Below are 55,352 nucleotides of genomic sequence, written 5' to 3'. Positions count from 1 at the left end.
TGCTTGATGACCCCGGCTTCAACGACCATGTCCATGTTGTTCTCCATGCCCTCGCCGTGGGGACGAGGGCTTCATATCCAGACGCTCAGCCGAAACGCACGTATTCGAAATCCACCGGCTGGCGGTTGATGCCCATCACCGGCGGTGCGATCCAGCCTGCGAACTTGCCCGGCTCGATGACGCGGCCCATCAACGATGCCACGAAAGCGAAGTCTTCGGAACTCGGCAGCCATTCATCGCGCTTGGCGGCCCATTCGACCTCGCTCACCACGCGGCCTTCGGGCGACATCTTGATGCCGGCGAGTGCGCCGATCTGGCGGTTGAAAGCCTTGTGCGGCACCGACAGGCGGGTCGGGATGCCGGCCTTCTCGAGCACCTTGTTCCAGCGGCCGACGCCGGACACCGAGTCCTTGATGAAGTCGTCGCGCAGCACTTCGTTCAGCGCGTTGAGCATCGGCACGTCCTTCTCGACGAGCTGGCCCTCCTTCACTTCGAGCACCTTGTAGGTCTGGCCCTTGAGCACGTGGTCGTCGTCGCGCTTGCCTTCTTCGTAGCGGCCCTTCAGGCCCGAGCTGTAGAAGATGGCGGCGTTGCTCGACTGGTCGGCGCCGAACAGGTCGATGGTCACCGAGTAGTGGAAGTTCAGGTAGCGCTGGATGGTGCCCAGGTCGATGCAGCCGGCGGCGCGGATCTTCTGCGCGTCGTCGGTCTTCAGCTCGTTCATGACCTGCGCGGTGCGCGCAATGACGCGCGACACGCCGCTCTCGCCCACGAACATGTGGTGCGCTTCTTCGGTCAGCATGAACTTCGTGGTGCGCGCCAGCGGGTCGAACGCGCTCTCGGCCAGCGCGGCCAGCTGGAACTTGCCGTCGCGGTCGGTGAAGTACGTGAACATGAAGAACGCGAGCCAGTCGGGCGTCTTCTCATTGAAGGCGCCCAGGATGCGCGGGTTGTTGGCGTCGCCCGAGGTGCGCTGCAGCAGCGCGTCGGCCTCTTCGCGACCGTCACGGCCGAAGTGCTTCTGCAGCAGGTAGACCATGGCCCACAGGTGGCGGCCTTCTTCGACGTTGATCTGGAACAGGTTGCGCAGGTCGTACATCGACGGCGCCGTGAGGCCCAGGTGGCGCTGCTGCTCGACCGACGCGGGCTCGGTGTCGCCCTGCGTGACGATGATGCGGCGCAGGTTGGCGCGGTGTTCGCCGGGCACGTCCTGCCAGACCTTCTCGCCCTTGTGGTCGCCGAAGTGCACTTCGCGGTTGGCGTCGCCCGGGTTCAGGAAGATGCCCCAGCGGTAGTCGCGCATTTTCACGTGGCCGAACTGCGCCCAGCCTTGCGGGTCGACGCTCACTGCCGTGCGCAGGTACACGTCGTGGTTGGTCGAGCCTTCGGGGCCCACGTCGTCCCACCAGTTGATGAAGTTGGGTTGCCAGCCTTCGAGCGCGCGCTGCAGCGTGCGGTCTTCGCCGAGGTTGACGTTGTTGGGGATCTTCTCGCTGTAGTTGATCGTGCTCATCGTTGTTCCTTGGGTTGTGCGGACTGCTGCTCTGTGCTCAAACGCGGTTCAAGTCGAAGCCGGCTTTTTGACCGGTGCCGTAGACCTTCAGCGCACCCTTTTCGCCGACGGCGTTAGGGCGGTTGAAGATCCAGTTCTGCCAGGCCGTGAGGCGGCCGAAGATGCGGGTGGCCATGTTCTCCTTGCTTGCGAAGCGCAGGTTGGCTTCGAGGCCGGTGAGCGCGTCGGGCGACATGGCGGCGCGCTCTTCGATGGCGATGCGAATCTCGTCGTCCCAGTCGATGTCGTCGGGCGCGGCGGTCACGAGGCCGAGCTTCATGGCCTCGTCGGCGTCGAGCGCCTGGCCGGCGACCGCGCGCGCGGCTTCGAGCGGCGCGGCCTCTTCATAGAAGCGGCGCTGCAGGCGGCTCTGGTCGTTCACCATCGGGAAGAAGCCGAAGTTGAATTCGTTGAGCGTGAGCTTCGGTGCGCGCGCGGCGTCGTCGGGCAGCGCGAGCATGTAGGTGCGGTCGGCCGCAAAGGCCAGCTCGGCCAGCGTGCCGGCGAAGCAGGAGCCGGCCTCGACCAGCGCGAACAGGCTGCGCGACGACACATCGAGTCGCGCCAGCGTGCGGCGCAGGCCGCCGATGGTTTCGCGCACCAGCCAGTGGTCCTTGTTGGCGAACATCACGGCGTCGGAGGCCAGCACGGCAGCGGCGTCGCCTTCGGTCTTGAGCAGCCAGGTGCCGACGTCGAGTTCGTTGGTGCGCAGGTTGAGGATGGCGTCGTCGAGCTCGCGGCACACAGCCAGCGGCCACCAGGCAGCGCCTGCGGCTTCGATGCCGGCGATGTCGGCCGGCTGCGCGCCGGTGGGCGCCTTCACGGTGATCGTCGCGGTGCGCTTGCTGCGGTCGATCTGCACGTTGACGTGGGCATAGGCGATGCCGTCGGCGCTGTCGGTGCGCTCGACGCGGGTCAGGGCCACGCCCTTGGCGCCGGCCGGGCGGTCGCTGCCGGCGGCGAGCTGGGTGGCGCGTTCCTGCACGGCGGCGGGGAACTGCGCGGGCTTGGCCACCGCATCGACCAGGCGCCAGTCGACCGCGCGCTGGCCGCGCACGCCTTCGACGCTGGTGCAGAAGATGTCGGCGAGGTCGTGGCGCACGTGGCGCTTGTCGGTCACGCGGGTCAGGCCGCCGGTGCCGGGCAGCACGCCGAGCAGCGGCACTTCGGGCAGCGAGACCGACGAGGAGCGGTCGTCCACCAGCAAGATCTCGTCGCAGGCCAGCGCCAGCTCGTAGCCGCCGCCGGCGCAGGCGCCGTTCACGGCCGCGAGGAACTTCAGGCCCGAATACTTGGAGGTGTCTTCCATGCCGTTGCGCGTCTCGTTGGTGAACTTGCAGAAGTTCACCTTCCAGGCGTGGCTCGAAACGCCCAGCATGAAGATGTTGGCGCCCGAGCAGAAGATGCGGTCCTTGCCGCTGGTGACGATCACGCTGCGCACTTCGGGGTGCTCGAAGCGGATGCGGTTGAGCGCGTCGTTCAGCTCGATGTCCACGCCCAGGTCGTAGCTGTTGAGCTTGAGCTTGTAGCCGGGGCGAATGCCGCCGTCTTCCGCGATGTCGAGCGTGAGGCGCGCAATGGCGCCGTCGAAGCTCAGCGACCAATGGCGGTACTGAGCAGGTTCGATGCGGTAGTCGACGCGCTGGGGCGCCTGGAGCGTGGTGTCGGTCATGCGGAAGTCTCCTGTGGGGCTGTGTTCAGAAAACCGTGAACAGGAATAATAATGCACTTCCTTGTTCCGATGACATGCATCATGCTGCATGCAAACAGGCAAGTCAATGCCTGTTGTGCTTTTTTTCAGATGCAGCGGCCTAGACCAGGCCTATGGATTGGCGGGCGACTGTGCGCAGCGCCTGGAAGCTCTGCTGCAGCGTCTTACCGCTCGTGTCCACCGACAGATCGGCCTTCGAATAGAACGCGGCGCGCCCGTTCAGGATGCGCCGCAGGTCTTCCATGGCTTCCTTGCTGGCGGCCATCGGGCGGGTGTCGCCCTGCGCGGCCACACGGCCCATGTGCTCCTCGGGCGCGGCCTGCAGCCACACGGTGGTGCAGTGGGCGAGCAGCTCGTTGAAGGTGGCCGGGTCGGACACGATGCCCCCGGGCGTGGCAATGACCACCTCGCTGTAGATCTGCACCGCTTCTTCGAGCGCGCGGCGCTCGTAGCGGCGGTAGGCGTTGGTGCCGTACAGGTCGTGGATTTCGCGCACGCTGCAGCCTGCGAGCTTCTCGATCTCGCGGCTCAGTTCGATGAACGGAATTTCGAGGTCTTCGGCCAGCATCTGCCCCAGCGTCGACTTGCCCGCGCCGCGCAGCCCCACGAGCGCGATGCGCCGGTGTCGCGCCGGATCGACCGAGGCCGTGCCCAGCATCTCGCCGAGCGCCACGCGCACGCGGCGCAGGTCGGCCTCGCTGCGGTGCTCGAGCAGTTCGCGGATCAGCAGCCACTCGGGCGAGCTGGTCGTCACGTCGCCCACCAGCTCGGCCAGCGAGCAGTGCAGCGCCCCGGCCACCTGCTGCAGCACCAGGATGGATGCGTTGCCGATGCCGTATTCCAGGTTCGCCAGGTGACGCTCCGAGACGTCGGCCGACAAGGCCACCGCCTTGCGCGTGAGGCCGCGCTGCGCGCGCAGGTTGCGCACGCGGTCGCCCAGTGCCACCAGCAATGGGTTCTTGGCCTCCCCGGCCACGGCGGCGCCGTGGTTGCCGGTGCCGCCCTCGGGCGCGGTGGCCAGCACCGCGTCTACATGCTCGTTCATGCCATTCCTCGTTCTTCGCCGGGATTGTGCGCGCTCAGGGTAAACACCATATATGCACTATATTGCTTGACACCTGTTGTCTCGCTGCTTATTGTTCGATCACACGCAAGATACTGCACGCGCAGCCTTCCTGCAAGAAGTCGATAGTTCATCCGTTCGAGGCCCACGATGTCCGACACCTCCACGCCCGCCACCGGCAAGGCGGCATTTCACCAGCTGATCGCCGGCCTGACCGCCGAGATCGCCGGCCAGCCGCTCGACGACACGCTCGACCAGTGGCTCAACACCACCCACGGCGCCGGCAGCGCCCGCTTTGCGCAACTGCGCCAGGCCTGCATCGGCGGCGTTGCCGAAGGCTGGCTGTGCGAGCGCGAAGGCGGCGGCATCAAGTACGGCCGCGTCTTCAAGGCCGAGGACGCGCTGCACCGCTTCTCGGTCGACGTGGTCGACATGCAGGACCTCGCCGGCCCGCACCACACGCACCCGAACGGCGAGATCGACCTGATCATGCCGCTCGACGACACCCCCGCCGCCACCTTCGACGGACGGCCCGCGGGCTGGTGCGTCTACGGGCCCGGCACCGCACACCGCCCGACCGTGGCCCAAGGCCGCGCGCTGGTTCTGTATCTCCTGCCCGAAGGGCAGATCAAGTTCACTCCATGACCGACCTTCTCGCCAACCACGTCGCCGGCCGCTGGCAAAGCGGCACGGGCGCCGGCACGCCCCTGTTCGACCCGGTGCTCGGCACCGAACTCGCACGCGTCGACGCCACCGGCCTCGACCTGCCCGAAGCCTTTGCCTTCGCCCGCGCACAGGGCGGCCGCGCGCTGCGCGCCCTCACCTACCGCCAACGCGCTGGCCTGCTCGCCGCTATCGTGAAGGTGCTGCAGGCGAACCGCGACGCGTACTACGAGATCGCCACCGCGAACTGCGGCACGGTGAAGAATGACTCGGCCGTCGACATCGACGGCGCGATCTTCACGCTCGGCCAGTACGCCAAGTGGGGCGACGCGCTCGGCGACGTGCGTGCACTGCGCGACGGCGACGCCGTGAAGCTCGGCAAGGAGCCCGTGTTCCAGTCGCAGCACCTGCAGGTGCCGACGCACGGCGTGGCGCTGTTCATCAACGCCTTCAACTTCCCCTCGTGGGGCCTGTGGGAAAAGGCCGCGCCCGCACTGCTGTCGGGCGTGCCCGTGATCGTGAAGCCCGCCACGGCCACCGCCTGGCTCACGCAGCGCATGGTGAAAGACGTCGTCGATGCGGGCGTGCTGCCGGCCGGCGCGCTGTCGGTCATCTGCGGCAGCTCGGCCGGTTTGATGGACCAGCTGCAGCCCTTCGACGTGGTCTCGTTCACCGGCTCGGCCGAGACGGCCGCTCTCATCCGTTCGCACCCGGCCGTGGCCGAGCGTTCGGTGCGCATGAACATCGAGGCCGACAGCCTCAACAGCGCCCTGCTGCTGCCCGGCGCCGCGCCCGGCAGCGAGGCCTTCCACCTGCTCGTGCGCGAAGTGGTGCGCGAGATGACGGTCAAGTCGGGCCAGAAGTGCACCGCCATCCGCCGCATCCTGGTGCCGGCCGAGGTGTACGACGCCGCCGCCGAAGCCATCGGCGCCAAGCTCGCGGGCGTGACCGTCGGCAACCCGCGCAACGAGAACGTGCGCATGGGTTCGCTCGTGAGCCGCGCACAACTGAACGCGGTGCGCGACGGCCTCGACGCACTGGCCGCGCAAACCACCGTGCTGCACGACAGCAGCAGCAAGCCCCTCATCGACGCCGACCCCGCCGTGGCCGCCTGCATCGGCCCCGTGCTGCTGGGCGCGCGCGACGCCGATGCGGCGCAGCGCGTGCACGACGTGGAAGTGTTCGGCCCCGTCGCCACGCTGCTGCCCTACAACGACCTCGCGCACGGCATTGCGCTCGCGCACCGGGGCCAGGGCTCGCTCGTCACCTCTCTCTACGGCAGCGACGACGCCGCGCTGGCCCAGGCCGCGCTGTCGGTCGCACCGAGCCACGGCCGCGTGCACGTCATCACGCCTGAGGTGGCGCAAGCCCACACCGGCCACGGCAACGTGATGCCGATGTCGATGCACGGCGGCCCCGGCCGCGCGGGCGGCGGCGCCGAGCTGGGCGGCCTGCGCGCGCTCGACTTCTATCACCGCAAGAGCGCGGTGCAGGCGAGCCCCGGCGTGCTCGCCGCCCTCGGCCTCTAGAGCCCGCCACGCACAGGCCCCAAGGAGACAACACGATGAGCAGCCTGCCCGCCCGATTCAACTTTGCCGAACACCTGTTCGCCCTCAACCGCGGCCGCGCCGAGCGCACCGCCTACATCGACGACCGCGGCACGCTGGGCTACGGCCAGCTCGAAGACCGCGCGCGCCGCCTGGCCGCCGCGCTGAAAGCCGCGGGCCTGCGCCGCGAAGAGCGCGTGCTGCTGCTCATGCTCGACGGCAACGACTGGCCCGTGAGCTTTCTGGGTTGCCTCTACGCGGGCATCGTGCCCGTGGCCGTGAACACGCTGCTCACGCCCGACGACTACGCCTACATGCTCGACCACAGCCGCGCGCAGGCCGTGCTGGTGTCGGGCGCACTGCTGCCGACCTTGCAAGATGCGATGGCACGCGGCGGCCATGAAGTGCAGACGCTGTTCGTGTCGCAACCGACGGGCGCGCTGCCCGAGGGCGCGCAAGAGTTCGAGGCCGCACTCGTCGCCGTCGAGCCCCAGCCCGCACCGGCACTCACCGCGTCGGACGACCCCGGCTTCTGGCTCTATTCCTCCGGCTCCACCGGCAAGCCCAAGGGCACGGTGCACACGCACGCCAACCTGTGGTGGACCGCCGAGCTCTACGGCAAGCCCGTGCTCGGCCTCACCGAAGACGACGTGTGTTTCTCGGCCGCCAAGATGTACTTCGCGTACGGCCTGGGCAATGCGCTGACCTTCCCGCTGTCGGTCGGCGCCACCGTCGTGCTGATGGCCGAGCGCCCCACGCCCGACGCGACCTTCCGCCGCTGGACCGAACACCAACCGACCGTGTTCTTCGGCGCACCCACAGGCTTCGCGGGCATGCTCGCGTCGCCGAAGCTGCCGGCGCGCGATGCGGTCGCGCTGCGCATGTGCTCGTCCGCCGGCGAGGCGCTGCCGGGCGAGATCGCGCAGCGCTTCAAGGCGCACTTCGGCTGCGAGATCATCGACGGCATCGGCTCCACGGAGATGCTGCACATCTTCATCTCCAACCGCCCCGGCGACGTGCGCTACGGCACCACCGGCAAGCCGGTGGACGGCTACGAGGTCGAGCTGCGCGGCGAAGACGGCCGCCCCGTGCCCGACGGCGAGGTGGGCGACCTGTACATCCGCGGCCCGAGCTCGGCGCTCATGTACTGGTGCAACCGCGAGAAGTCGCGCGACACCTTCCAGGGCGGCTGGACCAAGAGCGGCGACAAGTACACGCGCGATGCCGACGGCTACTTCACGTACGCGGGCCGCAGCGACGACATGCTCAAGGTCAGCGGCATCTACGTGTCGCCCTTCGAGGTCGAGGCCACGCTGATGCAGCACCCGGCCGTGCTCGAGGCGGCGGTGATCGGGAAGGACGATGCGGACGGGCTCACGAAGACCAAGGCGTTCGTGGTGCTGAAGGACGGCGCTGCGGTGACCGAGGACGAACTCAAGACGTTCGTGAAGGAACGGTTGGCGCCTTACAAGTACCCGCGGTTTCTGGAGTTCGTGAGCGAGTTGCCGAAGACGGCGACGGGAAAGATTCAGCGGTTCCGGCTGCGCGAACGCGAGAAGCAGGCGTGAACATGCGCACGAGGTTCCCGCGTTGTCCCCTCTCCCTCTGGGAGAGGGTTAGGGTGAGGGCATCGGCCTTCGCACGCGCACAGCCTTCGCGAGCGCCGCTGGCCCTCACCCCCGCCCTCTCCCAGAGGGAGAGGGAGCAACAGCCGGGAGCCACGCGATGAGCGGCATCGACTTCGCCACCATCGACTGGCGCGGCCGCCCCATCCGCATCGAGTGCCAGTGGATCACCCCCGAGCGCAGCGCCGACACCCCGCTCATCGTCTTCCTCCACGAGGGCCTCGGCTCCGTCGCGATGTGGAAGGACTTCCCCGCGCAAGTCTGCGAAGCCGCCGGTGCACGCGGCCTCGTGTTCTCGCGCCCCGGCTACGGCCGCTCCACGCCGCGCGCCGAAGACGAGATCTGGGACGTCGACTTCATGCACCGCCAGGCGCACGAGGTGCTGCCCGCGCTGTTCGCCGCGCTGAAGCTCGGCGACGAAAAACCCTGGCTCTTCGGCCACAGCGACGGCGGCTCGATCTCTCTGCTGTATGCCGCACGCTTCCCCGGCAAGGTCGCAGGCCTCGTGGTGCTCGCGCCGCACCTCTTCGTGGAAGACAAGACCGTCGCGAACATCGAGATCGCGCGCACCGCCTACCGCACGACCGACCTGCCCGCCAAGCTCGGCCGCTACCACGACAGCGCCGACTCGGCCTTCTGGGGCTGGAACCGCATCTGGCTGCACCCGCCCTTTCGCGACTGGAACATCGAGGCCGAGCTGGCCACCATCCGCTGCCCCGTGCTCGCGGTGCAGGGCATCGACGACGAATACGGCACGCTCGCACAGATCCGCGACATCGCACCGCGCGTCGGTGGGACATGCGAGCTGCTCGAAATCCCTGAATGCGGGCATTCCCCGCATCGCGATCAGCCGGATCGTGTCATCGTCGCGACCGCTTCTTTCATCACCAACAACAGGAGACAGACACCATGACGAACCTTCGCACCGCGCGCCTGGCGCTCACGGCCATCGCCCTCGCCGCACTGGCCACTGCTGCCGGCGCACAGGGCACGGGCAAGCTCAAGGTCGGCCTGATGCTGCCCTACAGCGGCACCTACACCGCCCTGGGCGTGGCCATTGAAAACGGCTTCAAGCTCTACGTGGAACAGCAGGGCGGCAAGCTCGCGGGCCGCGAGATCGAATACTTCAAGGTCGACGACGAGTCCGACCCGGCCAAGGCCACCGACAACGTCAACAAGCTCATCAAGCGCGACAACGTCGACGTGATCGTCGGCACCGTGCACTCGGGCGTGGCGATGGCGATGGCCAAGGCCGCCAAGGAAAGCGGCACCGTGCTCATCGTGCCGAACGCCGGCGCCGACGCGGTGACGGGCCCCATGTGCGCACCCAACATCTTCCGCAGCTCGTTCAGCAACTGGCAGCCGGCTTTCGCCATGGGCGAGGTCGCGGCCAAGCAGCAGGGCAAGAAGAAGGTCATGACCATCACCTGGAAGTACGCGGCCGGCGAAGAGTCGGTCAACGGCTTCAAGGAAGGCTTCGAGAAGAACGGCGGCAAGGTCGACAAGCAGCTCACCCTGCCCTTCCCCAACGTGGAGTTCCAGGCGCTGCTGACCGAGATCGCGGCGGCCAAGCCCGATGCGGTGTACGCCTTCTTCGCGGGCGGCGGCGCGGTGAAGTTCGTCAAGGACTACCAGGCCGCCGGCCTGAACAAGACCATCCCGCTGTACGGCCCCGGCTTCCTGACCGACGGCACGCTCGACGCGCAGGGCGAATCGGCGCAGGGCATGCTCACCACGCTGCACTACGCCGACGGCCTGAACACGCCGCGCGACAACGCCTTCCGCGTGGCCTATGCCAAGTCGTTCAAGCTGCAGCCCGACGTGTACGCGGTGCAGGGCTACGACGCCGCGCAGATGCTGGGCGTGGGCCTTGCTGCCACCAAGGGCGACATCTCGAAGAAGGCCGAGTTCACCGGCGCGATCGAGAAGGCGAAGATCGACAGCCCGCGCGGCACCTTCACGATGAGCAAGTCGCACAACCCGGTGCAGGACATCTATCTGCGCAAGGTCGATGGCAAGGAAAACAAGCTCGTCAGCACGGCCATCAAGGGCCTGTCTGATCCTGCTCGCGGCTGCCGGATGTAAGTAAGTAGCGGGCCACAAGCCCCGACGTTCGTCTCGTTCCCTCGCGGCCCCCGATCAAGTTCACGGGGCTGCGAGCCGCCTTGCGGCAACCACAACCAACTGGGATCTCACGGTGGATTTCGGAACCTTTCTCGTGCAGTGCCTGAACTCCGTTCAGTACGGCCTGCTGCTCTTTCTCGTGGCCTCGGGGCTGACGCTGATCTTCGGGATCATGGGCGTCATCAACCTCGCCCACGGGAGCTTCTACATGATCGGCGCCTACCTGGCGTTCTCGCTGGCGCCGCTGTTCGGCGACCAGTTTCTGCTGATGCTGGTGGCCGGCGTGGTGCTGGCCGCGATCTTCGGCTACGTGCTCGAGTGGGCCTTCTTCAGCTACCTCTACCAGCGCGACCACCTGCAGCAGGTGCTCATGACCTACGGGCTCATTCTGGTGTTCGAGGAGCTGCGCTCCATCTTCGTGGGCAACGACGTGCACGGCGTGAAGGTGCCCGCGTGGCTCGACGGCAGCTTCGCGCTGGGCAACGTCATGAGCTACCCGTGGTATCGCCTCTTTGCCTCGGCCGCCTGCATCGTGCTGGCCGTGGGCCTGTACTACGTGGTGAACCGCACGCGACTGGGCATGATGATCCGCGCCGGCGCGAGCAACCGCGACATGGTGCGCGGCCTGGGCATCGACGTGAAGCGGCTGTACCGCATCGTGTTCGCGGCCGGCGTGGCGCTAGCGGCCCTCGCCGGCATGATCGCCGCGCCGATGTCCTCGGTGTACCCGAACATGGGCGCCAGCGTGCTCATCATCTGCTTCGTGCTCGTGGTGATCGGCGGCATCGGCTCGATCACCGGCGCGCTCGTGGCCTCGCTGCTGGTGGGCTTCGTCGACACCTTCGGCAAGGTGTTCTTCGCCGACCTCAGCGGCATCGGCATCTACCTGCTGATGGCCATCGTGCTGATCTGGAAGCCTGAAGGCTTGATGGGGAGGCGGCCATGAGCCCCGTGGTTGCGTCTGTGTCTTCGTCGCCGCGGCGCCGCGCCTTCGTCGTGCCCGTGCTGTGCGCCATCGCCCTCGCCGTGGCCGGCCCGCTGCTGGGCAACTACGCGTCGGACTTCATCGTCAAGGTGATGATCCTGTCGATCTTCGCGCTCAGCCTGGAGCTGCTGGTGGGCATGACCGGGCTCGTGAGCCTGGGCCATGCGGCCTTCTACGGCATCGGCGCGTACGTCACCGTGCTGGCCTCGGGCAGCGAGGGCGGCAACTTCGCGGTGCTGCTGGTGCTGTCGATGGGCGCGGCGGCGCTGTATGCGCTGTTCGTCGGTGCGCTGAGCCTGCGCACGCGCGGCGTGTACTTCATCATGGTCACGCTGGCCTTTGCGCAGATGGCCTTCTTCGTGTTCCACGACACCAAGGTCGGTGGCGGCAGCGACGGCATCTACCTGTACGTGCGCCCCGCCCTCGGCGCGCTCGACATGGAGAACCGCCGCGTGCTGTTCTACGTGGTGCTCGCTTCGCTGGTTTTCACCTACGGCCTGCTCGCGCTGGTGCGCCGCTCGCGCTTCGGCGCGGCGCTCGCGGGCATCCGCGTGAACGAGCAGCGCATGCGTGCCGCCGGCTTTCCGGTGTACGGCTACAAGCTCGCGGCCTTCGTGCTCGCGGGCGCGCTGGCCGGGCTCGCGGGCTTTCTGCTGGCCTCGCGCGACGGCGTGGTCAACCCCGAGCTGATGGCCTGGCACAACTCGGGCGAGGTGCTGCTGATGGTGATCCTCGGCGGCCTCGGCCACCTGCGCGGCGCGGTGATCGGCGCCGTGGCCTTCACGCTGCTGAAGGAAGTCTTCTCGACGCATGCGGTGATGGGGCCGCTGGCCGACCACTGGCAGCTCACGCTGGGCATCGCCATCATCGTGTTCGTGGCGCTGCTGCCCAAGGGCCTGATCGGCCTGGTGCAACGGCTGTCGCCGAAGGGAGGCGCATGACCGCCGCACTGCTCTCTGTCGACAAACTCACGCGCCGCTTCGGCGGCCTCACCGCCGTGAACGCCGTCACGCTCGACCTGCACATCGGCGAAGTGCATGCGGTGATCGGCACCAACGGCGCCGGCAAGTCGACGCTCATCAACATGCTCTCGGGCGAGATCGAGGCCTCCGAAGGCCGCATCGCGCTCGACGGCGTGGACATCACCGCGCGTGCGCAGTCGCGCCGCGCCCGCGACGGCGTGGGCCGCAGCTACCAGCGCACGACCATCTTCCCGGAGTTCAGCGTGCACGAGAACTGCCGCCTCGCCGCGCAGGCCGCCACGGCGAAACCGTGGGCGATCTGGCAGTCGTCGCAGCGCTGCGCCACCAGCAACGCGTCGGCCGACGCCGCGCTCGACGCCGCCGGCCTCACGGCCGAAGCGCGGCGCATCGCCGGCACGCTGAGCCACGGCGCGCAACGCCAGCTCGAAGTGGCGATGTGCCTGGCCACCCACCCGCGCGTGCTGCTGCTCGACGAGCCGCTCGCCGGCATGGGCGCCGAAGAAACCGATCGCATGCTCACGCTGCTCGCGCGGCTGAAGGCCACGCACGCCATCCTGCTGGTGGAGCACGACATGGACGCCGTGTTCCGCATCGCCGACCGCATCACCGTGATGGTGAACGGCACCGTCATCGCCACGGGCGACCCGAAGTCGATCCGCGAGAACCCCGAAGTGCGCACCGCGTACCTCGGCGAGGAGAACCATTGATGCCCCCACGCTCATCACTTCGTGTATTCGCTGCCCCCCGAGGGGGCGCCGGCCTCCCTTGGGGCGGCCCGGCGGGAGGCCTGAGATGCTGATCGTTCGCGACCTCAACACCTATTACGGCAACAGCCACATCCTGCGCGGCGTGCACGCCGGCATTCCGGCGGCGACCTCGGTCGGCCTGCTCGGGCGCAACGGCATGGGCAAGACCACGCTCATCCGCACGGTCATGGGCTACGTGCGTCCGGCCTCAGGCGAGGTGCAGGTCGACGGCCGCACCGTCACCGGCCTGCCGCCCGAGAAGATGGCGCGCCTGGGCATCGGCTACGTGCCCGAGGGGCGTGGCATCTTTCCGAACCTGTCGGTGCGCGAGAACCTCGTGATGAGCGAACGCGCCGGCGTCGACGGCCAGCGCGCCTGGACCTTCGACCGTGTGATGGCCACCTTTCCGCGTCTGTCGGAACGGCTCTCGCACGGCGGCCAGCAGCTGTCGGGCGGCGAGCAGCAGATGCTCTCCATCGGCCGCGCGCTCATGACCAACCCGCGCCTGCTGATCCTCGACGAAGCGACCGAAGGCTTGGCGCCGCTGATCGTGGCCGAGATCTGGCGCGTGATCAGCGAGATCCGCAGCACAGGCATCGCCACGCTGATCGTCGACCGCGACTACCGCAAGGTGCTCGCGCACACGGACCTGGCGGTGGTGATGGAGAAGGGGCAGATCGTGCGGCATGGGGCGTCGGCCGATCTGCTGGCGGAGCCGAAGGTGCTGGAAGAACTGCTGGGCGTGTGAGGCCCACAGAGCCGTGCGCCACGTCATCGTCCACCGCTTCCAACTGCCTACAGACAAGTTCAAGCGGCAAGTGATGAAAAAACTTCACTGACGTTGAAGTTTCCGAATCCATGTGTCCCATGACTCGATGCGTATGGGCGGCGACATGCCATGTTCGAAATCGTGCCGCTTCTTGCTCTCGGAAAAGTCGTCGCGCGTCCGGCCACCGATAACCACCGAGCGAAGCTCGATGTCCTTGTCGGGGTCGACCAACAACTTCGGATGTGGCCCGATGAAGGCGCCATGACCAGAGGCGCCTGCCTCAGCCGCGTGCCGCACTTTGTGGGCTTGGCGCCGGAACGTCGACATGTCCCTGTAGATTGCACCGATCCGACGTCGTATCTGGCCGGCCGCTTGGTTGACCTTGTGCGAGAACTCGCCATAGCTGTCGTCGTTCACCAGGAAGAAATCCGCTCCCTTGATCTCGATCAGCACGACCTCCATCCGTGAACGCCCCGTGAAGACAACGAAATCAATGAATCCATCGGCCAGCGGATACTCGGAAAGGACGATGTACTCCTCATAGGGATCTCCGTAGACCTCCCCGAAGAAGGAAGGGTCTTGCTTCAACAATTCCTGAAGCTGTCGTTCCGTTGCGCTCGCATTGACAAGCTGAGAGAGCATGGCTTTGGAGATCATTCCGCTTTCTATTGCGCCCCGCCGATTGACGATCTCGGGTTCTTCCAACCACGGGGCATCAGCGAAGGGATCGATTGCATTTCGCAGACGTTCGATTTCCGCGACCAATCGCAGGTTCATCGCTGTCGAGCTTGTGAACTCACTCGAATCACAAGAAAGAATCGACAACGCGTCTTGCATGGACATCCGCTCCCACGACGGATCGCCCGCGGGTCCAAAGCTGACCAGCGAGAACGATCCCCCTTCGGCATCGTGCCTCTCGTAGTGCTCGATGACACGCACGTCGAGCTGAATCATTCCGCGCAGTACGAGTGCTTGGTGAATGTGTTCAACAGAGTTCGTTATCGACGACCCAACAGCAAACTCGCCGATATCCGTCAGAAGCGCGGTGACACCACTTTGAGGGCCAAAGAACGTGCGGACGCGACAAAGGCCTTGCCTCGCGCGAGCGATGCCAATAGGGAACTGAAATATGAAGTCCGACAGCTTCATCCTGGGCCTTGCGAATTGATGAGGTTACGTTTCTACAGTTTGTAGCAAGCCATGTCTTGGCGACGACACGCTGTCTTCCGTTGAGCAAATTTATTCTTGCCCGAGCGGAAAGCAGACAGATCGATTCAACTCACCGGGTTTCACCTCTCTCCTGCGACAGTGCGACAGCCGAATCATGTCCGGCTGCGCAGCCTCTCCCCGAGCCGCGCCCACCCACGCACGAGGCTGCGCATGACGTCCCTGCAATCGCGCCACATCGACAACGTCTATTCGATCGCCACCGGCACGGCGCTGCTGGCCGATCCGGCGGCGAGCCTGGTGCACAAGTCGTGGGCGCGCTGCGTGCGCGACCATGGGCTCGATCCGTCGCGGCCGACGCCCGCGCGCATCCTGCCGGCGCAGGAGGTGCGCGTGCACCAGCAGCAGCTCGAGCACTTCTTGCGCGCGGCGCGGGCGGGCATGGAAGACATCTACCGCCGCGTGGCCGAGCTGGGCTACATGGTGCTGCTGACCGATGCCGAGGGCATCACGGTCGACTACATCGGCAACCCGGCCTGGGACGACCAGCTGCGCCGCGCCGGCCTGTACCTGGGCGCCGACTGGAACGAGGCGCACGCCGGCACCTGCGGCGTGGGCACCTGCCTCATCGAGCGCCAGCCGATGACCTGCCACCAGACCGAGCACTTCGACGCCACGCACATCGCGCTCACCTGCACGACGGCGCCGCTGTTCGACCACAGCGGCAAGCTCACGGCCATCCTCGACGTGTCGGCGCTGCGCTCGCCCGAGGCGCGCGAGAGCCAGCACCTGGTGCGGCACCTGGTGTCGATGTACGCACGGATGATCGAGGACGCCGACTTTCTGCGGCACTTTCGCGGCCACTGGATCCTGCGGCTGGGCAGTGCCTTCGGGCTGGTCGACGTGGCGGGCGAAGTGATGCTGGCCTTCGACGATGGCGGTACGGTGGTGGGCGCCAACGGCGGGGCGCGCGAGGTCTTCTCGGGGCTGCAGCACCCCCTGCTGGGCGGCGCGGTGTCGGAGCTGCTGCACCTGCCGATGGACGCGATCTGGCGCCTGGGCAACGGCGGCGCGTCGGCGTTGCCGTTTGCGCACACGGTGCTGCTGCCCGGCGGCGGCGAGTACCACGCGTCGCTGATCGCGCCGCGCCTGCGGCGCTCGCCGGCCACGGCGCCCGCATCACCGGCGCCCCAACCGTCGGACCGCCTGCCGCCGCTCGAGCGCATCGCGGGCGACGAAGACCCCGCGATGCAGCAGCTGATCGCGCAGGCGCGCCGGCTGGTGGACCGCGGCATCCATGTGCTGGTCGAGGGCGAGACCGGCAGCGGCAAGGAGGTGCTGGCGCGCGCGCTGCATGGCGCAAGCCGGCGCGCGGCGCTGCCCTTCGTGGCGGTGAACTGCGCGGCCATTCCCGATTCGCTGATCGAGAGCGAGCTCTTCGGCTACACGCCCGGCAGCTTCACGGGCGGCCGCGCCAAGGGCATGAAGGGGCTGATCGCGCAGGCCGACCGCGGCACGCTGTTTCTCGACGAGATCGGCGACATGCCGATGGCGCTGCAGACGCGGCTGCTGCGCGTGCTGTCCGAAGGCGAGGTGCTGCCGCTGGGCGCCGAGTCGCCGCAGCGCGTGGACCTGGCCGTGGTGGCGGCCACGCACCGCGACCTGTCGGCGCTGGTCGCGGCCGGGCGCTTTCGCGAGGACCTGTACTACCGCCTGTGCGGCGCGGTGCTGAAGCTGCCGCCGCTGCGCGCGCGGCGCGACCGGCGGTACCTGATCGAGGCGATGTTCCACGAAGAAGCGGCGGCGATGGGCTCGACCGCGCGGCTGTCGGAGGCCGCGATGCTGCGGCTGATGGCGCATGACTGGCCGGGCAATCTGCGCGAGTTGCGCAATGTGCTGCGGTTGGCGCTGGCGCTCTGCACGGGCGCGAGCATCACGCCCGAGGAGCTGCGCCTGGCGCCGCATCGTCCGTCGCTCGACCACCATCGCGATGCCACGCCTGCGCCGGTCGACGACGAAGACAGCGCCGCCGATGCCACGCGTCTGCTCGACGCGCTGCAGCGCCACCGTTGGCATGTGGCGCGGGCCGCGCAGGCGCTCGGCATCAGCCGCGCCACCGCGTACCGGCACATGAAGCGCTTCGGCATCGTGGCGCCGCAGCGCGGCTAACGCCTCAGGATCTGCTCGATGGCGCGCACGGCCGTGCCCAGGCCGTCTTCCGCACGCATGCGTTCGCCCAGTGCCCGGGCCCGCGCGCGCACCTGCGGGTCGTGCGCGAACGCAATGCCGCGCGCCAGGTCGTCGGCGCCGAACCGGGCACCCGCCACCGCGGGCGGCGCCACGCCCGCCTGCGCGAGGTGGTGGGCCCAGAACGCCTGGTCACCCGCGAAGGGTACGACCACCGAGGGCACGCCCGCGCGCGCGGCCGAGTGGCTGGTGCCCGAGCCGCCGTGGTGCACCACCAGCGCCATCTGCGGAAACAGCCAGTCGTGCGGCGTGTCGCCGATGGCGTGGAAATTCGGCGGCAGCTGCTGCACATCGAGGCCGCTCCATCCGGGGTGCAGCACCGCGCGCCGGCCGGCCACACCGTCGACGAGGGCCGCGAGCAGCCGCGCCTTGTCGAAGCCCGTCATGCTGCCAAAGCCGATGTAGACGGGCGCCTCGCCGGCCGCGAGAAAGTTGCGCAGCGCGGTCGGCGGCTGCCAGTCGGGCGCGGGCGCGAGCCACTGGCCGCACACCGTCGCATTGGCGGGCCAATCGGCCGGACGCGGCAGCAGGCTCGGCGAATAGCCATAGAGCACGGGGTGCGTGGTCCACAGGCGGCGCCGCGGCGGCAGGCCACAGACCTCGGCGCGCGCGGCATTCACGGCCGGCCGGAACGCGCGCCAGAGCAGCCCGTTGACAAGGTGATGGCTCGCGCGGTTCAAAAAGCGCGGCACGCGGGCGGGCGGCAGAAAGGGCGAGGCGAACGCGGCCGTCGGCGTGAGCGGGAACATGCCCGCGCCGATGGCGGGCACGCCCAGCGCCTCGGCCGCCGACAGGCCCACGAAGGCCGCGAGCCCCGCGCAGACGACCGCGTCGCAGCCCTGTGCGGCCTCGACGGTCTGGCGCAGCCAGGGCGTGGCGTTGGCATTGGCGATGTCCGCGAGCGCTTTCGCGGCGGCGGCCGGTTTGTCGCCCTGTGCGATGACGCCGCCGAGCGCCTGCCGGATGTCACCGGCCAGCGCCTGCGAGCGCACGCCGAGTCGTTCGGCTGCACCGAGCGTGGTGGCGTCCGCCAGCAGCACCGACGCATGGCCCGCGTCGTCCAGCGCGTGGCACAGCGCGGCGAGCGGGCGCGCGTCGCCCTCGGTGCCGTAGGTGAGCACGGCGATCTTCATGAGGCGCGCCTCCTTGCAGAGGGTTTGGGGGCCGTGCGTGCGCCGCCGACGAAGAGATCGACGACCACCGCGAACTCGTCGCGCAGCACGAGGCCGGGCAGCGTGAGCCAGCGCATCAGTGCGCCGAAGTACAAGTGGTGCAGCAGGCTCGCGAGGTGCGCAGCCGACACGTCGGTGCGCAGCGTGCCGGCTTGCTGGGCGGCGGCGATCAGCACCTCGAACAGCCCCGACAGGTCGCGCGGCGTGCCGCGGTCGCCGCCGCCGAGTTCGCTCTCGATGTTGAGGAAGCGAAAGCGGAAGTAGTCGAGCAGGTAGGCCCGATAGCGCTCGGACCATTCGGCCGAGGCATCGAGCAGCCCGGTGAGCTGCGCCGTGAAACCCGCCTTCGGGTCGATCGACGCGTGCAGGCGCTGCGCATCGACCACGAGTTCGAGGTGCACCCAGTGCGCCAGGATCGCTTCCTTGGTCGCGAAGTGGTTGTAGAGCGTGCCCTTGGCCACGTCGGACTGCTGCGCGATCTGCTCCATCGTCGTCGCGTCGTAGCCCTGGGCTTCGAACAGGCGCATGGCGGTGGACGCGACGTGGTCGAGCGTCTGGGTGCGGCGGCGCTCGCGGCGGCCGGGGGGTTCTGGTTCGATCACGGTTCGCGGCCCTTGAATTTGAACGTCGTCCAATCTTATACGACGTTCAAATTCTCATGCATCGTCTCAGTCTCGGTGAGACAGCGACAGGCGCCTGCGACAAAACCACCGCCAACCCCTTGATTCTTCGTCCCTCCCCGCACGGCACGAAAGCTGCGCCACGAACCCCGCGTGCGCCTTGCCGCGCCGCGATTCGTTCAACGACACAACGGAGACATGCAATGACAGACCCGACCACCGGCCCCACCCGGGCCGCCGCCCAATGGCTGGCCGACTTCGCCGCCGCGCTCGCACGCGGCGACATCGACGCGGCCGTTTCGCGGTTCGAGGCCGACAGCTACTGGCGCGACCTCGTCGCCTTCACCTGGAACCTGCGCACGCAGGAAGGCCCCGGCGCCATCCGCGCGATGCTGCAGGCGCGCCTGGCCGACACGCAGCCCACGGCCTTTGCGCTCGAAGGCGAGGCGACCGAGGCCGAGGGCGTGGTCGATGCGTGGTTCACCTTCGAGACGCGCGTGGCGCGCGGGCGCGGCCATGTGCGTCTTCGTGACGGCAAAGCCTGGACGCTGCTCACCACCATGACCGAGCTGAAAGGCTTCGAGGAAAAGACGGGCGACAACCGCATCAAGGGCGCGGAGCACGGCGTGCACAAGGGCCGCAAGAACTGGCTCGAGAAGCGCCGCGACGAAGAGGCCGCGCTGGGCTACACCGAGCACCCCGAGGTGGTGATCATCGGCGGCGGCCAGGGCGGCATCGCGCTGGGGGCGCGGCTGCGGCGGCTGGGCGTGCCGACGATCATCGTGGAGCGCAATGCCAAGGCCGGCGACTCCTGGCGCAAGCGCTACAAGTCGCTGTGCCTGCACGACCCGGTCTGGTACGACCACCTGCCCTACATGCCCTTCCCCGACGACTGGCCGGTGTTCGCGCCCAAGGACAAGATCGGCGACTGGCTCGAGATGTACACGAAGATCATGGAGCTCAACTACTGGAGTTCCACGAACGCGACCAAGGCGCGCTTCGACGAGGCCACGCAGCGCTGGGAGGTGCAGGTGGAGCGCGAGGGCAAGCCCGTGACGCTGCGCCCGAAGCAGCTGGTGTTTGCACTCGGCGTGTCGGGCTACCCGAACGTGCCGAAGGTGGCAGGCGCCGATAACTTCCTGGGCGACCAGCACCACTCCAGCCAGCACCCCGGGCCCGAGGCCTATGCGGGCAAGAAGTGCGTGGTGCTGGGCTCGAACAACTCGGCGCACGACATCTGCGCGGCGCTGTGGGAGCACGGTGCCGACGTGACGATGGTGCAGCGCTCGTCCACGCACATCGCGCCCTCGCAGTCGCTCATGGAGCTGGCGCTGGGCGGCCTGTATTCCGAGCAGGCGGTGAAGAGCGGCATCGACCACCACAAGGGCGACCTGATCTTTGCGTCGGTGCCCTACAAGATCATGCACACCTTCCACATCCCGGTGTACGAGGAGATGAAGAAGCGCGACGCCGACCTGTACGCGCGCCTGGAGAAGGCCGGCTTCCTGCTCGACTTCGGCGTGGACGGTTCGGGCCTGTTCATGAAGTACCTGCGGCGCGGCTCGGGCTACTACATCGACGTGGGCGCCTCGGAGCTGGTGGCCAACGGCAGCATCCACCTGGAGAGCGGCGTGAACATCGAGCGCGTGAACGCGCGCTCGGTCACGCTCACCGACGGCACCGAGCTGCCGGCCGACCTGCTGGTGTACGCCACGGGCTACGGCTCGATGAACGGCTGGCTCGCCGACCTGATCTCGCCCGAGATCGCCGACAAGGTCGGCAAGTGCTGGGGCCTGGGCTCCGACACGCCGAAGGACCCGGGTCCGTGGGAAGGCGAGCTGCGCAACATGTGGAAGCCGACGCAGGTCGACAACCTGTGGTTCCACGGCGGCAACCTGCACCAGTCGCGCCACTACTCGCAGTTTTTGGCGCTGCAGCTGAAGGCGCGCATGGAAGGGATCGACACACCGGTGTACGAGCTGGCGGCGTCGCACCACAAGCGCTGAGCGGAGGGTCGTCTTGTGTTGTCCCCTCTCCCGCTTGCGGGAGAGGGTCAGGGTGAGGGCAGGTGCGATTGATGAGGCGCGGCGCTTGGCCCAAGGCCGCCTCCCTCACCCCCGCCCTCTCCCCCAGGGGAGAGGGAGTCAATCCTTCATTCCTGGATGAAGCGCCGCAGCCCTTCGAGGTCGGTCACCGTGATCCCGCCGTACTCGATGTGCAGGAACCCCGCCTCCTTCAACCGGTTCAACGCCGCGTTGCAGCGCTGCCGTGACACGCCCGACAAATTCGCGATCTCTTCCTGCGAGGTCTGCAGGTGCGGCTCGCTGCCCGGGTGCAGCCAGGGGTGGAACAGGCCGGCCAGCGCGCGCGCCACCTGGCTGTCGGCATCGAGCAGGCGGTGCGCGGCGTAGCTGCCCATGAACCAGTGCAGCCGCTCGTTGATCTGCTGCAGCAGAAAGTGATCGAAGCCGCGCTGCGTGCGGTGCAGCCACTCGAAGGTTTCCAGCGGCAGCTGCGCCACGCGGCTGGGCCGCAGCGCAATGATGTCGGCCGAGCGCGGCACGGCGCGCAGCAGCGTGCCTTCGCCGAACCAGCTGCCCACCGACAGCCCGCCCAGCGTGACCGAGCGACCGTCGCTGGAGGTGATCGACCACTTGAGCAACCCTTCGAGCGTGCCGTACCAGTGCAGCGGCGTGTCGCCGCGCCGGCACAGCGCGGCGCCGGCCGCCACCTCGACCTCGCGCATCTCGTCGAGCACGCGCTCGCCCGCGCCCACGTCGAGCAGCGGAAACCAGGCCGAGCCCTGCAGCAGCTGGGCAATGGTCAGGGAGGCCGCGGGGATCGCCGGCTTGGTCGTGGGCATGCTGTCTTTTTTGTTTACTGCGCGGCCTTGAGATGCTGCAGCTCCGCTTGCGCTTCGTGCAGCTTTTTCTCGCGGTCGGCGATCTTGCTGGCACGGCCCTTCTGCTGGGCTTCGCGCAGGTCGCGCTCGCGCTCGGCCACCTTGCGCTCCTGGTTGCGAATGCGCCGCTGGTGCTCGGCCGCCAGCTTGGCGTCGGTGCAGTTGCGGTTCACTTCGGCCAGCGCCGTTTCGAGCCCGCGCACGCGCTGCTTCTGACCCTTGGATTTGGCCATCTCGATGTCGCGGCCGATGGCTTCGCGCTTGGTATCGCAGGTGGCGGGGCCGGCCGGTTGCGCGGCGGCGCCGAGGGTGGTGAACGCGGCCGCGGTGACCAGCAGGAAGGGCATTAATTTCATAGAGGGTGCTCCTTGGTGCGCGATGGCGCGACGACGACTTTAGCGCCTGCGCCGCGTAAACCCTGCCCCCGAATGTCGTCGCGATGACTGAGTACAAACGCATCACAAAAAATAATGACGCGCCCCCATGAACGACTGACAGACCGACCCCAGGAGCCCCGAGCATGTCGAAGCGCAAAGTGATCGTGACCATCGCCCCCACCGGCGGCATGGCGCACAAATCGCAGAACCCCCACCTTCCCACCCAGCCCGCCGAGATCGCCGCCGACGTGCTGCGCTGCTGGAACGCCGGCGCCAGCGTGGTCGCCATCCACGCGCGCCGCCCCGACGACGGCGCCACCTGCAACGCCGAGGTGTACCGCGACATCAACAGCCGCATCCGCGCGGCCGGCTGCGACATCGTGCTGAACAACTCCACCGGCGGCGGCGTGCACGGCGACATGGTGAAGCCGCTGGCGGGCGACCGCTGGGAAATTGCATGGGAAGAGCGCATCAAGGGCATGGACGCGGGCGCCGAGATGTGCACGCTCGACGCCACCACGCTCAACCTGAGCTTCGAGGGCAAGCAGATCCTCATGGACACGCCGATCACGCGCGGGCGCGAACTCGCGGCCGGCATGAAGGCGCGCGGCATCAAGCCCGAGTGGGAGGTGTTCAGCCCCACGCACATCCTGCAGGACACGACGACGCTGATCGAGGAAGGCCATGACGACGCGCCCTACTTCATCAACCTGGTGATGAACGTGCACCGCAACTTCCAGAACGCGATGCCCTACTCGCCGCGCAACCTGCAGATGATGGTCGACACGCTGCCCCAGGGCGCCATCTTCGGCGTGAGCGGCATCGGCATGTCGCAGCTCGAGGCCAACGTGGCGGCGCTGCTGCTGGGCGGCCATGCGCGCGTGGGGCTGGAAGACAACCTCTACTTCCGCCACGGCGAGCTGGCCACCAACGTGCAGCTCACCGAGCGCATCGTGCGCGTGATCCGCGAGCTCGACATGGAAGTGGCGACGCCGGCCGAGGCGCGACAGATCATGGGCCTGCCGCGCGTAGGTGGCCCGCGGCCCGAGTTCGCACTCGGTTGAAGACAGACAACAACGACAACGAACGGAGACACGACACATGAACACTTCCCGCACGGCACTGGCCCTCGCGCTCGGCGCCCTCTTTGCATCGGGCGCCTTCGCCCAGGTGTCCGACGACACCATCCGCATCGGCTTCATCAGCGACATGTCGGGCATCTACCGCGACTACGACGGCCCGGCCGGCGCCGAGGCGATCCGCATGGCCATCGCCGACATGGGCGGCGCCATCGACGGCAAGAAGATCGAGCTGGTCACGGCCGACCACCAGAACAAGCCCGACATCGCCGCCGCCAAGGCGCGCGAATGGTTCGACGTGACCAAGGTCGACATGCTGATCGGCGGCGTGAACTCGGGCGCGGCCATTGCCATGGCGGGCGTGGCGGCCGACAAGAAGAAGCCGTACTTCGTGGTGGGCTCGGGCGCGTCGAGCCTCACCAACGAGTACTGCTCGCCCTACACGGTGCACTACGCCTACGACACGGTGGCCATGGCGCGCGGCACCGCGAGCGCGGTGGTCAAGGCCGGCGGCAAGAGCTGGTACTTCGTGGCGGCCGACTACGCCTTCGGCGCGGCGCTGCAAAGCGACGCCACCAAGACCGTGCAGGCCAGCGGCGGCACGGTGGCGGGCTCGGTGAAGCACCCGCTGGGCGCGAGCGACTTCTCGTCGTTCATGCTGCAGGCCCAAAGCTCGAAGGCGCAGGTGCTGGCCCTGGCCAATGCGGGCGGCGACACGGTGAACGCGATCAAGTCGGCGGCGGAGTTCGGCCTCAGCAAGAACATGAAACTCGCCGGCATGATCATCACCATCAACGACGTGCACGCGCTGGGCCTGAAGGCCTCGCAGGGCATGTACCTCACCGACAGCTGGTACTGGAACCAGAGCCCCGAATCGCGCGCCTGGGCGCGCCGCTTTTTCGACAAGCACAAGCGCATGCCTTCTTCTTTCCATGCCGGCGACTACTCGGCCACGCTCCAGTACCTGCAGGCCGTGAAGGCCGCGGGCAGCGACGACGCCGACAAGGTGATGGCGCAGCTGCGCAAGACGAAGTTCAATGACATGTTCGTCAAGGGCGGCTGGCTGCGCGACGACGGCCTCATGGTGCACGACATGCACCTCATGCAGGTGAAGACGCCGGCCGAGTCGAAGGAGCCGTGGGACTATTACAAGGTGATCGAGAACATCCCCGGCGAAGCCGCCTGGACCACCAAGACGGAGAGCCGCTGCGCGCGGTGGAAATCGGCATGACCCCTGTCAATGACGTGAAGCGCGTCGCCGTCGTCGGCACCGGCGTGATCGGCGCGAGCTGGGCCGCGTACTTCCTCGCGCAAGGGCTCGACGTGAACGCGACCGACCCCTCGCCCGGCGCCGAAGACCGGCTGCGCGCCGCCGTGGCGCAGCACTGGCCGACGCTGGAACGCTTCGGCCTCGCCGAGGGCGCCTCGGTCGACCGCCTGCGCTTTCACGACAGCCTGGAAGACGCGGTGGCCGTGGCCGACTTCGTGCAGGAGAACGGCCCCGAGCGCATGGATTTCAAGATCGACCTGTTCCGCCGCATGGACGCGGCGGCGCCGCCCGAGACCATCCTCGCGTCGAGTTCGTCGGGCCTGGCGATCAGCGGCGTGCAGTCGGGCTGCGCGCACCCGCAGCGCGTGGTGCTGGGGCATCCGTTCAACCCGCCGCACCTGATTCCGCTGGTCGAAGTGATCGGCGGTGCGCAGACCTCGGTCGAGGTCATCGCCCGCACGATGGCGTTCTATGCCGCCATCGGCAAGCGTCCGATCCACGTGAAGCGCGAGGTGAAAGGCCACATCGCGAACCGGCTGCAGGCCGCCCTGTGGCGTGAAGCGTTTCACCTCGTCAACGAAGGCGTGGCGAGCGTGGCCGACATCGACACCGCCATCGCGCACGGCCCCGGCCTGCGCTGGGCCGTGATGGGACCATTCATGAACCTGCACCTCTCGGGTGGCGCGGGCGGCATCGCGCACCTGCTCGCGCACCTGGGCGGGCCCATCGAAGACTGGTGGAAGGACCTGGGCGCGCCGTCGATGACGGACGCATTGAAGCAGCAGGTCGTGCAAGGCCTGGCCGAAGAACTCGGCACGCGCCGCACCGCCGACCTCGAAGCCGCGCGCGACACCCTGCTGTTGAACCTGATTCGCGCCAAGGCCGAGACGGGTACGCTGGATTGACATGACCGACTTCCTTCTCGACGACACCCTGATCGCTCCGCCCCGCACGGTGCGCATCGACTTCGACGACGGCTCGTTCGTGCTGCGCTCGCCGACGACGTTGCAGCCGTATGCACGCTGCATCGGCGAATGGATCGAACGCTGGGCGCGCGAAACGCCCGACGCGCTGGCCTTTGCCGAGCGCGACGACAGCGGCGAAGGCTGGCGCAAGCTCGACTACCGCGCGCTGCGCGCCGCCGTCGGTGCGGTGGCACAGGGCCTGCTCGACCTGAACCTCCCGCCGGGTCGGCCGGTCGCGATCCTCTCGGACAACGCCATCGACCACGCGGTGCTGATGCTCGCGACGATGCACATCGGCCGCACGGCCTGTTCGCTGTCGAGCGCCTACTCGCGCATGACCAAAGACCCGTCGCGGCTGCACGGCATGCTGCAGGCGCTGCAACCGGCACTGATCTACGCCTCCGACGCGAAGGTGTACGGCGCATCGCTCGCCGGCTGCGACATCGACGCGGTCACGGTGTTCAGCCGCAACGCCGAAGCGCATCCCGGCGCGATGGCGTTCGACCGATTGCTCGCGGCGAAGGAAACGCCTGCCGTCATGCAAGCCTTTGCCGCCGTGGGCCCCGACACGCACGCCAAGTACCTGCTGACCTCGGGCTCCACCGGCAAGCCCAAGGTGGTGATCAACACGCACCGCATGCTGTGCGCCAACCAGCAGATGATGGCGCAGACTTGGCGCTTCCTCGCGCACGAGAAGCCCGTGCTGGTCGACTGGCTGCCGTGGAGCCACACCTTCGGCGCGAACCACAACCTGCACATGGTGCTGTGCCATGGCGGCGCGCTCTACATTGACGAAGGCCGGCCCGCGCCGGGCCTCATCGAGAAGACGGTGCGCAACCTGCGCGAGGTGAAGCCCACGCTGCTGTTCAACGTGCCGCGCGGCTTCGACATGCTGCTGCCGTTCCTCGAAGCCGACGACGCACTCGCCACCGAAGTGTTCTCGCGGTTGCGCCTGGCCTTCTACGCGGCGGCAGCGCTCGCGCCTTCGACCTGGCAACGGCTCGAAGCGGTGGCGCGGCGCGTGCGGCCCACGCGCCCGCTGTGGCTCACCACCTCGTGGGGCGCGACCGAGACCTCGCCCGCGATCACCTCCGCGCACTGGCAGCTCGACGGTGCCGGCTGCATCGGCGCGCCGCTGCCGGGGCTGGAACTGAAGTTCGTGCCCAACGGAGAGAAGCTGGAGATGCGCGTCAAGGGCGTCTCGGTGTTCCCCGGCTACCGCGATGCACCGCGCGAGACCGCCGAGGCCTTCGACGCCGAGGGCTACTACCGCATCGGCGACGCGGGCTTTCTCGCGAACCCCGGCGACCCCGCGCAGGGCGTGATCTTCAACGGACGTGTGGCGGAAGACTTCAAGCTCTCGACCGGCACCTGGGTGTCGGTGGGCACGCTGCGCGTGAAGCTGGTGTCGCTGCTGGCGCCGCATGTGCAGGACATCGTGCTCACGGGCCACGACCGCGACGCGATCGGCATGCTGGTGTTCGCCAGCCCGCAAGGCGCAGCGCTCGCGCCCGACGCACTGGCCGCGCGCATCGCCGAGGTGCTGCGCGCCCTGCGCGACGAAGGCGCGGGCTCGTCGCAATGCCCGGCCTGCGCGCTGGTGCTGGCCGAGCCGCCGAGCCTCGATGCGGGCGAGATCACCGACAAGGGCTACATCAACCAGCGCGCGGTGCTCACGCGGCGTGCGGCCGAAGTGGCGCGGCTGCATGCATCGGCCGAAGGCGACACGGACGTGATCCGCGCCATCTGAGCGCGGCGGGGTTGGAGAACCCGGGAATGTTTTCTACGATGGCCGGACCGCCCCGCCACCGCACCTTCCCGGAGACTCTGCCATGACCACCCCGCCCTGCGTGACCTTCGACGTGGACGGCCCCGTCTGCACGCTCACGCTGAACCGGCCCGACAAACGCAATGCCGTGGACGGTGTGGTCGCCGCCGCATTGCGCGCGGCCTTCGAACGCTTCGAGGCCGACGACGCGCTGCGCGTGGCCGTGCTGACGGGCGCGGGCGGCCACTTCTGCGCAGGCGCCGACCTGGGCGCGGTCGGCGATCCGGCGCGCCGCAACGAGCTCGACCCCGAGGGCGGCGGCGCCGGCCCGATGGGCCCGACGCGCATGGCGCTGTCCAAGCCGCTGATCGCAGCGGTGAACGGCTACGCGGTCGCGGGCGGGCTCGAACTCGCGCTGCTCGCCGATCTGCGCGTGGCCGACGACGACGCGGTGCTCGGCGTGTTCTGCCGCCGCTGGGGCGTGCCGCTGATCGACGGCGGCACCGTGCGGCTGCCGCGCCTCATCGGCATGGGACGCGCGCTCGACCTGATCCTCACGGGCCGCCCCGTCGGTGCGGCCGAAGCGCTGGCGATGGGCCTGGTGAACCGCACCACGCCGCCGGGTGGTGCGCTCGCTGCCGCACAGGAACTGGCACGGCAGATCGCCGCCTTCCCGCAGCAATGCATGCTGGCTGACCGCCGCTCCGCCTTCGAACAGTGGGACCTTCCGTTGGCCGAGGCGCTGCGCCGCGAAGGCACGCAGGGCGTGCCGATCGTCGCGGCCGAAGGCGAAGCCGGTGCCGCGCGCTTTGCCGGCGGCGCGGGGCGGCACGGCACCTTCAAGGGCTAGTCAAGATCGCCGCCGCAGCGCGGTGCGCAGCGCCTTCGCGAAGCGCGGGTCGGCCATGGCGCCGACATTGAAGCGCGACCAACGCGAGACCTGCGTCGAATCGACGCTGAAGATGCGCCCCGGCGCCATCACGATCTTGCGCGGCAGCAGCTCCTTCGCGAAGGCCAGCGAATCGTCCACGCCGGGCAGCGCGGCCCAGATGTAGAGCGACTGCGGGCTGCGCGCGAAAACCTCGGCGTCCACCGTGTCGAACAGCTTCAGCGCGTCGCGCGTGGCCTCGCCCAGCCGCTGCTGCAGCCGCTTGAGGTGCCGCTGGTAGTGGCCCTCGCTCAGGATGACATCGACCGTGCGCTCGCTGTACTCCGAGCTGCTCACGTGGATCAGCGCCTTCAGGTCGGCGAGGTCGCTTGCCAGGTCGGCCCCGCAAGCAATGAAGCCCACGCGCAGCGCGGCCGAGAACGATTTCGAAAAGCTGCCGATGTAGATCGTGCGTTCGAGCTGGTCGAGCGCGGAGAGGCGCGGCAACGCGGTCGGCTTGAAGTCGGCCAGTGGATCGTTCTCCACGATCAGCAGGTTGTACTTCTGCGCGAGCTGCAACACGCGGAACGCCTTGGCCGGCGAGATGTCGGAGCCCGTGGGGTTGTGCGCGAGCGATTGCGTGAAGAACAGGCGCGGCCGCTCGGCGATGAGCAGCTGCTCCAGCACCTCGAGGTCGGGCCCGTCGGCCAGGCGCGGCACCGCCAGCATCTGCGCGCCCGCGAGCTTGAGCTTGCCGAACAGCGGGTAGTAGCCGGGGTCGTCCACCAGCACCTTGCCGCCGGGCGGCACGAAGTAGCGGATGACGATGTCCATCGCCTCGTTGGCGCCGTGCGTGAGCACGATCTGCCGCGGCTCGGCGCCGATGCCGAAGTCGGCCAGCTTGCGCACGAGGTGGTCGCGCAGCGGCGCATAGCCGAAGCGGCTGCCGTAGCGGAACAGTGCGCCGAGCCCCGTGCGCACGACCTTCGGGTGGTACTTGTCCAGGCGCACGTCGGCGAGCCACTCGACGGGCGGAAAGCCGTCGCCCACCGCGACCGCATCGGGCTGCGTCTTGAGCTGCTCGCGCATGAGCCACACGATGTCCATCGCGCGGCCGAGGCTGCCCGCGTCTTCTTCGGCGGGCTTGGGGGTGGCCGTGGCCTGCGCAAGCACGTAGTAGCCCGAACCGCGCCGCGGCTCGACGAGGCCGCGCGACACCAGCAGCTCGAAGGCGGCCACCACGGTGTTCTTGGCGTAGCTGTGAAGTTGCGCGAGTTCACGCAGCGAGGGCAGCTTGTCGCCGGCCTTGTAGGCGCCGCTCGCGATCTGGCGCGCGAGGGTGTCGGCGAGCGAATCGGCGATCGTGGTCATGGGCCGAGACTTTGACACAGCAAGCGATTGCGGCGCACCACTGTCCGCACTGTCCCGCCAAACTGTGCCTTCCGCGGGCGGTACAGCCGGCCTAAATTGCCTGCTCCCGAATTCACCTTCCGAAGAGACACGCACCGATGGCCGCCGATTCCCGCATTCCCAATTTCCGCGCACTCACACCCGCCCAACGCCTGGCCCACATCGCACAGGCCGCCTCGCTCACCGACGACGAGGTGGCGCTGCTCGCGCAGCCCGGCGCGCTGGGCGTGGAGCGCGCCAACGGCATGGTCGAGAACGTGATCGGCACCTTCGAGCTGCCGCTGGGCGTGGCCGGCAACTTCACCGTGAACGGGCGCGACTACCTCGTGCCGATGGCGGTGGAAGAACCTTCGGTGGTCGCCGCCGCCTCGTTCATGGCCAAGCTGGCGCGCGAAGGTGGCGGCTTCGAGGCCTCGAGCACCGGGCCGCTGATGCGCGCGCAGGTGCAGGTGATCGGCATCACCGACCCGTACGGCGCGCGGCTCGCGTTGCTGCGTGCGCGCGACGAGATCCTGGCCGTGGCGAACAGCCGCGACAAGGTGCTGATCGATCTCGGCGGCGGCTGCCGCGACATCGAGGTGCATGTGTTCGGCGACACCCCGCGCGGCGCGATGGTGGTGATGCACCTGATCGTCGACGTGCGCGACGCGATGGGCGCGAACACCGTCAACACGATGGCCGAGGCGGTGTCGCCGCTGGTCGAGCAACTCACGGGCGGCACGGTGCGGCTGCGCATCCTGTCGAACCTGGCCGACCTGCGGCTGGCGCGTGCGCGCGTGCGGCTCGCACCTTCTGTGCTGGCCACGCGCGAACGCAGCGGCGAAGAGGTGGTCGAGGGCGTGATCGACGCCTACACCTTCGCGGCCATCGACCCCTACCGCGCGGCGACGCACAACAAGGGGATCATGAACGGCATCGACCCGGTGATCGTCGCCACGGGCAACGACTGGCGCGCGGTGGAAGCCGGCGCGCATGCATACGCCTGCCGCAGCGGACGCTATTCCTCGCTCACCACGTGGGAGAAGGACACGAGCGGCGCACTCGTCGGCACCATCGAGATGCCGATGCCCGTGGGCCTCGTCGGCGGCGCGACGAAGACGCATCCGCTCGCGCGGCTCGCACTGAAGATCCTCGACGTGAAGTCGGCACAGGAACTCGGCGAAGTCGCCGTGGCCGTCGGCCTCGCGCAGAACCTCGGCGCGCTGCGTGCGCTCGCCACCGAAGGCATCCAGCGCGGCCACATGGCACTGCACGCCCGCAACATCGCACTGGTCGCGGGTGCCACCGGCGACGAGATCGATCACATCGCCAAGCAGATGGCCGCGGAGCACGACGTGCGCACCGACCGCGCCATGGCACTGCTCGACGCGCTGCGCAAGAAGTAAGCAACGCGGGAGGAGCCCGCACCACGGTCCGCGGCCGACACCGCGGCGGCTGCGCACGCGGCTGTCACACAACCACAGACGGAGACAACTCGAATGAACGCAGACAGTGCAACGCCCGCCGGCTGGCGGCTGGTGGAGATATGGGGCGACACGGCCGACCTGGGCCACCTCGCGTGGTCGATCGTGATCGGTGTCGCGGTGAGCCTCACGGGGTATCTCGTGGCGAGCCGCGTGCTCGCAAGCGTCGTGAGCACGCCCGAGCTGGCGCGCGCCTACGCCATGCTCGCCGGTCTTGGCGGCTGCGTCGTCTCGGGCCTGATCTGCGCGAAGCTCTTCGCGCCGAAGCGTGAGGTGGTCGAGGGCACGGACCCCGATCCGCGCTGGCGCGAAGAAGTGCTGGCCGAACTGGCCGGCGAGCACGGCGACCTGGGCTCGGTGGACGACCTGCCGCCCTCGGTGGTGCGCGAGATGAAGGAGCTGGAAATCTACGACCTGTTCGCGTCGTACAAGCCCCGCGCAAAGAGCGCCGAAGGAGCCGCCTCGTGATCGACGCCGCCCTGTTCAACCAGATCCTCGTCGCCACCGGCATGGGCCTTGTCGGCGCCATCGTGTTCGCGGCCATCGGCCTCGTCTCGGGCACCGACGAAACCACCACGCTCGCACCGCTCACGCTGCTGGTGGTGCTGCTCGGCGTGCCGCCCGAAGGCGTGTTCACCTTCTTCCTGGCCGCCGCAGTCGCCAAGCACATGACGCACGCGGTGCCCACCGCGCTGCTCGGCATTCCGGGCGACACCATGGCCACCCCGCTGCTGCAGGACGCGAACGTGCTGCGCAACCTGGGCGTGCCGCACATCGCGCTGCGCAAGATGGTGTCGGGCGCGATCATCGCGGCCTTTCTCGCGGTTCCGCTGGCCGTGCTGTTCGCGGTGCTGCTGGCGCCGTATGGCGCGGCCATCACCAAGGCGGCGCCGTGGATCTTCGTGGTCGCGGCCGTGGCCATTGCCTACTTCTCGAGCGGGCGCTGGGCCTCGGTGGCCACGCTGGTGCCGTTCGTGATGGTGATCGTGGCGCTGCAGGCGCTCACCGGCAAGTACGGCGTGAAGCTCAGCATCAGCTACTTCCTGGGCATCGCGATCGGGCCGCTGGTGGCCGACCTGTTCTCGGTGATCTCGCCCGCCGCGCGTGCCCGCATGAAACGCGACAAGGTCCGCACCTTCTCGCTCGCGCCCGACGTGAAGGGCTGGACGGGCTACTTCCCGAACCCGTTCAAGGTGCTCGACCGCGCGCAGGTGAAGTGGACCTTTGCCACCGCCGCGATCTCCAGCGCCACCTTCGTGTTCAGCCCGGTCGCGATGACGGTGGTGCTGGGCGAACTGGTCGGCTCGCGCATCAAGCACGCGTACCACCGCCTCACGACCACGCTGGCCGCGCGCAACGGCGTGACCGAGGCCACCTACATCGCCGAAGCATTGATCCCGCTGATCGCCATCGGCCTGCCGCTGAGCCCCGTCGCGGCCGGCCCGGCTGCGCCGTTGTTCAATGCGCCGCCGGTGTTCACCATCGATTCGGCCACGGGCCAGACTCACAACCTGCACAACCTGCTGAACCACTGGGAGTTCCTGGGCTACGGCATGCTGGCGGTGGTGCTCGCGGCGCTGGTGGCCTACCCGTTCACGATGAACTTCGCGCGCCGCGCGGCGCTGTTCGTGTCGCGCAAGGTGAGCCACGAGGCGATCATCGCGACCTTCGTCGGGTTGATCGTGGTGATCAGCGTGTGGGAAGGGCAGCTGCTCGGGCTGCTCGTGATCCTGACGATGGGTCTGCTGGGTGGGCTGCTGTCGCGTGCGATCGGGTTCAACACGGGCGTGCAGTTCATGGGGTACTACACGGCGGTGTTGACGGTGCCTGCGGTGATCAAGGCGTTTGCCTAGGGCTTGAGGGTCGGGGCTTCGGCGCGGGCCTGGCGGGCGCCGGCTTCTTCTCGTCCCCGCCGAACAGCTTCTCCACCTGCTGCCCCACACGCGCCCCGATGGCAGTGCCCACCCCCGGCAGCACCGCACTGCCAACGGCCGCCCCCGCAAGCGCGCCGCCGGTCATCGACACCTCGGGCTCGGCCACGCTGCCGCTGATCTTGAGCGGCACGCCGACGACGCCGTCGACCAGATCGACCGCCATCTCGCCCGTCATCTGGCGATTGAAAAGCCGCAGGTTGCCGCTCGCGGTGAGCACGCCCGAGCGCGCCTTGAGGTTCGTGTAGCGCATCACGATGCCGTCCTCGGTGCCCTGGGTGTCGAGCGTGCCCGTGAGCTCGTCCAGCGCCGTGGTGCCGCCGCGGCTGATGCCGACGGTGGTCACGGCCTTGGCGAGGTCGAGGCGGGTCAGCGTGGCGGGCTGCACCGAGAAGGTGGTGCGGGTGTGCAGGCCGCGGATCAGCGCACCCACCTCGCGGGCCTCGGCCACCAGCGAGGTGTGGCCCGAGACCTTGCCGGCCACCGCCGAGCGGCGCCCGAAGGCCTGCACCAGCCCTTCGATGTCGACCTGCCGCGGGTCGAGCTCGGCCGCCACGCGCAGCCCGCGCCCCTGGGGCAGCACCTCGAGCCGCGATTCGCCGTTCCACGTGCCGCCGCCGGCGTCGATGCGGGTGCGCCAGCGGTCTTCACCACCCTCGCGGTCCAGCCGCAGGCGCACGGGCGACGCGGCGCCGGCGCGCTCCAGGCGCAGGTGGCGCGGGCGCCAGTTGTCGTCGAAGGTCACGTCGCCGTCGTAGGCCAGCGCGATCTCGCGGCGGTCGATCCAGACCACGTCGCGCCAGCGCACGCGCTCCACCGGCACGGGCGCCAACGCCCAGGGCGCCGGCAGCACCATGATGCGGTCGCCCTCCTGCGGCGCGGGGCCCTTGCCTCGGAAAGCGCGCACCGAGTTGCGCGGCAGCACCAGACTTTCGACGTCGATCTCGTCGATGGCCACCACGCGGTGCAGCAGCAGCGGCCACAGGTGCAGCCGCACGCTCAGGCGGCGCAGGGTGATGGGCTGGGGCTGGTCGGTGGCCAGCTCGGACAGCGCCAGCACGGGCACCGGCCACAGCGACCAGTGGGCGCCGCCCACGGTCAGGTCGACGCCGTAGCGCTGCGAGAAGCCGGCGGCAATGCGGGCGGCCACCTCCTCGTCGTCGGGCAGGCGCGCTGCGACCACGAGCACCAGCGCGCCGAAGCCCAGCAGCAGCACCGCCACCGAGCCCAGGAGCCAGCGTCGCACCGAAGGGAAGGTCATCGGGCCAAGGTAGCACGCAAAGGCGACTGTCCCTGTCAGCCGTCGTCGCTATAGTGCCCTCGCACCCCCTGTATCTCGGAGACTCCCGCATGCGTATCTGGAAGAAAGACATCTCGGTCGAATCGCTGACCGCCAACCACGTGGGCACGGCCGTGGCCGCCCTGGGCATCGAATTCCTGGAGGTGGGCGACGACTTCATCCGCGCCCGCGTGCCGGTGGACGAGCGCACCCGCCAGCCCTACGGCATCCTGCACGGCGGCGTGTCGGTGGTGCTGGCCGAGACGCTGGGCTCCTGCGGCGCGCACTACTCGGCCCCCGAAGGCGACCGCGCCGTGGGCCTGGACATCAACGCCAACCACATCCGCTCGGCCACCAGCGGCTGGGTCATCGGCACGGCGCGCCCGGTGCACCGCGGGCGCACCACGCAGGTCTGGCAGATCGACCTGACGAACGAGGCGGGCGAGCTGACCTGCGTCTCGCGCATCACCATGGCGGTGCTGCAGCCGCGCTGAGCGCGGGCGCCCCCCTTCGGGCGCTTTTCTTCTCCTCGTTTTCTTTCTCCCGCTGGTACGCCTCTTGCGGGTGGAACCCGTGTTCAGCACGGGGTGGATCGACCACAATCTCGCCCCAGGGAGCGCGTCGACCCCCCAAACACACACCAACCGAGGAGAAGAAAACACATGTTCAACTGGACTGAAAAGCCGGTGTCCACACTGGCCAATGGCGCGGTCATCGCGCCCGACGAGCGGCTGCCCTGGCTGCAGACCGGCGCGATGGGCATCCAGCACGTGATCGCCATGTTCGGCGCCACGGTGCTGGCGCCGATCCTGATGGGCTTCAACCCCAACATCGCGATCCTGATGAGCGGCATCGGCACGCTCATCTTCTACTTCGTGACCGGCGGCAAGGTTCCCAGCTACCTGGGCTCGAGCTTTGCCTTCATCGGCGTGGTGATCGCGGCCAGCGGCTATGCGGGCAAGGGGCCCAACGCCAACATCGCGGTGGCGCTGGGCGGCATCGTGGCCTGCGGGGTGGTCTACATCCTGATCGGGGCCATCGTGCAGGCGGTGGGCACGGGCTGGATCGAACGCTTCATGCCGCCCGTGGTCACGGGCGCCGTGGTGGCGGTGATCGGGCTGAACCTGGCCAGCATTCCCATCAAGAACATGGCGCCCACCAACTTCGACGCGTGGATGCAGGCCGTGACCTTCCTGTGCGTGGGCCTGGTGGCGGTGTTCACGCGCGGCATGGTGCAGCGCCTCTTGATCCTCATCGGCCTGATTCTGGCCACGCTGGTCTACGCCGCGCTCACCAACGGCATGGGCCTGGGCAAGCCGGTCGACCTGAGCGGCATCGCCAACGCGGCCTGGTTCGGCCTGCCGACCTTCACGGCGCCGGTGTTCACGACCAACGCGATGCTGCTGATTGCGCCCGTGGCGATCATCCTGGTGGCGGAAAACCTCGGCCACCTGAAGGCGGTGACGGCCATGACGGGCCGCAACCTCGACCCGTACATGGGCCGCGCCTTCATCGGCGACGGCATTGCCACGGTCATCAGCGGTTCCGCGGGCGGCACGGGCGTGACCACCTACGCCGAGAACATCGGCGTGATGGCAGCCACGCGCATCTACTCGACGGCGGTGTTCGTGGTGGCGGCGGTGATTGCGCTGGTGCTGGGCTTCAGCCCCAAGTTCGGCGCGCTGATCCAGGCGATTCCACTGCCGGTGATGGGCGGCGTGAGCATCGTGGTGTTCGGCCTGATCGCCATTGCAGGCGCCAAGATCTGGGTCGACAACAAGGTCGATTTCTCGCAGAACAAGAACCTGATCGTGGCCGCGATCACGCTGATCATCGGCACCGGCGACTTCACGCTGAAGTTCGGCGACTTCGCGCTGGGCGGCATCGGAACCGCCACTTTCGGGGCGATCATCCTCTACGCCCTGCTGGGCCGTTCGCGCAACGCCTGAGGGCAGACAAAGTGAAACCTCGTGCAATAACTGTTGTGCGGGGTCAGTGAACACGGCGCCGGCCATCGGGCTTTGGCCGGCGCCCGTTAGACTCCAACGCTTTTCGCACCGACGTTCACACACGTTTTCCAATGGCCGATGTTTCCGCCGCTCGTACCAAGGCGGTTTTCGAATTCAAGAGCGCCACACTGCCGCTGATCGCAGTGATCCTCAAGACAGCCGACCTCGACGTGCTGGCCGAGGCGCTCGACGCCCAGTTGGCGGATTCGCCCGACTTCTTCGAGCAGGAGCCGGTGGTGATTGACCTCTCGATGCTGCAGGAACTGGCGGCCGAAGCCGGCGCCCCTGCCCCCGAGATCGACTTTGCCGCCCTGCGCAGCCTGCTGGCGCGCCACCAGACCCAGCCGATCGCCGTGCGCGGCGGCAGCCCCGAGCAGCATGCCGCGGCGCGTGAAGCCGGCCTGTCGGTGGCCGCCATGCCCTCGGCCCCCGCGCCCCGCTCGCCGGCCCCGCCCGCCGAGGCGCCTGCGGCTTCGGAGGCCCCGCAGATCGTGCGCGAGCTGCCGGTGCCGGCCAACGGCACGCTGCTGATCGACAAGCCGCTGCGCTCGGGCCAGCAGATCTACGCGCGTGGCGGCGACGTGGTGGTGACGGCCATCGTGAGCTTCGGCGCCGAAGTCATTGCCGACGGCAACGTGCATGTGTACGCGCCGCTGCGCGGCAAGGCCATTGCCGGCGCGCGCGGGAACACCGAGGCGCGGATCTTCTCGACCTGCATGGAAGCGCAGCTGGTGGCCATTGCCGGCATCTATCGCACGAACGAAGTGCCGCTGCCCGAGCCCGTGCTGGGCAAGCCCGCCCAGGTGCGCCTGGACGGCAAAAAAATAGCGATCGACGCGATTCCCTGATGAAAAACCAGGAACGCGGCAGCGCTGAGCATCAATCGACAACTGAATCGAAACAAGAAGGAATGGCGATGGCCAAAATTGTGGTGGTGACCTCGGGCAAGGGCGGCGTCGGCAAGACGACCACGAGCGCCAGCTTCGCGTCGGGCCTTGCGCTCGCCGGCAAGAAGACGGCCGTGATCGACTTCGACGTGGGCCTGCGCAATCTCGACCTGATCATGGGCTGCGAACGCCGTGTGGTGTACGACCTGATCAACGTGATTCAGGGCGAGGCCAACCTGAGCCAAGCGCTCATCAAGGACAAGCAGTGCGACAACCTGTTCGTGCTGGCCGCCTCGCAGACGCGCGACAAGGAAGCCCTGTCGCAGGAAGGCGTGGAGAAAATCCTGAACGACCTGTCGGCCATGGAGTTCGACTACATCATCTGCGACTCGCCCGCGGGCATCGAGACCGGCGCCATGATGGCAATGCACTTCGCCGACGAAGCGCTGATCGTCACTAACCCCGAAGTTTCTTCGGTGCGCGACTCGGACCGCATCCTGGGCATGCTCAGCAGCAAGACCAAGCGCGCCAAGGACGGCGGCGAGCCGATCAAGGAACACCTGCTGATCACGCGCTACAACCCGAACCGGGTGGCCGGCGGACAGATGCTCTCGCTGGAAGACATCCAGGACATCCTGCGCATCAAGCTGATCGGCGTGATCCCCGAGTCGGAAAGCGTGCTGCACGCCTCCAACCAGGGTGTACCTGCCATCCACGACAAGGACACCGACGTGGCCCAGGCGTACAGCGACGTGGTCGCGCGCTTCCTTGGCGAAGACAAGCCGATGCGCTTTGTCGACGCCGAGAAGCCCGGCTTCTTCAAACGGATCTTCGGGAGCAAGTAGGCATGTCGTTTCTTTCGTTCCTGCTTGGTGAGAAGAAGAAGACTGCGAGCGTCGCCAAGGAGCGCCTGCAGATCATCCTCGCTCACGAGCGCTCCAGCCTCAGCGGCAAGAAGCGCCCCGATTACCTGCCCGAGCTCCAGCGCGAGCTGGTGGCGGTGATTTCCAAGTACGTGTCGATCAACGCCGACGACATCAAGGTGCACCTGGAGACCCAGGACAACCTCGAAGTGCTGGACATCAAGATCGAACTGCCCGATCCGGTTCCGGCGCGCTGAGCGCCAGAACCCGGCAGCCGCCCTGAAGCCTCAGGGCGGACCCGCTCACTCCGGCTGGGCCGCGGGCAGCGCCTCCAGCCGCTGCGTCCACTCACGGGCCTTGTCCTCGTTGAAGAGCGGACTGCCGGGGTCACCGTAGAACGTCTGCGCCAGAACCTCCATGCAGGTACGCTGGCTCTTCAGGTTCTCTTCGCAGTCATCGAGCGCGGCGCCGGTGAGCAGCCAGCGCTCGGCGGCTGCCGCGTCTTCCGGCGCGCCCTGGCCCAGAAAGCGCATCCAGCCCAGCTCGTAGCAGGCCCAGCCCTGCTGGCGCTTGGCGCTGTCTTCCGCCACCTTCTGCAGCGCGTAGAGGGCCTCGGCATACAGAACGTTCACTTCCGCTTCTCCCTGGCCCTGTTCGGCCAGCGCCCCTGCGTGCAGGCACAGCGTGCGGCCGAGCTGCATCGTGGCGCTGGTGTCGCCGGCTTCATGGCCGCGGCGGAAGTAGCCGATTGCGCGCGCCAGGTCGGGCTCCCCGGGTTCGCCGAGCTTGTGCGCCAGACCGAGGTTGTAGAGCGCCATCGTCTGGTTGTGCTCGGCGGCCCGTTCGTAGTGCCGCATGCCGCCTTCCAGGTCGCGCTCGCCTCCCTCGCCTTCGCACAGCATGTAGCCGAGATGGCCGTGCGTGGCGGCATCGGCGCCGTCTTCACTGCCATGGGCGATGGCGTGCAGCAGCCAGGCGCGCCCCAGGGCGGGGTCGGCGCCGAGGCCGGCTGTGTCCCAGCGCAGCATCTTCGAGAGCTCGCACATGGCCACGGGCAGCCCGTCGGGTGATGCGGTCGCGGGGGCGTCGCCGGGTTCGCGCACGCCGGCGGCGCGCGCCATCCAGCGCAGGGCTTCGCGCGGGTCGGCCTCCACGCCCTCGCCGTCACGCAGGTGGCAGGCCAGCTCGTAGGCGGCCCGCAGGTCGCCTGCGGCATGGCGCGCGGCCATGTGCTCGGTGTGCGCCTGCTCGCGGCCGTCGGCGTGCAGCCAGACGTACAGGCCGGTGTCGTTGCGCACGGCCTTCACCGGCTCGCCCGCGCTCCAGCGCTTGCACAGGTCCGAGCGGACCACCGTGGACATCCAGCCGTCAGCGACGGACACCGCGGCGCTGATCCACGGATAGGCCTGCGGATGCAGCACGGCGCCATCGGCGCGCAGCACGCCCACGGCGAGTTGCCCCTTCTCCGCCTTCGCGCTGCGCGGCACCGGATCGGCGACCAACCAGCCGATGTCCTGCGTGCCCCAGGCCAGCGGCTGGAGCGTGCGGTGCCGGCACGGCACCAGCTCTCGGCCGGCGGCCACGTCGTAGATGCCGCGCAGCCACGGCGCGTTCTTCGCCGTGCGCCCGCCCTTGGACGCCACGCGCACCAGGTCGCGCCGGACCATGGCGTGCGCGCGCTCCTCGCCGGTCAGCGGCTCCAGCGTTTCGAAGCGGCCGTAGTCGAAGGGCACGAGCACGCGGCCCTGCCCGTCGATCAGGCCGCACAGGCCGTCGGCGCGTTCCACGGCAAAGCGCTTCGGCCGGGCCGGGGTGCTGCGCTCGTTCGACGGATCGTTGTCTTCGCTCGTCAGGCTTTCGATCGGGTATTCCTCGAGCAGGTCGACCTGCTCGTACACCGGCTCGATCGCGACGCGGCCCTGTGCATCGAGCAGCCCGCTCTTGCCGTCGCGCGTGGCTTCGAAGCCCTCCCAGTCGTGGCGCCACTGGAGGTTTTCGAACGCGGGCGGCACGGCCCATTCGCCGTCCGCGCGCACCAGCCCCCAGCCGCCCTCGTCGCCGCGCGCGGGCGCGAGGCCGAAGGGCGTGAAGTCTTCGGCCTCTTCGAATCGCGGCGATATCGTCCATTGGCCCTGCAGGTCGATGTACCCGATGCGCTCGCCCACGCGGGCGCGCACCCGGCCTTCGACAAAGCTCCAGACTTCGTCGACCGAGGGCGCCAGCAGCCAGCTGCCGTCGGTGCGCAGCAGGCCGACGTGGTCGCCGACCAGGGCGGTGGCGATGTCGTCCTCGAAGGCCCAGACCTCGTCGAGCTGCGGTTCGAGCAGCACGCGCGGTGCCTCGGCGTCGGCGAGCAGCAGGCCGGATTGCTCGCCCTGCGAGATCCAGAGCAGGCGCGGGTCGCTCCCGCCGGCGTAGCGGATGTCGTCCCACGCGGGCTCGACCACGGTGGTGCGCTGGCTGACGCCTTCGTCGTCGTACACCAGGCGCATCACGCCCCAGCGGCCGTCGACCTCGAAGCGCCAGAGGTCGCCGCCCAGGTGGTTGTCGTAGTCGGGGCGTTCGTCGTCGTCCTCGTCTTCTTCGGGCTCGAAGTCGGCAAAGCGCTCGTCGCGCGGCTCTTCGTAGCCGTCAAAGTAGGGATGCGACAGGCTGCCGAAGCCGAACTCCCAGGCCCAGGACTCCCAGTCTGCGAAACGCTTGATGCCGAGCGCCGCATCCACGCCCGGGTGATTGCCGCTGTCGATGCAACGCCGCACCTCGGCCCACAGTTCATTGCACTCGCGACGGTTGCGTTCGATGAAGCCCTCGCCTTCCGTGTCTCCGCCCAGCCAGGACAGTTCGTCGAGGTTGGCGGAGAAGCGCGGCGCGCTGTCGTCCGGCGTTTCGTCGATCAGTTCGGCCAGGTGCAGCGCCACGGCCTCGAACTGCAGTGCAATCTGCGGCAGCGTGTGCAGCATCGGATGCCGCTCGACAAAGGCGTGCAGCTGCCGGATGCGCGCGAGCGCGGCGTGCGCGTCGCTGGCGAGGTTGTCGGTGCCCGCGTCGCCGAAGACGCGCTGGTGGTCGATGGCGTCGCCGGCCGCGCCATCGGCCAGCAGGAGCTGCCAGAGCACGGGAAAGTTGTTGTTGGCTTCGGCGATTTCGTCGGCCGAAGTTTCTTCGGGGTCAGCGACGTCGTCGTCGCCGGAAAGTCTGTGTTCGAGATAGAGCCAGGAACGATTGCCCATGTGTGGTCGCGTGTGTCGTCCACGGCGAAGGCCGTGGGTGACGCCCAGTTTAGAGGCGCCGTTTCACGTTCCCGTGACCGCCGCGGGCGACATCAGAAACTGCGTGACCTGCGCCAGCACGGCCTGCTCTTTCAGGATGCGGCGGTGGCCCCAGCCCTGCGTGGGAAAGAGCCGCGCGCCGGCGATCGCATCGCGAAACGCCTCGGCATCGGCGAAGCGGTTCACGCGGTCGTCACGGTCATGCACGATGAGCGTCGGCTGCGCGATGCGCGGGCCCACGGCGGCGGGCTCGAGCTGCTGCATCAGGATGCCCTCGCGCGCTTCGATCAGGCGCTGCATGCCCGCGCGCGTGCGCTCGCTGAGGCCGAACACCTGCGCGAAGTAGCGCGTGTACTCGCGCGGCGACGCTGGCGGTGCGAGCAGCACCAGCCGCTGCGCCGGCAGCCCGCGCCCCGCCGCATAGGCCAGCGCATTGGCTCCCAGCGAATGCGCGACCGCCGCGTGCAGCACATGCCCGTCGGCGCCGAGCCGCGCCGCCACGTAGTCGATGGCGCGCGCGAACTGCGGCAGGTTGCTGGCCGTGCCCGCGCTGCGGCCGTGGGCGGGCATCTCGAGCAGCACGGGCCGCAGGCCTTCGGCGGCGATGGCCAGTGCGAGCGGCAGCATCTGGCCCGCGTGGCCTCCCCAGCCATGCACCAGCAGCACGACCGGTGCCGACTCGGCGCCCGAGTCCTGCGCGGCGAGGTGGTAGATGCCGAGGTTGGCGTCCTCGAACGACCAGGCCTCGCGGCGCCAGTCGGTGCCGGGGTGCTGGCCGCGGTACAGCCATTTGGGCGGCAGCGGCGTGCCGAACACGCGGTACGCCGCGCGCACGCCGAGCGCGGGCCACAGGCGCTGCGAGGCGCCGAGGCCGAAGCGCATCGCGCGCATCAGCGGGCTGGCGCTGTAGTAGCCCGGGGGAACGGAAGGGGTGGTCGTGGTCATCGAAGAGGTTCCTTGTCGGGGCTCAGTACTGAGTGCTCAGTACCAGACCCAGTCCTGGTTGCTGCGCGGCAGGCTGCGCAGCGTGTCCCGCACGCCGCGCACACCGAGGAGGGCCGCGTAGGCGGCGAGGAAGAGGGCAATGATCAGCATGGTGCTTCTCCTTTTTTATCGCACGGTGGTGCGAAATTAAGGCAAACGAAGAGGCAAAGGTCGTCGTCTGCGGGTGCGCATCAGGCGCGATAGCTGGAAAGAAGGCGCTGCCAGGTCTGGCCCGCGCGCTCGGCCGCATGCCCATCGCGCAGGAAGCGCGCGTCGTGCAGCTGGTTCATCATGATGCCGTTGATCTCGCTCACGAGCTGGGCGGGATCGGTGTCGGCCTGGAGCTCGCCGGTCTCGACCGCCTGCAGCACGGTGCGGCGCAGCGCGGCACGCCAGCGCGTGATCTCGTCGAACAGCAGGTCGCGCAGCTCGCCTTCGCGGTCGTCGAACTCGAAGGCCCCGGCCACGTAGAGGCAGCCGGTTTGCGCTTCGACGTCGCGCGTGCGGGCGATCCAGCGCGCGACGATATCGTTCAGGCGGGGCAGGCCCTTGGGCTTCTGCATCGCGGGCACGAACACCTCGGCCAGGAAGCCGCGGCCGTACTCCTCGATGACGGCCTTCTGCAGCGCCTCGCGCGACCCCACGCGCGAGAACACGCCGCTCTTGGACAGCCCGAGCCGGCTCGCCACGGCCTGCAGCGAGATCGCCTCCAGCCCTTCGGCCAGCGCGAGGTGCATCGCCGCACCGACGATGGCAGCGCGGGTGAGTTCGCTTTTCTGGGTCTTGGCGTCCATGCAGCGGACTTTAGCACAGTCGTGCGAAACATCAACTTCCCCACGCAGAATGGCTTCATAGATGTTTTACTCATGTGAAACCAACAAACGCATCGTTCCCCGCATAAGCGCTTCTGCCGAGAATCGCCGGTCGGCCCCGTCCGGGGTCCGGACCTTTCACCTCCTGCGCCAGATGAACTTTCAACAACTGCGCTCGGTACGCGAGGCCGTTCGTTGCGGCTTCAACCTGACCGAGGTCGCCCACACCCTTCACACCTCGCAGCCCGGCGTGAGCCGGCAGATCCGCGAGCTCGAGGAAGAGCTCGGCATCGAGCTGTTCGTGCGTGCCGGCAAGCGGCTCACGGGCCTCACCGAGCCCGGCGGCCACGTGCTGCCGATCATCGAGCGCATGCTGATGGAAAGCAGCAACCTCAAGCACGCGGGCCAGGAGTTCGTCGCGCAGCAAAGCGGCCTGCTGTCGGTGGCGGCCACGCACTCGCAGGCGCGCTATGCAATGCCGGTGGCGGTGCAGGAATTTCGCGCGCAGTTTCCGAACGTGAAACTGCACCTGCACCAGGGTTCGCCCAAGCAGATCGCGCAGATGCTGCTCGACGGCGAGGCCGACGTGGGCATCGCCACTGAAGCGCTGGGCGACTACCCGCAGCTGGTCGCCCTGCCCTGCTACCGCTGGACGCACTCCGTGATCGTGCCGCCAGGGCATCCGCTGCTCGACGCGCCGCTCACGCTCGAAGCGCTCACGCAGCACCCGCTGATCACCTACGACACCGGCTTCACGGGCCGTTCGCGCATCGACGAGGCGTTCGAGCAGCGCGGCCTGCAGCCCAACATCGTGCTGGCCGCGATGGACGCCGACGTCATCAAGACCTACGTGCAATTGGGTCTGGGCGTGGGCATCGTCGCCGGCGTGGCCTACGAGGCCGAGCGCGACACGCAGCTGCGTGCGCTCGATGCGGGGCGGCTGTTCGGCATCAACCTCACCAAACTCGCGGTGCGGCGTGGCAACTACCTGCGCAAATATGTCTACGCGTTCATCGAGTCGTTTGCGCCGACCTTGACGCGCGCCATTGTCGAGAAGGCGTTGGGCGACGAGGTCAAGGTTTCTCACTACGAGATTTAGCTCAAGCGCAACGAAATCGACACTTCCGGCTCCAGGGTTGAAAAGAATGCGCGCGGCTTCACACAAGCGGCGTACATTCGGGTTAATTCCTTGGCTCCCGGAACGGATCAGCAATGGCATCGACTTCGCAGCAGCAGCAGAAACTACAGGCCACCCGGGCCGCCCAAAAGGCGGCCGATGCAGCGGAGAAGCGCGAACGCCTGAAACGTGCCCTGCCTGCCACCGTTGAACTGCTGCAAAGCCGCCAGGCCGATCGCATCGACGATCGCGACATCGACGCGTATGTCGATCTCAACTGGCTCGAATGGCATGGCGGCGGCTTGCGCCTCACCATCACCGGGCGCAACGTCTGCGCCCAGTCGGCCGCCACCGCGGTGGCCTGACAAACAGCCCACCCGACAGTCCCCCAAAGAAAAACCGCCACAGTCTCCTGTGGCGGTTTTCGCATGTGCGTCGTGAGAAGGCTTACTGGCCCGCGATGATCTGCGCGATGAGGCCGGTGGCAATGGCTGCGAGCACGTAGTCACCGCCCACGCCCACCCACTGGTAGCCGCGCGGCGGCTGCTGCAGGCGGTAGGCGCGCCAGTCGTTCACCACGTAGTTGCGGCCCCGGTATTCGGTCGGCACGCGGCCACCACGGCGCCACTCGCTGTGCGGCTGCGGGAAGCCCCGGCGGTCGAACTGGCGGCCGTCGCGGAAGTCCTGGTCGCCGCGGTAGCCGGCGTGAGGGCCGCGGTGCGAGCGGTGGTCGTTGCGCTGTTCGTAGCGGCCTGCGCCACGGTGATCACCTCGGTGGTCGTCGCGCTGCTCGTAGCGGCCGCCGCCCGGACGTTGATCGTCGCCCCGGCGATCTTGCGCCAGCGCGCTGCCTGCTGCCAGGGACAGTGCGAGCGCCGCAACGGCGGCAGTGGTGAGGCGCTTGGTACGGAAGATCATCTGGAACTCCTTTTGTTTGTCTGTGATGACGCCTCCATTGTGTGCAGCGCATGTGTCTGCTTGCGATGCATCAGGTCGCCGTCAGATGAAATACGGTAAGCGCAGGTATCTGCGCGGCGTGTTGTCCTGCACGCCCTTCATGCCGGCGCGTAGCGGTTCACCACCATGCCGCAGTCGTAGGCGCTCGACCCGAGCAACCGAAGCGCATGGCCGTGGCGCGTGTCGTGAAACACCGAGCGGCCCGCGCCCACGGCCGTGGGGTTCACGAAGAACTGGAACTCGTCGACCAGCCCCGCCGACGTGAGCGACGACGCAAAGCCGACACCGCCGATGGTGAGGATGTCTTTGCCCGGTTGGCGCTTGAGCGCGTTCACTTCGTCGGCCATGGCGCCGCGTGCGATGTCGGTGCGTTCCCAGCGCGAGGCCTGCAGCTTGTTCGTGAGCACCACCTTGCGCGCCTCGACGATCCGCTGGGCAAAGGCGTAGTCGGGGTTCGCCGGAAAGCGCGTCGCCGCGCGGCCCCAGTGGTCGAGGTAGCCCTCCTCGATGATCTTCCGACTCAGAAGGATCGTGTCGATGCCCGCGAACACGGCGTTGAAGTCGCGCTTGAGCGCCGCGTCCCAGCGCCACCGGTCGCCCCAACCCCACAGCTGCCAGTCGATGTCGCCGTTGGCCGGCGACACGAACCCGTCGACCGACATCTGCATTTGCACGATGAGCTTTCGCATCGGAGTCTCCTGAAGGTCGCTTGCGAAAACCAATCTTGAAATGCAAGCAGTTTCAGTATTCTCAAACCGATGCGAAAATGCAAGCAGTTTCTTGAACCGACGGAATCCCGATGGCCATCCAGCAGAAGTCCTTGTGCCCGATCAACCTCGCGCTCGAAGTCATCGGCGACCGCTGGAGCCTGCTGATCGTTCGCGACCTGATGTTTGCGGACAAGCGGCATTTCCGCGAGTTCCTGCAGTCCGAGGAAGGCATCTCCTCGAACATCCTCACGGAACGGCTCAACACGCTGGTCGAGCACGGCGTGCTCAGCAAGACCGACGACCCCACGCACAAGCAGAAGGCGCTCTACAGCCTCACGCCCGTGGGCATCGACCTGCTGCCGGTGATCACGCAGCTCGGCATCTGGGGGCGCAAGCACCGGCCGGTGACGGCCGAAAGCGGCGCGCCCGCGGCCGCGCTGGAAAAGGGCGGGCCGGCGCTGCAGAAGAAGATGCGGGCCGCGCTGCGCAAGGCGCACCTGGGCGCCAGATAGCGCGGCGCCCTACCCGCCCACCGTGCTGCTCGCCGCGTCGTTGCGCGCGCTGCCCTGCACTGCCAGCCCGTCCAGCGGCGGCAGGTCGAGTTCAATCCACGCGCCGTGCGCGCGTGCCAAGTCGAAGGTGCCGGTCGATTGCGGCCGGTCGGTGTGCAGCACCAGCGCGTAGGGGCCCTCGCCGCGCACGGCGATGCGCTGTGCGAGCGCGTCGCCGCCCAGCTCTGCCGTCGAAGCGCGGTCGCGCGGTGACGACAGCACGAGCACGCTGCTGCCCAATGCGATCACGGCCACGCGCACCTGGCTGGCGGGCACGGCCACGGGCTCGCCGATGTGCGTGGCCGTGTCGTCGGACACGGTGCCCAGCAAGGCGCGGTAGCGCGCCAGCGTGGCGTCGAGGTCGCGCACGGCGATGGCCAGGCTGGCCACGCCGAGCACGCCGTTGGGATGCACGCGCGCGGCGCCCTCGGGCACGCGCAGGGCGCGCCGCGTGAGATCGCCGCACAGGAACGGCAGGTCGGCCGACGGGGCGCGCGCGGTCTGCCAGCGCAGGTGTTCGCCGTCGGGACGCACGCGCCCGCCGTCGAGCGGGCCTTCGAGCACGAGGCCGCGCGCTTTCGCGTCGGCCACGGTGACTGCGGTGTCGCGCGGCAGCAGCGCGAAGTCGACGATGCCTTCGCCGTGCCGCTGCAGCAGCTGCCACCAGCGCTCGGCGGGTGCGGATTCGCGCCACGCAATGAGTTCGAAGTAGCTGCCGTCGCTGAACACGACGAGGGCGTTGTGCGTGCTGCGGCCCGGATGGTCACCGCCGCGCAGCACATGGAAGCCGAGCGCGACATAGTCGGCGATGGCGCGGTCGAGATCGTGCACGGCGATCACGACGTGGTCGAGGGTCAAGGGCATGGTGAAGGTCTTCCTCGCAGCAAAAGTGTCGTGGTCAGGAGGCGGTGCGGGCGGCGCCCTCGCCGCCCAGGTAGGCGTCGCGGATGCGTGCGTCGGCCAGCAGCGCGCGCGCCGGGCCCGAGAGCACGATGCGGCCCGTTTGCAGCACGTAGCCGTGGTGCGCGATCTGCAGTGCAAGGCTGGCGTTCTGTTCGACCATGAAGACCGAGACGCCCTGCGCGTTGATGCGCGCAATGAGCTCGAGCACCTTGTCGACGTACAGCGGCGACAGGCCCATGGTGGGTTCGTCCATGCACAGCAGCTGCGGCCGGCCCATGAGCGCGCGCGCCATGGCCACCATCTGCTGCTCGCCGCCCGAGAGCGTGCCGGCCAGGAAGCCCAGGCGCTCCGCCACGCGCGGGAACAGTTCGAGCATGCGCGCCAGGTCTTCGGCCACGGCCGCGCGGTCGCGACGCGCATAGGCACCCATGAGCAGGTTCTCGCGCACGGTCATCGCGGGGAACAGGCGGCGCGCCTCGGGCACCGAGCCGATGCCTTTGCGGATGATCTGCGGCGTGCTCAGGCCGAGCGTCGATTCGCCGTTGAAGCGGACCTCGCCCGAGCGCGGCTTGAGCAGCCCGAGCACGATCTTCATCGTGGTCGATTTGCCGCTGGCGTTGCCGCCGAGCAGGCTGACGATCTGGCCTTTGCGCACTTCGATGTCGAGGTCGAAGTGGGCCTGCACGGGGCCGTAGAAGCTGTTGATCTTCTGGAGTTGGAGCAGTGCCGGCGTGGTCCCGGAAGAAGCAGGCGCTGCAACGCGTTCAGGCAGATCGTCGTTTCTCCCCTCCCCCCAGAGGGAAGAAGGAGACAGACCGGTGCGAGCAACGGTCGCGATCATGCGGGCACCGCTTCTTTCTGTGCTTCGCCCACATGGCGATGGCCGAGGTAGGCCTCGATCACCGCGGGGTCGTTGCGCACCGCGTCGGGCAGGCCTTCTGCGATCTTGCGGCCATCGTCGAGCACGGCCACGCGGTCGGACAGCTGCATCACGAGATCAAGCTTGTGCTCGATCAGCAGGATCGTCTGGCCGCGCGCCTTGAGGCCGCGAATGATCTCCAGCATCTCGGCCGTCTCGCTCTCGTTCATGCCGGCGGTGGGCTCGTCGAGCAGCAGCAGGCGCGGTCGCAGCGCGAGGGCGCGCGCAATCTCCACGCGGCGGCGGTTGGCGTACGAGAGGCTGTAGGCCGGATGGTCGGTGCGCGGCGTGAGCCGTTCGCCGAAGAGCGCGATGATCTCGCGCGCCTCGTCGCGCAGTGCTTCTTCCTCGCGTCGCACGGCGCTTGGCTGCACCAGCGCAAGCGCCAGCTCGGCCAGTGCGCCGAGGCCCGGCACACCGCCCACGCGCGGTTTCACGGCGCGCAGCCGCGTGTGCGCGCCGACCAGCACGTTGTCGAGCACCGAGAGGTTCGCGAACACGCGCCCATGCTGAAAGGTGCGCGCGAGGCCACGCTGTGCGAGCTGCTGCGCGGGAAGACCGGTGATGTCGTGGCCGTCGAAGCGCACCTGTCCCGCGTCGGGCTTGTCGAGGCCGGTGACGAGGTTGAACAGCGTGGTCTTGCCCGCACCGTTCGGGCCGATCACGCTCAGCAGTTCGCCCTCGCCCACCTGCAGGTCGACGGCGTTGACGGCCGTGAGCCCGCCGAAGCGGCGCACGAGGCCGCGCACTTCAAGCAGTGGCGAGGGCATCGGCAGTGCGATCGGAAGTGAGGGCGGCCTTCGAGTTCACGAGCTTCACCTCGGCGCGGATGGCCTGCGGGTTGCGCAGCAGGTTGAGGATGGGGCAATTGCGCTCCACCGCTTCGAACAGCGCATCGATCTCTTCGCGGCTCGCGGGCGAATCGATGTGCACCGTGTAGCCGATCTCGTGCGGCCAGATCGGCGTCTGCTCGTGGCCCGGCTTGCCGCCGCGCGGATCGATGACGCCGGTCACCTCGACCTCGAGGCTTTCGAGCGGCACCTGCCGTTCGGCCGCCTGGATCAGGAAGATGTGCGTCACGCAGGTGCCGAGCACGCCCAGCTGCAGCTCGGGCGAACTCGGGCCGAGGTTGTAGCCCGCGAAATCGGGCGGGCTGTCGCTGATGACCTGGTGCTCGCGGATGCGCAGGCGGCGCACGCCGCTGCGGCCTTCGGCGCGCACGCTGGCCTTGAGCTGCGAAGGCTGTGCAGTGCCGGCCGCGACGGCGGCGTTGCGTGCCAGCACGGCGGTGCGTTTCTCGGCGAGGTAGTCGTTGAGGTGGCTCATGAGATGGGGTTCTTTCAGACAGTGCCGAGCAGGCCTTGGGGACGGAAGCGGATCAACAGAAGCAGCGCGACGCCGTAGATCAGCATGCGGTACTCGGCCGTCACGCGGAACAGCTCGGGCAGGCTCACGAGCGCGACCGCACCCAGCAGCGCGCCGCTGATGTTCCCGAGCCCGCCGAGGATCACCATCGTGAGCGCGAGGATCGAGATCTGCGAGCCGAAGGTCTCGTGGTTGATGTACGAGTACATGTGCGCGGTGAAGGCCCCGCTCACGCCGGCCGCGAAGCCGCCGAAGCCGAAGGCCAGCGCCTTGTAGCGGTCGGGGCTCACGCCGTAGGCGCGCGCGGCCACCTCGTCTTCGCGCACCGCGCGGAAGGTGCGACCCAGGTGCGAGCGCAAGAGGCGCCACTGCAGCAGGGCCAGCAGCACCAGTGCACCGAACGAGGCCCAGTAGATCGCCTCGTTCGACGACGCATCGCGCCCGAACAGCGACAGCGGCGGAATGCCCGACACGCCGATGGGTCCGCGCGTGAGGCTTTCCCAGTTGAGGATGGTGAGCGCCACGATCTCGCCGATGCCCAGCGTGGCGATCGACACGTAGTGCCCGCGCAGGCGGAAGGCCGGGAAGATGAGCGCCGTGCCGATCAGCGAGGTGAGCACGCCCGCGACCACGATGCCCGTGCCCACGGGCAGGTGCAGGTCGAGCACCAGCAACGACGAGGCATACGCGCCGATGGCCAGCAGCCCCGCATGGCCCAGCGAGATCTGGCCGATGGTGCCGGCCACCAGCGTGAGGCTCAGGGCGAGCGCACCGTAGAGCCACGCGTTGGTGAGCGTCTGCAGCACGTAGGGCGACGGATCGAACAGCGGCAGCAGCACGGCCGCGGCGAACAACGCCAGCAACACGCGCGGCGGCACGCGCCACGGCTTGCTCGGTGCGATGAAGGTGCCGGTGAGCGGTTCGGGCGGCAGCACGCGCTTGCGGCCGAAGAGGCCGTTCGGCTTCCACACCAGAATGACGAGCAGCAGCGCAAACGCAAACAGGTTGCGGTACGGCGTGCCAAGGATCGCCACGCCATAGCTTTCGATGAGCCCCAGCAGCAGGCTGCCGACGATGGCGCCCGGCACGTTGCCCACGCCGCCGACCACCGTGGCCACCACGCCCTTGAGCGTGGCCTGGAAGCTCATCGCCGGGCTGATGTTGTTGTAGTACATGCCCACCAGCAGGCCCGAGAGCCCGCCCAGCGCGGCGGCGATGGCGAACACGGTCTGGTTCACGCGGTTCACGTCCACGCCCATCTGCTGCGCGGCGTCGCGGTCTTGCGCGGTGGCGCGCACGGCCCAGCCGAGCTTCGTGAAACGCAGGAAGCCGAACAGCACGGCCGCGCTGGTGATGCCGATGCCCGCGATCAGCAGGTCGAGCGCACCGATGGTGCCGGTGCCGATCTGCAGGCGCCAGTCGGGCAGCTGCGTGGGCAGCGCGCGCGGGTCGGGGCTGAACACCAGCTGCACGAGGATGTCGAGCACGAAGCTGATGCCGATGGTGGCCAGCAGCGGTGCGATGCGCGCGGCGCCTTGCAATGGCCGCAGCCCCACGCGCTCGATGAGCATGCCGAGCGCGCCACTTCCGAGCACCACCAGCGCGATGGTGACCGGCAGCGGCGTGTGCAGGTAGGTGATGCTGGCCCAGCCGATGTACGCGCCCACGGTGTACACCGAGCCGTGCGCGAAGTTGATGAGGTGCGAGACGCCGAAGATCAGCGCGAGCCCGACCGCCAGCAACGCATAGATGTTGCCGATGATCAGGCCGTTGACCGTGTGGTCGAAGAAGGAGGTGAAGCTCATGCGACGCCTGCGGCCTTGCTCCCTCTCCCGCTTGCGGGAGAGGGTTGGGGTGAGGGTGCGGCGGCCGTGGCGAAGACCTGTTGCTTGTTGAAGGCCCCTGCCCTCACCCTGGCCCTCTCCCGCAAGCGGGAGAGGGAACAACACAAAGACCCGTTCATTTCGAAGAGGCCACAGCCGCCTTCTCATCTATCTGCGCCCACTTCCCATCCTTCACCACCAGGTTGACGCTCTTCACGCCGATCACGCGGCGCGTCTGCGCATCGAAGGTGGCCTTGCCGAAGATGACGCTGGGCACGTCCTTGATCTTGTAGAACGCGTCGCGCACGGCCTTGCGGTCGGCCTTCGGGCCGGCCTGGCGCAGTGCGGCGGCGGCGTACACCACGGCGTCGTAGGCATACGCGTTGAACGCGTCCGGCTCCTTGCTGTACTTCGCGCGGAAGGTCTTCACGAACTCCTGCACTTCGGCGCGCGGCTCGTCGGGATAGAAGGCGGTGTTGGTGTGGATGCCGTTCACGGCCGCGCCGCCGAGCTCGATGAACTTGGGCGAGTAGACCGAGCCCACGGCCGCGATCGGCTGCTTCAGGCCCACGCTGCGCACCTGGCCCGCGATGAGCGCGCCGTCGGGGTAGTACGAGATGAGCACCACACCGTCGGGGTTGGCGTCGCGCACGCGCACCAGGGTCGAGCGGAAATCTTTCTCGTCGGGCTGGTAGCCCTCGGCGATGGCGAGCTGCGCGCCGCGCTCCTGCGCGGCCTTCACGAGCACGTCCTTGCTGGTGCGACCCCAGTCGGTGTTCAGGAACAGCACGGCGATGCGCTTGAAGCCCAGCGTCTTCACGGCCAGGTCGGCCAGCAGCGGCTGCGCGTCGGCCTGGCTGATCGAGGGGCTCCAGATGTAGTCGCCGCCCTTGGTGAAGTCGGGGTGCGAGTTGGTGAAGCCCAGCTGCACGAGGCCCGCGCGCTGGTAGATGGGCGAGGCGGCCATCGAGGCGGGGCTGGAGAAGTCGCCCAGCTCGATGAGCACGCGCTTGTCGTTCACGAGTTTTTGCGCAATGGCGACGGACTGGCGCGGGTCGCTCTGGCTGTCCTCGAAGTTGTAGGCGAGTGGACGGCCGTGGATGCCGCCTTGCGCGTTGATGTGATCGATCGCGAGGTCGAAGCCGGCCTTCCACTGCGCGCCGTACTGCGCGTTCTGTCCGGTGAGCGGGCCGCTCACGCCGAACCACACGGGCTCGCCGCTGGCGGGTGCGGCCCAGGCCGCGAGCGGCGCGGCCAGCAAGGCGGCGGACAGTGCGACCGCGTGGCGCAGGAAACGATGGCGGGTGAACAGCGGCGGCATGGGGCGGACCTCGGTGACAGTGAAAGGATGTGCAGGGCCGCGATTCTTCGCCGCTGTCCCCCTGCCGGGAACGAACAAAAACGGAGAGGCTTATGCACTTTCCGAGCAAGCGAAGGGACAAGCGCCAACCACCGCAGGGCCTCGTTTATGCTGCGCGCCACATGAAGCGACGACACCTCCTCCACATGCTCGCCGGCGTGCCGGCCACCGCCCTGCTGCTCACCGCATGCGGCAAACGAAAGGCCTCAGCCAACGCGTTGAAGCCCGATGCCCGCGTGCTGGCGCTGGGCGACAGCCTGACCTTCGGCTACGGCGCGTCGCCCGAGACGGCATGGCCCGCGAAGCTCGGCGAGCTCACGGGCTGGCAGGTCGAAAACGCGGGCGTCAACGGCGACACGTCGGCGGGTGCGCTGGAGCGCCTGCCCGCGCTGCTGTCCGCCGGCAGCTACGACGCGATCCTGATCGGCATCGGCGGCAACGACATGCTGCGCGGCGTGTCGCCCGCCAGCACGCGCGAGAACCTCGCGGCGCTCATCGAGCAGGCGCGCGCGCACACGCCGCATGTGGCGGTGCTGGCCACGCCGGCGCCCGATGCGATGCGCGCGGTGGTCGGCTCGCTCAGCGATGCGCCGTTCTACGAAGAGGTCGCGAAGTCGGGACAGGCGCTGCTGGTCGCGGGTGTGTATTCGGGCGTGCTGTCGGATGCGGCCCTGCGCTCGGACCGCATCCATGCGAACGCGAAGGGCTACGCCAAGGTGGCGGAACAGCTCGCCGAGCAGCTCAAGGCTGCGGGCTGGCGCTGAGGCTTGTTGCTCGGTCGTCGGAGCGCATCGATGCGCGTGCCGCGGCGCCGCGCACCGGCAGGCTCTCCAGCACGCCGAACAACAGCTCCATCGCGGTGAAGCCGAGGATGATCAGGCTGGCGCCCTGCGTCACGGCGTAGACCTGCCAGGTGGCGAACAGGAAGCGCGCCACGGCGTCGTAGCGGCCATAGCGCAGGCGCGGATCACGGATGCGCAGCACGGCCCAGACGGTGACCACCGAACCGAGCAGGTTGGCCATCAGCATGTGGACCGGGTCGAAGGCCGGAAAGCTGCCCGGCAGCTGCAGCGTCTGGATGGTCCACAGCAGCAGGGCGTGCACTGCCGCAAAGGTCCACGGGGTGGCGAAGCCGATGGTCACGACGAGGTCGTACCAGGCGCTGGCGCGGACGATGCGTTGGTAGGTGGGAAGCGCGATCATGAAGAAGAGCCCTGCAGGGAGTGAAGAAGCCCCGGAAGCTAAAGCCTCGGGTACGCTCCAGGGTCAAGCACATTCTTCGGCGAAGGAACAACGACCATGCAGATCGGCCAGCTGGCTTCGGCGACGGGCTTGAGCCGCGACACGCTGCGCTTCTACGAAGAGCGCGGCCTGATCCGTGCGCAACGCGGCAGCAACGGCTACCGGGTCTATGCGAAGGAAACCGTGCAGATGGTGGGCTACATCCGCACCGCGCAGAAACTGGGCTTCAGCCTCCACGAGATCGGCGACAACCTGCCCGCGGTGTGGGAGTCGGCCGCACCCGACGATGCGATCGCGGCGTTGCTGGCCGACAAGGTCGCGGTCATCGACCAGAAGATCGCCGAGCTGAACGCGCTGCGGCAAGACCTGCTGGCGCGCGTGCCCGCCGGCTGTCCGATGGCTCAGGCGGCCTGCGCGCGCAACAGGTCGACGTAGGCGCCCTGCACCAGCTGGCCCTCGGCCACGCCGAGCCGGGCCATGAGCGCATGGGCTTCGGCCACGCCGGCCTCGGCGGGCTCGCCCTCTTGCAGCACCACTTCGAGTTCGAGGAATTCACCGAGCCCTTCGACGCGGTCGAGGTGCACGCGCGTGCGGCCCACGAGGAACAGGCGGCGCTGCTTGCGCACGCGGCCGGCCTGGCCCCAGGCGAGCGTGAGCGATTCGCGCAGCGCGTCGGGCGTGGCGGTGGGCGTGATCAGGTAGAACGATTCCTTCGGGCCGCTGCTGTCGGCGCGGCGGTAGAAGATGAGTTCGGCGCGGTCGGGCGCGAAGGTGCGCAGTTTGAGACGGTCGGCGCTGTGTTCGCAGCGGAAGAAAGTGTCGTCTTGCGCGATCTCGATGGGGCCCTGGTCGGCGAGCGTCGCGGCGATGGTTGCGATGCGGTCCACGCTGTCGATGCGGGCTTTGATCTCTATGTTTCTTGCCATGTCTTCTCGTTTTCTTGAGGCTGTGTTCAGGGCGCGTGCACAGGCCACCGGGTACTTCCCTCCGCGAATGTCCCCCGGGCTTCGCCCTCCTCCTTGATTTCGCTGCAGGAAGCACCCAGTGCCCTGAGCACGATGGGCGCGATCGTTATGCGGGCCGATCAACAGATGCTCTGAACACGCTCACGTCGATGGGGTGCCTTGCGCAGCGAAATCAAGGAGGGGCGGGCTCAACCCGTCGATGCAACACTTCAGCGACGAATCGAGGTGTTAATTGACGAAGAGCACAGGTCAGCGAGTTCATCCGTCGGCTGCGCAGCAGCGGGAGATATGGAATCGATGGAAGCAAGGCGAGCGGATCGCCGAGATCGC

Annotated in this window: 53 protein-coding genes (1 of these 53 running past the window's edge); 29 read left to right on the top strand and 24 right to left on the bottom strand. The window is 68.4% G+C overall.

Features of this window, described 5'->3' with window-relative positions; all coding sequences use genetic code 11:
• The 4 genes from boxA to AAG801_RS09040 form a co-directional block, all read right to left on the bottom strand.
• Positions 1-35, bottom strand: partial view of a benzoyl-CoA 2,3-epoxidase subunit BoxA gene (gene boxA / locus AAG801_RS09055; protein WP_341888105.1) — the start only. The gene continues 1,246 nt to the left of window position 1, outside the view; 35 of the gene's 1,281 nt are visible here — the first part of the coding sequence; its start codon is at positions 33-35; its stop codon lies beyond the left edge, outside the window.
• A 50-nt stretch (positions 36-85) separates the two neighbouring features.
• Positions 86-1,513, bottom strand: coding sequence for a benzoyl-CoA 2,3-epoxidase subunit BoxB (boxB, locus tag AAG801_RS09050; protein WP_099794387.1), 1,428 nt, complete (start codon positions 1,511-1,513; stop codon positions 86-88).
• Between the two features lie 37 nt (positions 1,514-1,550).
• Entirely contained in the window at positions 1,551-3,224 is a 1,674-nt protein-coding gene (gene boxC, locus AAG801_RS09045) for a 2,3-epoxybenzoyl-CoA dihydrolase (RefSeq protein WP_341888104.1), read from the bottom strand.
• A 139-nt stretch (positions 3,225-3,363) separates the two neighbouring features.
• On the bottom strand, positions 3,364-4,308 hold the full coding sequence (locus AAG801_RS09040; RefSeq protein ID WP_192194338.1) for a helix-turn-helix transcriptional regulator: 945 nt from the start codon (positions 4,306-4,308) through the stop codon (positions 3,364-3,366).
• A gap of 168 nt (positions 4,309-4,476) precedes the next feature.
• Here AAG801_RS09040 and AAG801_RS09035 point away from each other — a divergent pair, with 168 nt between their 5' ends.
• The 9 genes from AAG801_RS09035 to AAG801_RS08995 all read left to right on the top strand — a co-directional run bounded on the left by AAG801_RS09035 (position 4,477) and on the right by AAG801_RS08995 (position 13,747).
• A complete protein-coding gene (locus AAG801_RS09035) occupies positions 4,477-4,971 on the top strand; it encodes a DUF4863 family protein (protein ID WP_341888103.1) in 495 nt (164 codons plus the stop codon).
• Entirely contained in the window at positions 4,968-6,518 is a 1,551-nt protein-coding gene (locus tag AAG801_RS09030) for a 3,4-dehydroadipyl-CoA semialdehyde dehydrogenase (RefSeq protein WP_341888102.1), read from the top strand. The genes AAG801_RS09035 and AAG801_RS09030 overlap by 4 nt, the downstream gene beginning before the upstream one ends.
• A gap of 35 nt (positions 6,519-6,553) precedes the next feature.
• Complete coding sequence (locus tag AAG801_RS09025; protein WP_341888101.1) at positions 6,554-8,104, top strand: benzoate-CoA ligase family protein; 1,551 nt, start codon at positions 6,554-6,556, stop codon at positions 8,102-8,104.
• A 157-nt stretch (positions 8,105-8,261) separates the two neighbouring features.
• Positions 8,262-9,074, top strand: a complete 813-nt coding sequence (locus AAG801_RS09020) for an alpha/beta hydrolase (RefSeq protein WP_341888100.1) — start codon at positions 8,262-8,264, stop codon at positions 9,072-9,074.
• Entirely contained in the window at positions 9,071-10,246 is a 1,176-nt protein-coding gene (locus AAG801_RS09015; RefSeq protein ID WP_341888099.1) for an ABC transporter substrate-binding protein, read from the top strand. Before AAG801_RS09020 ends, AAG801_RS09015 begins: the two co-directional genes overlap by 4 nt.
• A 112-nt stretch (positions 10,247-10,358) precedes the next feature.
• A complete protein-coding gene (locus tag AAG801_RS09010; protein ID WP_099794373.1) occupies positions 10,359-11,231 on the top strand; it encodes a branched-chain amino acid ABC transporter permease in 873 nt (290 codons plus the stop codon).
• Entirely contained in the window at positions 11,228-12,211 is a 984-nt protein-coding gene (locus AAG801_RS09005) for a branched-chain amino acid ABC transporter permease (protein ID WP_341888098.1), read from the top strand. The genes AAG801_RS09010 and AAG801_RS09005 overlap by 4 nt, the downstream gene beginning before the upstream one ends.
• Positions 12,208-12,960 carry an ABC transporter ATP-binding protein gene (locus AAG801_RS09000; RefSeq protein ID WP_341888097.1) on the top strand — a complete coding sequence of 251 codons (753 nt, stop codon included), beginning with the start codon at positions 12,208-12,210 and terminating at the stop codon, positions 12,958-12,960. The genes AAG801_RS09005 and AAG801_RS09000 overlap by 4 nt, the downstream gene beginning before the upstream one ends.
• A gap of 85 nt (positions 12,961-13,045) precedes the next feature.
• On the top strand, positions 13,046-13,747 hold the full coding sequence (locus AAG801_RS08995) for an ABC transporter ATP-binding protein (protein WP_341888096.1): 702 nt from the start codon (positions 13,046-13,048) through the stop codon (positions 13,745-13,747).
• A gap of 84 nt (positions 13,748-13,831) precedes the next feature.
• Here the strand turns inward: AAG801_RS08995 and AAG801_RS08990 are convergent, their stop codons facing one another.
• The gene (locus AAG801_RS08990) at positions 13,832-14,917 is read right to left on the bottom strand and encodes a Shedu immune nuclease family protein (RefSeq protein WP_341888095.1); all 1,086 of its coding nucleotides are present in this window, start codon (positions 14,915-14,917) and stop codon (positions 13,832-13,834) included.
• A 231-nt stretch (positions 14,918-15,148) separates the two neighbouring features.
• Between AAG801_RS08990 and AAG801_RS08985 the strand changes: the two genes are divergently transcribed.
• On the top strand, positions 15,149-17,104 hold the full coding sequence (locus AAG801_RS08985; RefSeq protein ID WP_341888094.1) for a sigma-54-dependent Fis family transcriptional regulator: 1,956 nt from the start codon (positions 15,149-15,151) through the stop codon (positions 17,102-17,104).
• Here AAG801_RS08985 and AAG801_RS08980 read toward each other — a convergent pair.
• Both AAG801_RS08980 and AAG801_RS08975 read right to left on the bottom strand, forming a co-directional pair.
• Positions 17,101-18,315: a glycosyltransferase gene (locus AAG801_RS08980; RefSeq protein ID WP_341888093.1), complete on the bottom strand. Its 1,215-nt coding sequence runs from the start codon at positions 18,313-18,315 to the stop codon at positions 17,101-17,103. The genes AAG801_RS08985 and AAG801_RS08980 overlap by 4 nt on opposite strands.
• Entirely contained in the window at positions 18,312-18,956 is a 645-nt protein-coding gene (locus AAG801_RS08975; RefSeq protein ID WP_341888092.1) for a helix-turn-helix domain-containing protein, read from the bottom strand. The genes AAG801_RS08980 and AAG801_RS08975 overlap by 4 nt, the downstream gene beginning before the upstream one ends.
• 221 nt (positions 18,957-19,177) lie before the next feature.
• On the opposite strand from AAG801_RS08975, the gene AAG801_RS08970 reads away from it, so the two are divergent.
• The gene (locus tag AAG801_RS08970; protein WP_341888091.1) at positions 19,178-20,980 is read left to right on the top strand and encodes an NAD(P)/FAD-dependent oxidoreductase; all 1,803 of its coding nucleotides are present in this window, start codon (positions 19,178-19,180) and stop codon (positions 20,978-20,980) included.
• Between the two features lie 146 nt (positions 20,981-21,126).
• On the opposite strand, the gene AAG801_RS08965 is transcribed toward AAG801_RS08970, so the two are convergent.
• Together AAG801_RS08965 and AAG801_RS08960 are read right to left on the bottom strand one after the other, a co-directional pair.
• Positions 21,127-21,837 carry a Crp/Fnr family transcriptional regulator gene (locus tag AAG801_RS08965; protein WP_099794358.1) on the bottom strand — a complete coding sequence of 237 codons (711 nt, stop codon included), beginning with the start codon at positions 21,835-21,837 and terminating at the stop codon, positions 21,127-21,129.
• 14 nt (positions 21,838-21,851) lie between these two features.
• Complete coding sequence (locus tag AAG801_RS08960) at positions 21,852-22,232, bottom strand: DUF1090 domain-containing protein (protein WP_341888090.1); 381 nt, start codon at positions 22,230-22,232, stop codon at positions 21,852-21,854.
• Positions 22,233-22,396: 164 nt separating this feature from the next.
• Between AAG801_RS08960 and AAG801_RS08955 the strand changes: the two genes are divergently transcribed.
• From AAG801_RS08955 to AAG801_RS08935, 5 genes are all read left to right on the top strand, one after another.
• Positions 22,397-23,317 carry a 3-keto-5-aminohexanoate cleavage protein gene (locus tag AAG801_RS08955; protein WP_319358454.1) on the top strand — a complete coding sequence of 307 codons (921 nt, stop codon included), beginning with the start codon at positions 22,397-22,399 and terminating at the stop codon, positions 23,315-23,317.
• Between the two features lie 37 nt (positions 23,318-23,354).
• Positions 23,355-24,563: an ABC transporter substrate-binding protein gene (locus AAG801_RS08950; RefSeq protein ID WP_341888089.1), complete on the top strand. Its 1,209-nt coding sequence runs from the start codon at positions 23,355-23,357 to the stop codon at positions 24,561-24,563.
• A complete protein-coding gene (locus AAG801_RS08945) occupies positions 24,560-25,507 on the top strand; it encodes a 3-hydroxyacyl-CoA dehydrogenase NAD-binding domain-containing protein (RefSeq protein ID WP_341888088.1) in 948 nt (315 codons plus the stop codon). Before AAG801_RS08950 ends, AAG801_RS08945 begins: the two co-directional genes overlap by 4 nt.
• A gap of 1 nt (position 25,508) precedes the next feature.
• On the top strand, positions 25,509-27,317 hold the full coding sequence (locus tag AAG801_RS08940; RefSeq protein ID WP_341888087.1) for a feruloyl-CoA synthase: 1,809 nt from the start codon (positions 25,509-25,511) through the stop codon (positions 27,315-27,317).
• 82 nt (positions 27,318-27,399) lie between these two features.
• Positions 27,400-28,185, top strand: coding sequence for a crotonase/enoyl-CoA hydratase family protein (locus AAG801_RS08935; RefSeq protein ID WP_341888086.1), 786 nt, complete (start codon positions 27,400-27,402; stop codon positions 28,183-28,185).
• Here AAG801_RS08935 and AAG801_RS08930 read toward each other — a convergent pair whose 3' ends face one another.
• Positions 28,186-29,574: a PLP-dependent aminotransferase family protein gene (locus AAG801_RS08930; RefSeq protein ID WP_341888085.1), complete on the bottom strand. Its 1,389-nt coding sequence runs from the start codon at positions 29,572-29,574 to the stop codon at positions 28,186-28,188.
• A 137-nt stretch (positions 29,575-29,711) separates the two neighbouring features.
• Between AAG801_RS08930 and AAG801_RS08925 the strand changes: the two genes are divergently transcribed.
• The 3 genes from AAG801_RS08925 (at position 29,712) to AAG801_RS08915 (ending at position 32,929) form a co-directional block, all read left to right on the top strand.
• Positions 29,712-30,998 carry a hydroxymethylglutaryl-CoA reductase, degradative gene (locus AAG801_RS08925; RefSeq protein ID WP_341888084.1) on the top strand — a complete coding sequence of 429 codons (1,287 nt, stop codon included), beginning with the start codon at positions 29,712-29,714 and terminating at the stop codon, positions 30,996-30,998.
• A gap of 93 nt (positions 30,999-31,091) precedes the next feature.
• Complete coding sequence (locus AAG801_RS08920; RefSeq protein WP_341888083.1) at positions 31,092-31,544, top strand: hypothetical protein; 453 nt, start codon at positions 31,092-31,094, stop codon at positions 31,542-31,544.
• 41 nt (positions 31,545-31,585) lie between these two features.
• Entirely contained in the window at positions 31,586-32,929 is a 1,344-nt protein-coding gene (locus tag AAG801_RS08915) for a tripartite tricarboxylate transporter permease (protein WP_341888107.1), read from the top strand.
• Here the strand turns inward: AAG801_RS08915 and AAG801_RS08910 are convergent.
• On the bottom strand, positions 32,913-34,268 hold the full coding sequence (locus AAG801_RS08910; protein WP_341888082.1) for a hypothetical protein: 1,356 nt from the start codon (positions 34,266-34,268) through the stop codon (positions 32,913-32,915). The genes AAG801_RS08915 and AAG801_RS08910 overlap by 17 nt on opposite strands.
• A gap of 89 nt (positions 34,269-34,357) precedes the next feature.
• Between AAG801_RS08910 and AAG801_RS08905 the strand changes: the two genes are divergently transcribed.
• The 5 genes from AAG801_RS08905 (at position 34,358) to minE (ending at position 38,302) form a co-directional block, all read left to right on the top strand.
• Positions 34,358-34,780 (top strand): hotdog fold thioesterase, encoded by a 423-nt coding sequence (locus tag AAG801_RS08905; protein WP_056574715.1) that lies wholly within the window; start codon positions 34,358-34,360, stop codon positions 34,778-34,780.
• 168 nt (positions 34,781-34,948) lie between these two features.
• Positions 34,949-36,235 carry a solute carrier family 23 protein gene (locus AAG801_RS08900; protein ID WP_341888081.1) on the top strand — a complete coding sequence of 429 codons (1,287 nt, stop codon included), beginning with the start codon at positions 34,949-34,951 and terminating at the stop codon, positions 36,233-36,235.
• 131 nt (positions 36,236-36,366) lie between these two features.
• Positions 36,367-37,143 carry a septum site-determining protein MinC gene (minC, locus tag AAG801_RS08895; RefSeq protein WP_341888080.1) on the top strand — a complete coding sequence of 259 codons (777 nt, stop codon included), beginning with the start codon at positions 36,367-36,369 and terminating at the stop codon, positions 37,141-37,143.
• A 68-nt stretch (positions 37,144-37,211) separates the two neighbouring features.
• Complete coding sequence (gene minD, locus AAG801_RS08890) at positions 37,212-38,027, top strand: septum site-determining protein MinD (protein WP_095747381.1); 816 nt, start codon at positions 37,212-37,214, stop codon at positions 38,025-38,027.
• Between the two features lie 2 nt (positions 38,028-38,029).
• The gene (minE, locus tag AAG801_RS08885) at positions 38,030-38,302 is read left to right on the top strand and encodes a cell division topological specificity factor MinE (protein ID WP_056574726.1); all 273 of its coding nucleotides are present in this window, start codon (positions 38,030-38,032) and stop codon (positions 38,300-38,302) included.
• 45 nt (positions 38,303-38,347) lie between these two features.
• Here the strand turns inward: minE and AAG801_RS08880 are convergent, their stop codons facing one another.
• From AAG801_RS08880 to AAG801_RS08870, 3 genes are all read right to left on the bottom strand, one after another.
• Positions 38,348-41,275, bottom strand: coding sequence for a WG repeat-containing protein (locus tag AAG801_RS08880; RefSeq protein WP_341888079.1), 2,928 nt, complete (start codon positions 41,273-41,275; stop codon positions 38,348-38,350).
• 63 nt (positions 41,276-41,338) lie between these two features.
• Entirely contained in the window at positions 41,339-42,259 is a 921-nt protein-coding gene (locus AAG801_RS08875; protein ID WP_341888078.1) for an alpha/beta fold hydrolase, read from the bottom strand.
• A 230-nt stretch (positions 42,260-42,489) separates the two neighbouring features.
• On the bottom strand, positions 42,490-43,092 hold the full coding sequence (locus AAG801_RS08870; protein ID WP_101490633.1) for a TetR family transcriptional regulator: 603 nt from the start codon (positions 43,090-43,092) through the stop codon (positions 42,490-42,492).
• A gap of 172 nt (positions 43,093-43,264) precedes the next feature.
• Between AAG801_RS08870 and AAG801_RS08865 the strand changes: the two genes are divergently transcribed.
• Both AAG801_RS08865 and AAG801_RS08860 read left to right on the top strand, forming a co-directional pair.
• The gene (locus tag AAG801_RS08865) at positions 43,265-44,209 is read left to right on the top strand and encodes a CysB family HTH-type transcriptional regulator (protein WP_101490634.1); all 945 of its coding nucleotides are present in this window, start codon (positions 43,265-43,267) and stop codon (positions 44,207-44,209) included.
• 113 nt (positions 44,210-44,322) lie between these two features.
• A complete protein-coding gene (locus AAG801_RS08860; protein WP_101490635.1) occupies positions 44,323-44,592 on the top strand; it encodes a hypothetical protein in 270 nt (89 codons plus the stop codon).
• 82 nt (positions 44,593-44,674) lie between these two features.
• On the opposite strand, the gene AAG801_RS08855 is transcribed toward AAG801_RS08860, so the two are convergent.
• Together AAG801_RS08855 and AAG801_RS08850 are read right to left on the bottom strand one after the other, a co-directional pair.
• Positions 44,675-45,145: an RcnB family protein gene (locus AAG801_RS08855; RefSeq protein WP_101490636.1), complete on the bottom strand. Its 471-nt coding sequence runs from the start codon at positions 45,143-45,145 to the stop codon at positions 44,675-44,677.
• A 137-nt stretch (positions 45,146-45,282) separates the two neighbouring features.
• The gene (locus tag AAG801_RS08850) at positions 45,283-45,873 is read right to left on the bottom strand and encodes a dihydrofolate reductase family protein (RefSeq protein ID WP_341888077.1); all 591 of its coding nucleotides are present in this window, start codon (positions 45,871-45,873) and stop codon (positions 45,283-45,285) included.
• A gap of 110 nt (positions 45,874-45,983) precedes the next feature.
• On the opposite strand from AAG801_RS08850, the gene AAG801_RS08845 reads away from it, so the two are divergent.
• Positions 45,984-46,406: a helix-turn-helix domain-containing protein gene (locus AAG801_RS08845; RefSeq protein ID WP_341888076.1), complete on the top strand. Its 423-nt coding sequence runs from the start codon at positions 45,984-45,986 to the stop codon at positions 46,404-46,406.
• 9 nt (positions 46,407-46,415) lie between these two features.
• Here the strand turns inward: AAG801_RS08845 and AAG801_RS08840 are convergent, their stop codons facing one another.
• The 6 genes from AAG801_RS08840 to AAG801_RS08815 form a co-directional block, all read right to left on the bottom strand.
• Positions 46,416-47,309, bottom strand: a complete 894-nt coding sequence (locus AAG801_RS08840) for a VOC family protein (RefSeq protein WP_341888075.1) — start codon at positions 47,307-47,309, stop codon at positions 46,416-46,418.
• 34 nt (positions 47,310-47,343) lie between these two features.
• The gene (locus AAG801_RS08835; RefSeq protein WP_341888074.1) at positions 47,344-48,189 is read right to left on the bottom strand and encodes an ABC transporter ATP-binding protein; all 846 of its coding nucleotides are present in this window, start codon (positions 48,187-48,189) and stop codon (positions 47,344-47,346) included.
• On the bottom strand, positions 48,186-49,037 hold the full coding sequence (locus tag AAG801_RS08830) for an ABC transporter ATP-binding protein (RefSeq protein ID WP_341888073.1): 852 nt from the start codon (positions 49,035-49,037) through the stop codon (positions 48,186-48,188). The genes AAG801_RS08835 and AAG801_RS08830 overlap by 4 nt, the downstream gene beginning before the upstream one ends.
• Positions 49,018-49,593, bottom strand: a complete 576-nt coding sequence (locus AAG801_RS08825; protein ID WP_319358414.1) for an OsmC family protein — start codon at positions 49,591-49,593, stop codon at positions 49,018-49,020. Before AAG801_RS08825 ends, AAG801_RS08830 begins: the two co-directional genes overlap by 20 nt.
• Positions 49,594-49,607: 14 nt before the next feature.
• Entirely contained in the window at positions 49,608-51,437 is a 1,830-nt protein-coding gene (locus tag AAG801_RS08820) for an ABC transporter permease (protein WP_101490642.1), read from the bottom strand.
• A 154-nt stretch (positions 51,438-51,591) separates the two neighbouring features.
• Positions 51,592-52,776, bottom strand: a complete 1,185-nt coding sequence (locus AAG801_RS08815; RefSeq protein WP_341888072.1) for an ABC transporter substrate-binding protein — start codon at positions 52,774-52,776, stop codon at positions 51,592-51,594.
• Positions 52,777-52,937: 161 nt separating this feature from the next.
• Between AAG801_RS08815 and AAG801_RS08810 the strand changes: the two genes are divergently transcribed.
• A complete protein-coding gene (locus tag AAG801_RS08810; RefSeq protein ID WP_319358408.1) occupies positions 52,938-53,579 on the top strand; it encodes a GDSL-type esterase/lipase family protein in 642 nt (213 codons plus the stop codon).
• On the opposite strand, the gene AAG801_RS08805 is transcribed toward AAG801_RS08810, so the two are convergent.
• Positions 53,557-54,018: a hypothetical protein gene (locus AAG801_RS08805; RefSeq protein ID WP_341888071.1), complete on the bottom strand. Its 462-nt coding sequence runs from the start codon at positions 54,016-54,018 to the stop codon at positions 53,557-53,559. The genes AAG801_RS08810 and AAG801_RS08805 overlap by 23 nt on opposite strands.
• Before the next feature lie 96 nt (positions 54,019-54,114).
• Here AAG801_RS08805 and AAG801_RS08800 point away from each other — a divergent pair, with 96 nt between their 5' ends.
• Positions 54,115-54,492, top strand: a complete 378-nt coding sequence (locus AAG801_RS08800) for a MerR family transcriptional regulator (protein WP_095743046.1) — start codon at positions 54,115-54,117, stop codon at positions 54,490-54,492.
• Here AAG801_RS08800 and AAG801_RS08795 read toward each other — a convergent pair.
• Positions 54,459-54,983 (bottom strand): class IV adenylate cyclase, encoded by a 525-nt coding sequence (locus AAG801_RS08795; protein ID WP_341888070.1) that lies wholly within the window; start codon positions 54,981-54,983, stop codon positions 54,459-54,461. The two genes, AAG801_RS08800 and AAG801_RS08795, sit on opposite strands and share 34 nt — an antisense overlap.
• Positions 54,984-55,352: the final 369 nt, after the last annotated feature.

The sequence above is a fragment of the Variovorax sp. YR752 genome (assembly GCF_943372545.1).
Note: the sequence above shows the minus strand (reverse complement) of the source record. Positions and strands in the feature narration are given on the sequence as shown.

Bases quoted from the DNA above. Each gene is read 5' to 3' on its own strand.
- AAG801_RS08910 (WP_341888082.1), bottom strand. From the start codon at position 34,268: ATGACCTTCCCTTCGGTGCGACGCTGGCTCCTGGGCTCGGTGGCGGTG.
- AAG801_RS08830 (WP_341888073.1), bottom strand. From the start codon at position 49,037: ATGCCCTCGCCACTGCTTGAAGTGCGCGGCCTCGTGCGCCGCTTCGGC.
- minD (WP_095747381.1), top strand. From the start codon at position 37,212: ATGGCCAAAATTGTGGTGGTGACCTCGGGCAAGGGCGGCGTCGGCAAG.
- AAG801_RS08840 (WP_341888075.1), bottom strand. From the start codon at position 47,309: ATGCCCTTGACCCTCGACCACGTCGTGATCGCCGTGCACGATCTCGAC.
- AAG801_RS09020 (WP_341888100.1), top strand. From the start codon at position 8,262: ATGAGCGGCATCGACTTCGCCACCATCGACTGGCGCGGCCGCCCCATC.
- AAG801_RS09035 (WP_341888103.1), top strand. From the start codon at position 4,477: ATGTCCGACACCTCCACGCCCGCCACCGGCAAGGCGGCATTTCACCAG.
- AAG801_RS08970 (WP_341888091.1), top strand. From the start codon at position 19,178: ATGACAGACCCGACCACCGGCCCCACCCGGGCCGCCGCCCAATGGCTG.
- AAG801_RS08820 (WP_101490642.1), bottom strand. From the start codon at position 51,437: ATGAGCTTCACCTCCTTCTTCGACCACACGGTCAACGGCCTGATCATC.
- AAG801_RS08900 (WP_341888081.1), top strand. From the start codon at position 34,949: ATGTTCAACTGGACTGAAAAGCCGGTGTCCACACTGGCCAATGGCGCG.
- AAG801_RS08990 (WP_341888095.1), bottom strand. From the start codon at position 14,917: ATGAAGCTGTCGGACTTCATATTTCAGTTCCCTATTGGCATCGCTCGC.
- AAG801_RS08920 (WP_341888083.1), top strand. From the start codon at position 31,092: ATGAACGCAGACAGTGCAACGCCCGCCGGCTGGCGGCTGGTGGAGATA.
- AAG801_RS09040 (WP_192194338.1), bottom strand. From the start codon at position 4,308: ATGAACGAGCATGTAGACGCGGTGCTGGCCACCGCGCCCGAGGGCGGC.
- AAG801_RS09005 (WP_341888098.1), top strand. From the start codon at position 11,228: ATGAGCCCCGTGGTTGCGTCTGTGTCTTCGTCGCCGCGGCGCCGCGCC.
- AAG801_RS08815 (WP_341888072.1), bottom strand. From the start codon at position 52,776: ATGCCGCCGCTGTTCACCCGCCATCGTTTCCTGCGCCACGCGGTCGCA.
- AAG801_RS08935 (WP_341888086.1), top strand. From the start codon at position 27,400: ATGACCACCCCGCCCTGCGTGACCTTCGACGTGGACGGCCCCGTCTGC.
- AAG801_RS08905 (WP_056574715.1), top strand. From the start codon at position 34,358: ATGCGTATCTGGAAGAAAGACATCTCGGTCGAATCGCTGACCGCCAAC.
- AAG801_RS08940 (WP_341888087.1), top strand. From the start codon at position 25,509: ATGACCGACTTCCTTCTCGACGACACCCTGATCGCTCCGCCCCGCACG.
- AAG801_RS08955 (WP_319358454.1), top strand. From the start codon at position 22,397: ATGTCGAAGCGCAAAGTGATCGTGACCATCGCCCCCACCGGCGGCATG.
- AAG801_RS08985 (WP_341888094.1), top strand. From the start codon at position 15,149: ATGACGTCCCTGCAATCGCGCCACATCGACAACGTCTATTCGATCGCC.
- AAG801_RS08870 (WP_101490633.1), bottom strand. From the start codon at position 43,092: ATGGACGCCAAGACCCAGAAAAGCGAACTCACCCGCGCTGCCATCGTC.
- AAG801_RS08915 (WP_341888107.1), top strand. From the start codon at position 31,586: ATGGGCCTTGTCGGCGCCATCGTGTTCGCGGCCATCGGCCTCGTCTCG.
- AAG801_RS08825 (WP_319358414.1), bottom strand. From the start codon at position 49,593: ATGAGCCACCTCAACGACTACCTCGCCGAGAAACGCACCGCCGTGCTG.
- AAG801_RS08805 (WP_341888071.1), bottom strand. From the start codon at position 54,018: ATGATCGCGCTTCCCACCTACCAACGCATCGTCCGCGCCAGCGCCTGG.
- AAG801_RS09000 (WP_341888097.1), top strand. From the start codon at position 12,208: ATGACCGCCGCACTGCTCTCTGTCGACAAACTCACGCGCCGCTTCGGC.
- AAG801_RS08960 (WP_341888090.1), bottom strand. From the start codon at position 22,232: ATGAAATTAATGCCCTTCCTGCTGGTCACCGCGGCCGCGTTCACCACC.
- AAG801_RS08860 (WP_101490635.1), top strand. From the start codon at position 44,323: ATGGCATCGACTTCGCAGCAGCAGCAGAAACTACAGGCCACCCGGGCC.
- minC (WP_341888080.1), top strand. From the start codon at position 36,367: ATGGCCGATGTTTCCGCCGCTCGTACCAAGGCGGTTTTCGAATTCAAG.
- AAG801_RS08880 (WP_341888079.1), bottom strand. From the start codon at position 41,275: ATGGGCAATCGTTCCTGGCTCTATCTCGAACACAGACTTTCCGGCGAC.
- minE (WP_056574726.1), top strand. From the start codon at position 38,030: ATGTCGTTTCTTTCGTTCCTGCTTGGTGAGAAGAAGAAGACTGCGAGC.
- AAG801_RS08965 (WP_099794358.1), bottom strand. From the start codon at position 21,837: ATGCCCACGACCAAGCCGGCGATCCCCGCGGCCTCCCTGACCATTGCC.
- AAG801_RS08835 (WP_341888074.1), bottom strand. From the start codon at position 48,189: ATGATCGCGACCGTTGCTCGCACCGGTCTGTCTCCTTCTTCCCTCTGG.
- AAG801_RS08800 (WP_095743046.1), top strand. From the start codon at position 54,115: ATGCAGATCGGCCAGCTGGCTTCGGCGACGGGCTTGAGCCGCGACACG.
- AAG801_RS08810 (WP_319358408.1), top strand. From the start codon at position 52,938: ATGAAGCGACGACACCTCCTCCACATGCTCGCCGGCGTGCCGGCCACC.
- AAG801_RS08850 (WP_341888077.1), bottom strand. From the start codon at position 45,873: ATGCGAAAGCTCATCGTGCAAATGCAGATGTCGGTCGACGGGTTCGTG.
- AAG801_RS08875 (WP_341888078.1), bottom strand. From the start codon at position 42,259: ATGACCACGACCACCCCTTCCGTTCCCCCGGGCTACTACAGCGCCAGC.
- AAG801_RS08795 (WP_341888070.1), bottom strand. From the start codon at position 54,983: ATGGCAAGAAACATAGAGATCAAAGCCCGCATCGACAGCGTGGACCGC.
- boxB (WP_099794387.1), bottom strand. From the start codon at position 1,513: ATGAGCACGATCAACTACAGCGAGAAGATCCCCAACAACGTCAACCTC.
- AAG801_RS08950 (WP_341888089.1), top strand. From the start codon at position 23,355: ATGAACACTTCCCGCACGGCACTGGCCCTCGCGCTCGGCGCCCTCTTT.
- AAG801_RS08980 (WP_341888093.1), bottom strand. From the start codon at position 18,315: ATGAAGATCGCCGTGCTCACCTACGGCACCGAGGGCGACGCGCGCCCG.
- AAG801_RS09025 (WP_341888101.1), top strand. From the start codon at position 6,554: ATGAGCAGCCTGCCCGCCCGATTCAACTTTGCCGAACACCTGTTCGCC.
- AAG801_RS08945 (WP_341888088.1), top strand. From the start codon at position 24,560: ATGACCCCTGTCAATGACGTGAAGCGCGTCGCCGTCGTCGGCACCGGC.
- boxC (WP_341888104.1), bottom strand. From the start codon at position 3,224: ATGACCGACACCACGCTCCAGGCGCCCCAGCGCGTCGACTACCGCATC.
- AAG801_RS08930 (WP_341888085.1), bottom strand. From the start codon at position 29,574: ATGACCACGATCGCCGATTCGCTCGCCGACACCCTCGCGCGCCAGATC.
- AAG801_RS09015 (WP_341888099.1), top strand. From the start codon at position 9,071: ATGACGAACCTTCGCACCGCGCGCCTGGCGCTCACGGCCATCGCCCTC.
- AAG801_RS08865 (WP_101490634.1), top strand. From the start codon at position 43,265: ATGAACTTTCAACAACTGCGCTCGGTACGCGAGGCCGTTCGTTGCGGC.
- AAG801_RS09030 (WP_341888102.1), top strand. From the start codon at position 4,968: ATGACCGACCTTCTCGCCAACCACGTCGCCGGCCGCTGGCAAAGCGGC.
- AAG801_RS08925 (WP_341888084.1), top strand. From the start codon at position 29,712: ATGGCCGCCGATTCCCGCATTCCCAATTTCCGCGCACTCACACCCGCC.
- AAG801_RS08855 (WP_101490636.1), bottom strand. From the start codon at position 45,145: ATGATCTTCCGTACCAAGCGCCTCACCACTGCCGCCGTTGCGGCGCTC.
- AAG801_RS08845 (WP_341888076.1), top strand. From the start codon at position 45,984: ATGGCCATCCAGCAGAAGTCCTTGTGCCCGATCAACCTCGCGCTCGAA.
- AAG801_RS08995 (WP_341888096.1), top strand. From the start codon at position 13,046: ATGCTGATCGTTCGCGACCTCAACACCTATTACGGCAACAGCCACATC.